Genomic DNA, 44,049 nt, shown 5'->3' on the forward strand with positions numbered 1-44,049 from the left:
GCGCGCGGCCGCAGCGTCGAACAGGTCCGGGTCCACTCCGTCGGGCACCGCCGCGGCGAGCGGCCCGCCGGCGAGGAGCGCCCGGGTGGCGCGGGGGCCTTTGCGGACGGCTCTCAGCGCGCGCAGTTGAGCGGCGAGGTCGGCCGGGCGGCCGGCGTCGAGGGCGCGGGCGCCGTGCAGCCGGTGCAGGCCGAGGAGTTCGTCGGTGAGCTCGCGGCGCAGGTCCGCGGCGGCCGCCGCGTCGGACACGCGCGCGTGGTCCCAGAACGCCGGGTGGGCGAGGAGGAGGGTCCACAGTGCGGTGGCCGCGGTGAGTTCGGGTCCTGGGGCGCTGCCGCGGGCCAGGGCGGCCAGGGCCTCCTCGCGGTGCAGGACGGCAAGGGTGTGCGGCAGGGCGAGGTCGTCGGGGTCGCCGATGTCGAGCAGGGCCGCCAGTTCACGGAGTATGGCGACCGGTTCGTCGCGCTCCAGGGCGCGCCACAGGGCCGGGTAGGGCTCCGCCGCGGCCTCGATGACGCGGTATCGGCCGCGCCGCTCGAAGTCGGGCACGGCGCCGGGGAACAGGGCGGCGAGCAGGGCGTCCATGCGGTCGTCGCGGATCAGGTCCGCCAGGTGGTGGTGGACGGGGTGGTCGGCGGGGAGGTGCCGCGCCGCCCGGTGCAGCAGGGTGACGGCGGTGGCCGTGTCCCCGGCCGTGTGGACGGTGACCGCGCGGTGGCACAGATAGGCGCCGTACTGCTCGCGCTCGGCGGCCCCTGGTGCGGCCGTCGCGAGGATGCGCTGCCAGAGGTCGTCGGCGGTGGCGTGGTCGCCGAGGGCCACGGCGCAGTGGGCGAGGGTACGGAGCGTGGGGGCCGTTCCCTGCGGGGCGGGAGCGGTTTCCCGTGGGCCGGGGACGATTCCCTGCCGGTCGGGGGCGGTGCCCTGCGAGTCGGGGGCGGTGCCCTGCCGGTCGGGGGCGGTGCCCTGTGAGTCGGGGGCTGTTCCCTGTCGGTCAGCGGCGGTTTCCTGCGGGGCGGAAGCGGTTCCCCGTGGGCCGGGGGCGGTTCCCTGTCGGTCGGAGCCGATCCCCTGTGAGTCGAGGGTGGTTTCCCGTCGGTCAGCGACGGTTCCCTGCGGGGCGGAGCCGGATCCTCGACGGTCAGCGGCGGTCCCCTGCTGGTCCGAGCCGGACTCCTGTCGGCCAGCGGCCCTCCCCTGCTGATCCGAGCCAGACCCCCGACGGCCAGCGGCACTCCCCTGCTGATCCGAGCCAGACCCCCGACGGCCAGCGGCCCTCCCCTGCTGATCCGAGCCAGACCCCCGACGGCCAGCGGCAGTCCCCTGCTGATCCGAGCCAGACCCCCGACGGCCAGCGGCAGTCCCCCGTGAATCGGGGGCGGTGCCCTGCCTGTCGGAGCCGGCCCCCTGCCAGTCAGCGGCGGTCCCCCCTGGGCCGGGGGCGCCGTCGGATGTGAGGAGGGCGGTCGCCTGGGCACGGACGATGGCGGCCAGGGCGTCGGCACGGGCGTCGCGGCGCTTGGCGCGGGCGACGCGGGCGCACAGGGCGGGCACCACGGCGCCGAGGTCGAGCAGGCCCGCGAAGTCGAGCGGGTCGAGGTCGGCGAGGCCCTGTGTGAGCACGGTCGCGGCGCCCGCCAGGTCGGCGCCGGCGAGGGCGGCCGCCTGCGCGGTCAGCAACGGCGCCGTGAGGCCGGGCAGCCCGTCCGCCGGAGGCAGCCCGCGACCGGCTCCGCCCTCCAGGACATGCGCCAGGAACTCGGCGGCCTGCCGGGCGGGGTCGTCCTGCGCGGCCCCCGCGGCCCGGGCGTCGGGTCCGTCGGGAACGGCGTCCGGCGCGGCAGTTCCGGCCGGACCGGCGGCACCGCCCTCCGCCCGCAACACCCGTACCGCCGCCTCCCTCCCCTCCGTACCCAGCGCGTCCGCCGCCGCGGTCAGCACCGCCAGCGGGTCGGTGCCGCCCCGAACCGCGGGCAGGGCATGACGGTCGCGGAACTCGGCGAGCAGTTCCACCCCGTCGGGATCCGGATCGGGAGCGAGAGCGCAGGCGCGGGCCAGGGCCGCGGCCAGCCCCGGCGCCTCGTCCCCCGGGGTCCACTCGGCCAGGGCCTCGGCGAGCACCGGCTCGGTACCCTCCGGTTCGGCCAGCAGCTGGGCGAGCCCCAGCACGCGCGCGTACTGCGGCCGATGCCGCACCACCCGCCACGGAGCGCGCCCCCGGCCGGGGTACAGCGCCCGCTCGGCGAGCAGCCGTGCGGCCTGGCCCAGCTCGCGGGCGTGCGGGGGCACGGACGGCACCGCGTCCTGCCCGGTGAGTGCGGCGTCGGTGAGCCGGGCGGCGGCCTGCTCGGCCTCCTGCTGCGCCGCCTCGGCCGCGCCGGTCGCCCAGTGCACGGCCGCCCTGTGCAGCCCGATGAGCCCCAACTCGTAGCGTGCGCGCGGAACATGACATACGGGGTCGCTCAGCAACCGCCGCTCCGCCGCGCGGGTCCTGCCCTGGAGGATCTCGGCGCGGGCCCGCAGCAGTTCGGCGGCGCGCCCGACCGCGCCCTCCAGGAGGGAGTGCACCGCCGCCGGGTTCCCTGCGGCCAGCTCGGCCGCCGCGCGGACCTGTGCGGCCCGGTCGCGGCCGAGGGCGTGCGCCTCGACGAGGAGCCGGACGGCCCGGTGCGGATCGTCCGGCTGGGCCGCGACGCCTTCCCACAGCCGCTGTTCGGCCCGCGGCAGTCGTCGGAAGAGGGGCAGGCCGAGGAGCCGGTCCACCTCGCGCGGGCGCCCGCGCTGCACCTCGGCGGCGAGCATCGTGCGCAGCGCTTCGAGACGGTCCGGCAGGGTGCACCCGGCGAGGTCGAGCCGGTCCCAGCCGGGCAGGTCCCCGGCGGGCCGCCGTCCCCGCGCCATCCGCAGCCGCGCGCGCACGACGGGCGCAAGCCCGCCCGCCCCGGCGGCGAGCCGCTCCTGGGCGTCCGCCGGGACGGCACGGTCGGGATCGGCGTCGAGCAGCAGGCAGAGCAGCGGCCACGAGAGGCCCGCATCGGTGGCGGCGAGGGCGTCGGCGGCCTCCTTGCGGCGGCCGTCCAGGAGCCGGGCCCACCCCGCGTGGTAGGCGAGGTCGGCGCGGTGCGGGTGGGCCGTGGCGACGGCCGTCAGCGTCTGGCCGGCCGCCCGCGCGCGTCCTTCGAGCAACTGGCGGCGGCCCAGCGCGTACCGCACCCAGGGCGCGGTGTCCGGCCCCTCCTCGATCTCGGCGAGCCGGGCCGCGTCGAGCGGCTGCTGCGCCGCGTCGGTCACGAGGGTGTCGTCGTCCAGCCAGGCCAGCGTCCGGCACAGGTCGACGATCTGCCAGACGCGGGCCGTCAGCCCGGCCTCGCGGCCCGCGACCGCCTCCCTCGCCCGGAGGTGCGCACCGGCTTGCAGATGGGCGGCGACGAGGCCGTGCACCGCCACCGGGTCGGCGGGGTTCGCCCGGCAGGCGGACTCGAAGTGCCGGACGGCGTCGGCCGGGCGGCCGTGCAGCAGGAGCGCCGCGAAGCCGAGCGCGCGGTCGGTGACGGGGGCGCCGGGCCGCGCCGTGGACAGACGCGCGGCCAGCGCGGCGGCCCGCTCCACGCGCGCGACGGGGTCGTCGAAGTCGGTGGCGAGCAGTCGCTGTACGTGGTTCAGGACGGCGGCCGGCGGCCGGGCGTGGCGGCCGAGCAGGTCGGCGTAGACGTCGAGCGCCGAGTCGTTGTCCGCGGCCGCCTCGACCAGGGCCTCGGCCGCGCCTCCGCGCGCCTCTTCGTCCACCTGTGGGGCGCGGTACAGACGCGTGAGCAGGACGATGCCCCAGGCCCGGTCGTCGGGGGTGCCGCGGCGCAGGACCGCGCGGGCCAGCGGGATCCACGACCGCTGCAGCGCGACGTGGCCGTCCTGGGCCATCCGCTCACCGAGACCGGCCAGACGCCCCAGGTCGTCGACGGTGAGCAGCGGGCCGAACCGGTCGCCCAGGAACGACTCCTGGAACGGCGGCCACAGCGGGGCCGTCTGCTCCGGCCGCTCCTCGAACCCTTTGAGGACATCCCGCATCCGGGCGAGCGCGTGCCACCGATCGGTCTCCTTCAGTGCGGCGGCCCAGGCGTTCTCCAGGCGTCCGACGAAGGACAGGGACTTGCGGAACGACCGCTCCGGCTCCATCCCTCACCCCCCGTCCCGCGCGAGCCGCGCGAAGTGACCGGCCTGGAACCTGTTTCCCGCCGCGCGGAACGCCTGCTCCGCGTGGCGCGCGAGGCCCTCGCGGCTCAGGCCGTCCGGCGGGCGCGCCCCGCCCCGTACGGACTCGTAGGCCTGTGCCCACTGGGTGGCGGCCGCGGCGTGCTCGCCCAACTCCTCGTGCCCCCGTGCCAGTTCGGCCAGGAGCGCGGGCAGCAACTCGCGCGGGGCGCTGCCCCGACCGAGCACCACCCGCAGCAGGTCGACGGCCTCGGCGGGCCGGCCCTCCCGCAAGGTGCGCCGGGCCTGCGTCAGTTCGGCCAGGCCGCGCGGAGGCGGCGCGGGGGCGCCGCCTGCGCGTCCGCCGTGTCCGGGCCCGGGCAGGGCGTCGAGGGCGGCGATGACCTCGTCGGCACCGCGGAACCGGTCCTCGGGCCGCAGCTCCAGGCAGCGCATGACGATCTCGTCCAGCTCGGAGGCCACCGCCGCCTCCACGGACGACGGGCGCACCGGCGGGGCCTTGCGCTTGGCCTCCACGAGCCACTCCCCCAGCACCCGCTCCGGCAGGTCGAGGGGGACGACGAGGTGCTCGTAAGGCCGGCGTCCGGTCAGCCCCTCGTACATCAGCAGGCCGAGCGAGTACAGGTCGGACGCGGGCAGGCTGGCGCCCGCGGCGGTCTCCGGCGCCATGTACCGGTTTGTGCCGGCGACGCCCGGGGCCTGGCCCGCGGCGCGCATCCGGGCGGCGAGCCCGAAGTCGATGAGGCGGACGGCCCGGTCCTGGCCGAGCAGGACGTTGTCCGGTTTGAGGTCGCGGTGCAGCAGGGGCGGCAGCAGGCAGTGCAGCCCGCGCAGCGCGATGGCGACCTGCCGCGCCCACTTCACCATCAGGCGCGGCGGCACCCGCTCCATGCGGGCGAACTCGGCCGCCAGGGTGCCGCCTTGTACGTACTCCATGACGAGGTAGGCGCGGCCGCCGAGGTCCCGGGCGAGGCCCGCGTCGTAGACATGGACGAGGTGGCGGCGGGCCTCCAGATCGGTCATGGTGCCCATGACGTCGGCGAGGACGAGGACGTCGGCGAAGAGTTCGCCCGCGCTCTGCTCGGTCAGATCGGGCCGCCGGGACACCTTGCAGGCGACCGGGCGCACGGCGCGGCCCAGGACGTACTGCTCGCTGCGGAACACCGCGCCGAATCCGCCGCCGCCGATCCACTCGCGCAGCAGATAGCGTCCGTCGATCACCCGGCCGACGAGCTCCCGCAGGTCGGTGTCAGCCGTCTCCATACGGCGCCTCCCCGCCCTTGGTCCGCGCGGCCCAGCGCGCCGATTCGTGGGACACGTCGGACCCGTCCCGCGGTTCCGGCACGTCCGCGCGAGCGGCCGTGAGATCGTCCGGGGCGGCCGGATCGGTCGAGTCGGCCAGGTCGGGCACGTCCGCCGACGAGGCGTCCCGGTCCGATCCGTCGTCCGGCGGTACGAGTTCGATCTCGGTGCGCCGCACCACGGGGTCCGCGAACGGGTCCTCCCGCGCGGGAGCGGACGCGCAGGTCACCACGATGCGGGCGGCCTCGCGGAACTCCCCGGGACGCTCCTCGCGCAGGGCGAGCACCGGTGTGTCCACCAGGTCGGTCAGCAGGGCGTTCATGATCCTGCCGCCCTCTCTGCCGCGGGCGGCGACGTCCTGCTCGTGCCCGAGCCCGGCCGCGTAGCGCACCAGTTCGTCCGAGACGACGAGGTCCTTCTCCAGCCGCTCGCGCCAGTGCGCGCGCCGCCGCTCGACGATGAGCCGCCCGATGCCGTACATCGCCTCCCGGCCGAGCGGGCGGAAGACGACGACGCGGTCGATCCTGGCCAGGAACTCGGGGGTGAAGACGGCCTCGCCCTGCCGGTGGCGGAGGGCCGCAAGGCGCTCGGCGACGGCCGTGGCGATCTCCCGGTCGCTGCGGAACGGGGCGTCGTGGGAGATCAGTTCGTGTCCCGCGTTCGTCGTCAGGACGAAGATGGCGCGGTCGGCGTGGGCCTTCACACCGCGCTGGTCGGAGATCCACCCCTCGTCGAAGAGATTGAGGAACGGGCGCAGTACTTCAGGGTGGGCCTTTTCGACCTCGTCGAGGAGGAAGACGCAGTACGGGTCCGCGTTCAGCTCGTTGATCAGGCGGCCGCCTCGGTCGTGGCCGTGATAGCCGACCGGGGAGCCGATGAGGCCCGCCACGCTGTGCGGCTCCGTGAAGTTGCCCATCGAGTACGTCTGGAGCCGCTTCGACGCCGAGTACAGGCCCGCGACGGCCTTGGCCAGCTCGGTCTTGCCGACGCCGGTGAGCCCGGCGAACAGCAGCACCGCCGCCGGGCCCGAACCGGCGTCGGCGAGGCCCGCCTTGATGCGGCGCAGCTGGTCGGAGACGACGCGTACGGCCGCCTCCTGGCCGACGACGCGGGCGCCGAGCGCCGTCTCGTAGTCGACCCGGGTGTCGTCGCCGGAGGCGGCTCCGGCGAGCTGGCCGCGCGGGACACCCGACAACTCGGCCACCACGTCGATGACTTCGTCGTACGTCACCGCGGAGCGCGGGTCGTCGAGCCGGTCGCGCGCGTAGTGCAGGTCCTCGCAGGCGCGGCGCAGCACGCGCGCGGCGGACTGGGGCAGCTTTCGGTGGGCGATGAACTCACCGGCCAGGACGACGGCCCGGTCGACGGCGCGGTCCTCGACCTGGACGCCGAACTCCTCGGCGAGCGAGTCCGCCGTCTGCCGCACCATGTCGCGGGCGCTGTCGCGGTCGGGCTCGGTCATGTCGATGCGGCTGGTCAGGTCGCGCAGCTCGTGGTCGGCGGCGAGCAGGTCCTCGTAGTCGGTCGGGGAGAGCACACCGACCAGGTGGAGGCGGCGCTCGGCGAGCGCGCGGCGCAGCTCCAGGACGTGGGTGGTGCCGCGCGGGCCGCGCAGCAGCGGGCCGAGCCCGTCCACGCAGACCACCAGGTCGGTGCGGCCCTCGACATGGCCGATGAGCCCGGCCAGCTGGGCGGCGCTCTCCTCCTCCGCGATGTCCCGGCAGTCGACGCGCAGGAACCTCTTGCGGCGCAGGAAGGGGATCTCGTCCGCCGCCGCGCGCCGCGCCAGCTCCCGCAGCAGGGTGGTGGTGCCCACGCCCGGAAGGCCGGTGATGAGCACGTGGTTGCTCTCCGAGCGGTGCAGGGCCCGGCAGAGCGGGTCGAAGTAGCGGTCGAGGTGGCGGGCCGGCTTCTCGTCGGGCGCCTGCCAGGTGAGGTCCTCGGCGGGCGGCAGGAAGGCGGGCAGTTTGTACGCCGACTCGCGCGGGGCGGCGGTGCGGCGCGCCCGCAGGTTCTCCGCGAGGTGGGCGCGCAGGCGGTCCAGGTCGAGGCGGAGCGGCTCCGCGGAGAGGACGACGGCGAGGCGCTGCGGCGGGTCGTCGAGGAGGGCGGCGAGCAGGTGCGGGGTGTCGACCCGGTCGGCGTCCCAGAGGGCGGCGGTGCGGCGGGCCGCGGCGAGCAGGGCGACCAGTGCCTCCGCGCAGTCGTCGCGGTGCAGCCGGGGTGGCTCGGGGCGGGGCAGCTCGGAGAGGCGGAACGCGGCGGAGATCAGCTCGACGGCCTTCACCAGGCCGATCTGGGGCGGGAGCTGGAGCCGCAGCAGGCGCTCGGCCAGGCCCTCGGTCTCGCCGAGGAGGGCGAGCAGGCAGTGCGGTGGCAGGAGTCGGTCGTAGCCGAGTGCGGCGGCCCGCTCGGCGGCCTGCTCGAGGACGGTCCAGGCGTCGGCGGTGAACCCTTCGGAGCGCAGCCGGCCCGAGCTCTCGTCGAACGCCTCGTGTGGTGCCTCGCCGCGGACCCGCACCCGGCGGCGTAACGCCTCGGCGGCGCGGGGCAGGTCGAGGACGCCGCCGAGGAAGGCGCGGTCCTGCTCGTCGGGGTGGGCGAGGACACAGGCGAGGAGCAGATCGAGGACCGCGGGGCCTTCAGGCTCGACACCGGCCCCGGTCTCGGTGAACTCCTCTAACGCGGAGAGCAGTTCGGGTGCTATCCGGTCGGGCGAGCCGTCGAACTCGTAGGCCGCGCCCGGGGGGTTGTAGACGTCGATGGCCTCCAGCAGGTGGCCCGGTGCCGCCCCGTCGACGAGTGCCACGTCCAGGGCGGACAGCAGCGCGGCGTCGCGGCCGGTCAGCGCCGCGTGCACCACATCGCTGGGGCGTAACCGCCGGCCGGCCCGCTGGGCGGCCGCGGTCAGGACGGCGGCGGTCCGCCGGTCCCCGCACGCCTGTGGATCGAGCACCCCGTCCGTGAAGAACTCCATACGCGTCACGCGGGGCTCCCCTGGCTCGGGCCCCGCGCTTCCACCTCCCCCGTTGCTCCAATGCTTCCACAACGGATGGCCGGAGCCCCACGGTTCCGTGGAGAGACCTCACGAATGCTCAGGAGGGGTTGTGCGAAGGCCCCTTGGCACAACAGAAGTGCGCCCCGGAGCGCGGGGCGCACGACGGGGCGCGGCAGGGTCAGTGACGCTCGCGGGAGTTGCCGAAGAAGATGCGGTAGAGGATCAGCAGCACGAGGGCGCCGCCGATCGCGGAGACCCAGGTCGCGCCGTCGTAGAAGTCCTTGCTGACCGGGCGGTCGAGCCACTGGGCCGATATCCAGCCGCCGATGAAGGCGCCGGCTATGCCGATGAGCGTGGTGCCGACCAGGCCGCCCGGGTCGCGCCCCGGGAGCAGAATCTTGGCGATGGCACCGGCGAGCAGGCCGAGGATGATCCAGCTGAGGATGCCCATGCCGTGACTGCCTTTCTTTCGTGGGGCGTTGATGTGGGTGGGCCCTGCGACGACGTCGCCGTCCCTTGATCCACTACTGCCCTGAAAGACGACAAGTAGGCCGGTTCTGGTTGCGCGGAAACCGCGGTGATCCGGGCGGGGTGCTACCGGGCCGCGAACGGCTGGTCCGTGCGGACGATGTCACGCCCGAGCGGCAGGAGGGAGATCGGGATCATCTTGAAGTTGGCGATGCCGAACGGGATGCCGATGATCGTCACGCACAGGGCGATGCCCGTGAAGATGTGGGCGAGCGCCAGCCACCAGCCCGCCAGGATCAGCCAGAGCACATTGCCGACGCAGGAGGGCGCGCCGGCGTCCCTGCGCTCGACCGTGGTGTACCCGAAGGGCCACAGCGCGTAGACGCCGATCCTGAAGGCGGCGATCCCGAAGGGGATGCCGATGATGGTGATGCAGAGCAGTGCGCCTGCCAGCAGATAACCGAGGAACAGCCAGAAGCCGCTCAGGACGAGCCAGATGACGTTCAGGACGGTCTTCACCGGCGGGGGCCTCCTGCCATTCGCTCCAGCCGCTCGATGCGCTCGGCCATCGGCGGGTGTGTGGAGAACATTTTCGACATTCCCTGGCCCGGGCGAAAGGGGTTGGCGATCATCATGTGGCTCGCCGTCTCGATCCGCGGCTCGGGCGGCAGCGGCAGCTGCTTCGTGCCCGCGTCCAGCTTGCGCAGGGCACTGGCCAGGGCCAGGGGGTCGCCGGTCAGCTGCGCGCCGGAGGCGTCGGCCTCGTACTCGCGCGAGCGGCTGATGGCGAGCTGGATGAGCGATGCGGCGAGCGGTCCCAGAATCATGATCAGGAGCATCCCGAAGATGCCGGGTCCGTCGTCGTCGTTGGAACGGCCGACCGGGATCAGCCAGGCGAAGTTCACCAGGAACATGATCACGGAGGCGAGGGCGCCCGCCACCGACGAGATCAGGATGTCGCGGTTGTAGACATGGCTGAGTTCGTGCCCGATGACGCCGCGCAGCTCGCGCTCGTCCAGGATGCGCAGGATGCCCTCGGTGCAGCACACCGCGGCATTGCGCGGATTGCGGCCCGTCGCGAACGCGTTCGGCGCCTCGGTCGGCGAGATGTACAGCCGGGGCATGGGCTGCCTGGCCTGCGTGGAGAGCTCGCGCACCATCCGGTACAGGGCGGGCGCCTCGAACTCGCTGACCGGACGGGCCCGCATCGCGCGCAGGGCCAGCTTGTCGCTGTTCCAGTACGCGTACGCGTTCGTCCCGATCGCGATGACGAGGCCGATGATCAGCCCCGTACGACCGAAGAAACTCCCGATGACGAGGATGAGGGCGGAGAGCCCTCCGAGGAGTACGGCGGTCTTCAGCCCGTTGTGCCGGCGGTGCACGGTACGCCCTCCTGGTGGTGCGGCAGGGGAACCCACTGCTCTGTCTCTTGCTGGCCACTGGTGCGCGTGTCGCGCCTGTTGCTGTCCAGTGGACCCTCCCGTACTGGTCAACGCCAGACGAGGAGGTCTAGTTCCCTTGTGCGCGGCCGGAGGGCGGGGGCCGTATGTAGGCCGTACGGGTGGGCCGTACGGGTCAGACCTTCTCCTGCACCTGCTGCTCGGGCAGCATCCCCGCGATCTCCAGGGCCTTCTGGTCGGGCTCGATCTCGCTGGTGCACTGGGGGCAGCGGCTGGCGATGCCGGGGATCTGCGCGTAGCAGCGCGGGCAGTCGCGCATGGAGGCCTTGATGTCGACCGGCTTGTTGCGGTCCATGCGGGCCTGGAACTTCATCATCGGCAGGACGATCAGGAAGTAGAGGACGGCCGCGGTGATGAAGAAGGCGATCGTGGCGTCGATGAACTTCCCGTAGAAGAACTTCACCCCGTCGACCTCGAAGACGGCGTCGGAGTAGTCGCCGATGGAGCCGGTGGCCCAGCCCAGGAGCGGGGTGATGAAGGCCGTGGTGAAGGCCGTCACGAGAGCGGTGAACGCCGTTCCGATGGCGAGACCGACGGCCGTGGTGATGATGTTGCCGCGGAGGATGAATGTCTTGAAGCCGCTCAGCACGGTACTGCTCCTGGGTATCGGGGTTGTCGGGGGCATGCCTGAACCAGGCGACCCCAAAACGTACCAAAGAGGCTGGTCGGCTTGTCGGGCTGTCACGAAAACAGCCCACTGTTCACAAAGTGAAGGATGAGTTGTGGAGCTCCCGAGAGGGCCACGCCGATGACGGCCGTCAGGGCGATCGCGGCGGTGAGGGGAGCCGGGAACCGGTGGGCCGCCGGTTCGCCCTCGGGGGCGCGGAAGAGGGTCGCGGTCCACCGGAGGTAGTAATAGAGCGCGATCACGACGTTCACCGCCATCACGACGGCGAGCCAGCCCAGGCCCGCGTCGACGGCCGCCGAGAAGACGGTGACCTTGGCGAAGAGACCGATGATGCCCGGCGGCAGACCGGCGAGGCACAGCAGGAAGAAGCCCAGGACGAGCGCGGCGAGCGGGTGCGCGGCGTACAGGCCCCGGTAGTCGCTGACGCGGTTGAGCGGCTTCGTGCGGGCCACCAGGGCGGCCACGGCGAAGGCGCCGAGGTTCACGGCCGCGTACATGAGGGCGTAGGCGAGCGTGGAGCCGATCGCCTTCTGCGGGTCGTCCGCGTAGGCGGCCGCGGCGATCGGCACCAGGAGGTAGCCGGCCTGGCCGACGGAGGACCAGGCGAGCAGCCGTACGGCGCTGTACGCGCGCGTGGCCTGCTGGCGCAGCGCGGCGACGTTGCCGACGGTCATGGTCAGTGCGGCGAGCGCGGCGAGCGCCGGGCCCCACACGTCCGCGTAGGACGGGAACGCGACGACGGTGACGAGGACGAGGCCGGAGAAGCCGACCGCCTTGCCGATGACCGACAGGTAGGCGGCGACCGGCAGCGGCGCGCCCACGTAGGTGTCGGGCACCCAGAAGTGGAACGGGACGGCGGCCGTCTTGAAGGCGAACCCGACGAGGGTGAGCGCGACGCCCGCCTGGGCGAGGGTCTGGAACTGGCCGTCCACGTGGGTGAGCTGAGAGGCCACGCGGGTCAGGTGCAGGCTGCCGGTGGTCGCGTACACGAAGCTCACGCCGAGCAGGGTGACGGCGGTCGCGGTGACGGACGACAGGAAGAACTTCAGGGCGGCGTCCGAGGAGCGCCGGTCGCCCTGCTTGAGGCCGACCAGGGCGAAGGCGGGCAGCGAGGCCACCTCCAGGGCGACGACGAGCGTGGCCAGGTCCCGGGAGGCGGGCAGGAGGGCGGCGCCCGCGGCGGAGGACAGCAGCAGGAACCAGTACTCCCCCTCGGGGAGCGGCTTGTTCGCGTTCTTCGCGTCCTTGAGCGCGCTGATCGACAGGAGCGCGGTGAGCAGGGCGCCCGCGAGGACCAGGAACTGCACGACGAGCGTGAAGCGGTCCGCCGTGTAGCTGCACGCTTCGTACGGGGCGTTCTTGAGGCAGAAGGTGGAGCGTTCGTCGCCGATCAGCGGGATCAGCGCGAGCGCGGCGACGGCGAGGCCCGCGACGGAGATCCAGCCGAGGACCGCCTTGCGCGCGTCCGCCACGAACAGGTCGGCGACCAGGACCACGAGGGCGGCGATCGCGGCGATGGTGGGCGGCGCGATCGCGACCCAGTCGACGGACTGGACGAGGGACGCCACGGAGGGCGCGGCGACGGCGATCACTTGAGGCCTCCTGCGAGGAGCTTCTGCACGGCCGGGTTCGTGAGGCCGAGCAGGGCGGCGGGCCACAGGCCCGCGAGGACGGTGAGGGCGACGAGCGGGGTCCAGGCGGCGAACTCGTACCCCCGCACGTCGGGCACGGTGACGGTCTCCTGCGGGCGCGGGCCCATGCAGACCCGGCGGACCAGGATGAGCATGTACGCGGCCGTGAGCAGGGTGCCGAACGCGGCGATCGCCATGAAGACGAGGAACGCCGGGCGGCTGAGCCCGTCGGCGGGCTCGAACGCGCCGAACAGGGCGAGCATCTCGCCCCAGAATCCGGCGAGTCCGGGCAGGCCGAGCGAGGCGACGGCGGCGAAGGCGAGCAGGCCGCCCAGGCGCGGGGCCCTGCCGTACAGGGCCATGCCGCCCTGCTCGGCGAGGGTGTCGAGGTCGCTGGTGCCGGTCCGGTCCTTGAGGGCGCCGACGAGGAAGAAGAGCAGGCCGGTGATGAGGCCGTGGGCGATGTTGGCGAACAGGGCGCCGTTCACGCCGGTGGGGCTCATCGTGGCGATGCCCAGGAGCACGAAGCCCATGTGGCCGACGGAGGAGTAGGCGATGAGGCGCTTGAGGTCGCCCTTCGCGCCCTGCTTGGCGAGGTTCAGGCAGGCCAGCGATCCGTAGATGATCCCGATGACGGCGAAGGCGGCGAGGTAGGGCGCGAAGGTGCGGAAGCCGTCGGGCGCGACCGGGAGCAGGATCCGGACGAATCCGTACGTGCCCATCTTCAGCAGCACACCGGCGAGCAGGACCGAGCCGACGGTCGGGGCGGCGGTGTGGGCGTCCGGCAGCCAGCTGTGCAGCGGCCACATCGGGGTCTTCACCGCGAGCCCGATCCCGATCGCCAGAGCGGCGATGACCTGCACGGACGAGGTCAGGCCCCGGCCGTTGTCAGTGGCGAGTGCCACCATGTCGAAGGTGCCCGACTTAACACCGATAAGGAGAATGCCGAGCAGCATCACGACCGAGCCGAGCAGGGTGAAGAGGATGAACTTCCAGGCCGCCGCGGCCCGTTCGGCACCGCCCCAGCGGGCGATGAGGAAGTACATCGGGATGAGGACCATCTCGAACGCGAGGAAGAAGAGCAGGAGGTCGAGCACGGCGAAGGTCGCCAGCGTGCCCGATTCGAGCAGCAGGATCAGGGCGACGAACGCCTTGGGGGAAGGGCCCGTAGGCATCTTGAAGTAGGAGTACAGCGCGCACAGGAACGTGAGCAGCGCCGTGAGCACCAGGAGGGGGAGAGAGATGCCGTCGATGCCGAGGTGGATCCGGACGTGCAGTGCCGGGATCCAGCTGATGTCCGTCGTGGCCTGCATCTTTGACGGGTGGTCGTGGTCGAAGCCCAGCGCGAGGACGATCGCGGCGAGAAGGATCGCGCCGGTCACGGTCACGCCGTGGCGGAGCACGGCCTGGTCCGGGGATTTCCCCTTCAGTCCGGGCGGCGCCGGCAGTAGGGCGAGGACGGCGCCGATGAGCGGGCCGACGACGATCAGTGCGAGAAGGAACTGCATCACGGATTCGCTGATATCGATCACGGCTGCTCACGCTCCGGCGGTGGCGACGAGGACGACGGCGACCACCAGGACGACGGTGCCTGCGAGCAGTGCGCTGAGGTAGGTCTGCACGTTTCCGGTCTGGGCGCGGCGCACGGCCCGGCCCAGCCACTGGGGCGCCTCGGCCGCTCCGCGGACATAGGTGTCGACGACCGCGCGGTCCAGGAAGCCGACCAGTGCGGCGGCGGCCCGGACGGGACGGACGAAGAGCGCCGCGTAGAGCGCGTCCAGGTGGAAGCCGACGGCGGCGTGCCGGTGCAGCGGGCCCAGCACGAGCCGGCCCGGGTCGGCCGGGTCGGGGGCGCTCGCGACATCGCCGTTGGCCGGGGCGTGGGTCGCGATGGCCTCGGCCTCGACGAGCCCGCCGTCGCCCTGCTCGGTGTCGACCGCGACGGCGCCGATCGGGACCGCGCGGGCCGCCATCGCGGTGGTGTGCCGCCAGGCCGCGTAGGTGACCAGGCCGCCGACGAGGGCGAAGCCCGTGCCGAGGACCGAGGTGGTGAGCGTCGGGGCGAGCGAGTGGCCGTCGAACCAGTCGGGCAGCCGCAGGAAGGCCAGGCCGAGGGCGAAGGAGGGGATCGCCAGGATCCACAGCACGGCGTTCATCACGGCGGGCTGTTTGCCGTGGTCGGGGGCTTCGGGCCCGCGGCCGTTGAAGGCCAGCAGCCACAGCCGGGTCGCGTACGCGGCGGTGAGCAGGGCCGTGAACAGGCCGGCGACGAGGACGATCCAGCCGGACGCGGCGGGGATCGCCTGGCCGCCGAGGGCGTGACCGGTGGCGGTGTGCTCGGCGGCGCCGAGGACCGCCTCCTTGGAGAAGAAGCCGCTGAAGGGCGGGATCGCGGCGAGCGCGAGCAGCGCCACGGTCATCGTCCAGAAGGCGTCGGGGACGCGGGCCCGCAGGTTGCCCATGCGGGACATCGCGGCCAGTGAGTTGGTGCCGGCGGCGTGGATGATCACGCCCGCCGCGAGGAACAGCAGCGCCTTGAAGGCGCCGTGGGTGAGGAGGTGGAAGACGGCGGCACCGCGGTCGCCGACGGCCAGGGCGCCGGTCATGTAGCCGAGCTGGCCGATCGTCGAGTACGCGAGGACGCGCTTGATGTCGTCCTGGGCGAGCGCGGCGAGCGCCGAGCCGAGCATGGTGACGCCGGCCATCACCGCGAGCACGATCATGGCCACCCGGGAGGCGGCGAAGACCGGGAGGAGGCGGGCGACGAAGTAGACACCGGCGGCGACCATCGTCGCGGCGTGGATCAGCGCGGAGACGGGCGTGGGGCCCGCCATCGCGTCGGGCAGCCAGGTGTGCAGCGGGAACTGCGCGGACTTGCCCGCCACTCCGGCGAGCAGCAGCAGCGCGATGAGCGTCGGGTGGTCGAGGCCGCCCTGCCCGGTGACCTTGCCCAGGATCGTCGTGATGCGGAAGGAGCCCGCGTCCGTGGCGAGCGCGAACAGGCCGATCAGGAAGGGGACGTCACCGAGTTTCGTGACGAGGAAGGCCTTGAGGGAGGCGGCGCGCGCCTCGGGGGTCTCCCAGTAGTGGCCGACGAGGAAGTACGAGCAGATGCCCATGACTTCCCAGCCGACCAGCAGCACCATCAGGTCGCCCGTGTAGACGACGAGCAGCATCGCGGAGGTGAACAGGGAGACGATCGCGGCGTAGCTGGGGTAGCGCGGGTCGTCGCGCAAGTAGCCCGTCGAGTACAGCTGGACGCAGGTCGCGACCAGCCCGACCAGGACGGCGACGAGGGCGGCGAAGCCGTCGACGTGCAGGGCGAGTTCGATCGGCACGGAGCCGGTCGGGGTGAGTTCGGTGTGCGCGTCGAGGGCCGTGGTGCCGTTGCCCGAGCCGCCGCCCTGCTGGACGGCGACCGCCGCGGCCAGGATCAGCGCGGCGAGCGTCGGCAGGATGGCCAGCGGGCGGACGAACCCCGGTGCGGTGCGGCCGAGCAGCAGTCCGGCGACGGCTCCGAGGAAGGGCAGGAGGGGGACGAGGACGGCGAGGGTCGTGGTGGTCACGCGGTGGCCTCTGCCTTCTCCTCCGCCGGACCGGCCGGGGCCTGCGCGGCCGTGGCGGTGCCGGACGGGTCGTGCGGGTCGTCGTCCGGGTCGCGCGGCTCGGCGGCGTCGCGGAGCTTGTCGATGTCCGAGGTGCCGCGGGCCCGGTACACGGCCAGGACGATCGCCAGGCCGATGCCGATCTCGGCGGCGGCGATCGCGATGGTGAACAGGGTCAGTGCCTGGCCGGCGTGCAGGGTGTCGCGGAGCCAGACGTCGAAGGCGACGAGGTTCAGGTTGACGGCGTTGAGCATCAGCTCGACCGACATCAGGACCAGGATCGCGTTGCGCCGGGCCAGTACGCCGTACAGGCCCGTGCAGAAGAGGAGGGAGGCGAGGACGGCGGGATAGGCGAGGTGCATCAGCGGTTGCCTTCCTTCGCTCCGGCGTTCTTCTTGCGGGACAGGACGATCGCGCCGACCAGTGCCGCGAGCAGCAGGACGGACAGGGCCTCGAAGGGCAGCACCCAGTGCCGGAAGAGGACCGAGCCGGTGACCGCCGTGTTGCCGGGGCCGCCGGCGCCGTGGTCGAGGTCGATCCAGGTCGTGCGGAAGGCGTCGACGACGACCCAGACCAGCGCGGCGGCGGAGGCCGCGGCGACGGTCAGGGCCGCCCAGCGGTTGGGGCTGTCGGCGTCCGGTGAGCGGCCGATGGGCGCCCGGGTCAGCATCAGTCCGAAGAGGAGGAGGACCACGACGGAACCGACGTAGATGAGGACCTGCACCCACGCGATGAACTCCGCGGTGAGCAGGAGGTACTCGACGGCGAGGCCGCCGAGGGCGACGACCAGCCACAGGGCGGCGTGCACCAGCTGCTTGGTGGTGACGGTGACGAGGGCGGCGCCGAAGGTGACCAGGCCGACGAGGAGGAAGGCGATCTCGACGCCGGTCGGGGACAGGAAGCCGTGGCTCTCGGCGGCCGTTGCCGTCAGTGCGGCGGCGGTCATCCGCTGCTCTCCTCTCCGGGCGCGGCGGGGGCCGCCTCGGCGGCCTGCGCCGCCGCGAGCTTCTCCGCGGCCTTGCGGGCCGCGGCGAGTTCCTTGGGTTCCTCGGCCGCCGGGTCGAGGGCGGGCGGGGCCGGCACCGTCCACATCCACTCGCGGAGCTTGTCGCGCTCGTGGGTGAGTTCGTGGATGTCGGTCTCGGCGTACTCGAACTCCGGTGACCAGAACAGCGCGTCGAAGGGGCACACCTCGATGCAGATGCCGCAGTACATGCAGAGGGAGAAGTCGATGGCGAAGCGGTCGAGGACGTTGCGGGAGCGCTCGCGGCCGCCCTCCACGGCGGGCGGCACCGTCTCCTTGTGGGAGTCGATGTAGATGCACCAGTCGGGGCACTCGCGGGCGCACAGCATGCAGACCGTGCAGTTCTCCTCGAACAGGCCGATCACGCCGCGGGTGCGGGGCGGGAGTTCGGGCTGGGTGTCCGGGTACTGCGCGGTGACGGTCTTCTTCGTCATCGTGCGCAGGGTGACGGCGAGGCCCTTGGCGAGGCCGGACCCAGGAATCGGGGGCATTACGAAATCGCCACCTTCACGATGCCGGTGAGCGCGATCTGCGCCAGGGCGAGCGGGACGAGGAGGGTCCAGGAGAGTTTCTGGAGCTGGTCCTCGCGGAGCCGGGGGTACGTCACGCGCAGCCAGATCACGACGAAGGCCAGGACCGCCGTCTTGAGCAGGGTCCAGACCCAGCCGAGGCCGTCGGCGCCCCACGGGCCGTGCCAGCCGCCCAGGAAGAGGACGGTGGTCAGGCCGCACAGGACGACGATGCCCGCGTACTCGGCGAGCAGGAACAGGGCGAAGCGCAGGCCCGTGTACTCGGTGTACGCGCCGAAGATGATCTCGGAGTCGGCGACGGGCATGTCGAAGGGGGGCCGCTGGAGTTCGGCGAGGCCCGCCACGAAGAAGACGAGCGCGCCGACGATCTGCCAGGGCAGCCACCACCACTCGAAGGCGTCGAGGATGCCGGGCAGCGAGACCGTGCCGGCGGCCATGGCGACCGAGGCCGCCGCGAGCAGCATCGGCAGTTCGTACGCCAGCAGCTGCGCGGCCGTGCGCAGGCCGCCGAGCAGGGAGAACTTGTTGGCGCTCGCCCAGCCCGCCATCAGCGAGCCGAGCACGCCGACGCCCATCACCGCGAGCACGAAGAAGATGCCCGCGTCGATGACCTGGCCGACCGCGCCGTCGCCCGGGCCGACCGGGATCGCGAGCAGCACGAGGAGGTACGGGAGCAGGGCGACGGCGGGGGCGAGCTGGAAGACGCGGCGGTCGGCGTCGGCCGGGACCACGTCCTCCTTCTGCGCGAACTTGACTCCGTCGGCGACGAGTTGGGCCCAGCCGTGGAAGCCGCCCGCGTACATCGGGCCGAGCCGGCCCTGCATGTGGGCCATGACCTTGTGCTCGGTCTGGCCGACGACCAGGGGCAGCACCAGGAAGGCGACGAAGACGACGACGAGGCGCAGGGCGACGTCGAGAACGTCGTTCACTGCGTGCCTCCTTCAGTGGTGCCGGGTCGTTCGGCGGTGCCGGAACCTCCGGTGGTGCCGGAACCCTCGGTGGTGCCGGACTCTTCGGCGGTGCCGGGTCCCTCGGTGGTGCCGGGTCCCTCGGTGGTACCGGATCCCTCGGTGGTGCCGGACTTTTCCGTGGCGGACGACTCGCCCGTGGCAGACGACTCGCCCGTGGCGGACGAACGGCCCGCGGTGCCCGACCCGTCATTGGTGCCCGACCGGCCCGCGGTGCCCGGCTCCCCGGGTGCGGGGTCGCCGGATGCCGGTTCCGGCGAGGCGGTCGGTTCCGGCGAGGCGGTCGGTTCCGGCGAGGCGGTCGGTTCCGGCGAGGCGGTCGGTTCCGGCTTCTCGTCGAACGCGGGCTTGGCGTGGTGCCACGGGGCGTCGCTCGCCCGGGGCTTCGCCGCCGGTTCGGGCCCCGCTTCGGGCCCCGGCTCGGGTGTCGCCTCGGGCCGCTGGCTCGCCGAGCCCTCCGACACGCTGCGCGCGCGCCGGGCGGGCCGTGCGGGCCGCTCCCCCTCGGGCGCCCCCGGAGTCACCGGAGCCCCCGTCTCGGCCGCCCCGGGAGCCGCCTGACTCGCCGACCCCTGACTCGCCGACCGGGTGCGCCGCGCCGGACGCTCCCCCGCGGCAGCCCGCCCGGCGGCACCGGCACCCGCAGCGCGCCCGGCCCCCCGTGCCGGCCGCGCCGGAGCGGGCGGCAACTGCCCCTTCAGCGGGCCCCATTCGTTCGGATCTGGCACACCGGGCGGCAGCATCTGACGGCGCTTGGGCCCGCCGTGCTCGGATTCCCCCGGCTCCTTGGCCCCCGGCCACGCCTTGGCGACCCGCGCCGCGAGCACGAAGTCCTTGCGCAGCGGGTGCCCCTCGAACCCCTCCGGCAGCAGCAGCGGGTCGAGCCCCGGGTGGTCGGTGAAGCCGACGCCGAACATCTCGTGGGTCTCGCGCTCGTGCCACGCGGCGCCCGCGTACACGCCGACCGCCGACGCGAGCACCGGCGCCTCGTGGGAGACGGTCGTGCGCAGCAGCAGACGGCGTACGGATCCGGGCGCGACGGCCGCGACGTGCGCGCAGACGCGGAACCCCGCGCCGGGTTCGTCGACCGCGCTCAGCCAGTCGAAGTAGGTGCACCCCAGGCGCGTACGGGCCGTCTCCAGAGCCGCGATCCACTCCTCGGCCGGGACGTCGACGGTCAGCAGGTCGTACGCCTCCTCGGCCGTGGCGCCGGTGCCGAACAGCTCCTCGACGCCTTCCGGCAGCCAGCTCATCGCGCACCCCCGGAAGGCGTGGGCGGCTGGACGAGACCGCTGCTCAGGGCGGCGGCGGACGGACGCCCGGCCGCCTCGTCGGCGGACGCGTACCGCTCGCCGAGCGACTCGCGCGCGATCTTCTCCTGGAGCTTGAGGATGCCCTGGAGCAGCGCCTCGGGGCGGGGCGGGCACCCGGGCACGTACACGTCGACGGGGATGATCTGGTCGACGCCCTTGGTCACCGAGTACGAGTCCCAGTACGGGCCGCCGCAGTTGGAGCAGGCGCCGAAGGAGATGACGTACTTCGGCTCGGGCATCTGCTCGTACAGGCGCTTCACGGCCGGGGCCATCTTGTCCGTGACCGTGCCGGAGACGACCATCAGGTCGGCCTGGCGCGGGCCCGGCGCGAACGGGATGACACCGAGACGGATGAAGTCGTGGCGCGCCATGGACGCGGCGATGAACTCGATGGCGCAGCAGGCGAGTCCGAAGTTGAAGACCCACAGGCTGTAGCGGCGGCCCCAGTTGAGGACCACCTTCATCGGCTCGGGCGCAAGGCGCGAGAGCACGCCCAGCTTCTTCGGGCCCAGAGGATCGGGCAGCGCCACCGGCTCGGAGGAAGTCACATCGCTCACGTCCACGTCACTCACGCCCACGTAAGGACGCCCTTCTTGTATGCGTACAGCAGGCCCACGGCGAGGAAGCCCAGGAAGACGAACATCTCGACCAGGGTCGTCGCGCCGTATCCCGGCGCGGCGAAGACCGTGGCCCAGGGGAAGAGGAAGATCGAGTCGACCGCGAAGATCACGTAGAGGAACGCGTACACGTAGTAGCGGACCTGCGTGTGCGCCCAGCCCTCGCCGACGGGGTCGACACCGCACTCGTACGTGAGGAGTTTCTCCGGGGTGGGCACCACCGGGCGCAGCAGCCGTCCGGCGCCGAAGGCCACGGCGACGAAGAGCACGCCGACGACGGCGAGCAGCCCGACCACCGAGTACGAGCGGAAGTAGTCCGCCGCGATGACGGTCACGTCTCAGCGCCCCTCGCGTGTTCGTTGTTGGTTCGTGTTCGACGATCTGTACGGACACGGAGTCTAGGGCCTGTTAAAGGAACGGTAAGCAGCCCGGTGCCGGGCGTGTGGTCGGCGAGGTGGGGTTATCCCCCGTTCCTCCCGGGCGGTCCGCCTCATGGCGCGGCCCGTCGGGCACAGGGCACTCTTTCGGTTATGACCGACCCCCTCCTCGCTCCCGACGCCACGGACGGCATCCCCGACGGCACGGGCGACGACCGTCCCGTGCTGCCGCCGGCGCGTCTCGCCCTCGACCGGCACACCTGGAAGGAGATCGCGTATCTCCTGAGCAGCTTCCCGCTGGCGATCCTCGGCTTCGTGTACGCCGTGACGATGCTGGCGCTCGGCGCCGGGCTGACGGTGACCGTGATCGGGCTGCCGCTGATCGCCGGCGGGCTGCGCGGCGCGCGGCTGCTGGCGCGGGCGGAGCGGGCCAGGGCCCGGGCGCTGCTCGGCGTGCGGATCGACGAGCCGAGCCCGCTGCCGGTGCGGAACGCGGGCGGGTTCTTCTCCTGGCTGTGGAACGGCCTGAAGGACCCGGTGGGCTGGCGGGCGGTGCTGTACGAGGTGATCCGGCTGCCGTGGAGCGTGCTGACGTTCGCGCTGATGCTGCCGTCGCTGCTGGTGCTGTGGCCGGTGCTGCCGTTCATCGCGCGGGGTCTGGCCAACGCGGACCGGGCGATGATCCGCGCGCTGCTCTCGCCGTCGGACGAGCTGGAGGCGCGGATCGCCGAACTGGAGTCCGACCGGGGCGTCGTGGTCGACACGGCCGCCGCCGACCTGCGCCGCATCGAGCGCGACCTGCACGACGGCGCGCAGGCCCGCCTGGTGAACCTGGCGATGGGCCTGGGCCTCGCGAAGGAGAAGCTCCTGGAGGACCCGGATGCGGCGGCCGCGATGGTCGACGAGGCGCACGGCGAGGTGAAGCTCGCCCTCCAGGAGCTGCGCGACCTGGCCCGCGGCATCCACCCGGCGGTCCTCACCGACCGCGGCCTGGACGCGGCCCTGTCCTCCGTCGCCGCCCGCTGCACGGTCCCGGTGAAGGTGACGGCCGAGCTGCCCGCCCGGCCCGCCGAGGCGATCGAGGGCATCGCCTACTTCACCGTCTCCGAGCTGCTGCAGAACATCAGCAAGCACAGCCGGGCCACGGAGGCGAGCGTCGACGTGTGGCGCAGCGGCGACCGGCTGATGCTCCAGGTCCAGGACGACGGGGTGGGCGGGGCGAGCCTCGACAAGGGCACCGGCATGTCGGGGCTCGCGGAGCGGCTGGGCGCGGTGGACGGCCTGTTCGTCGTGGACTCGCCGCAGGGCGCCGGCACCACGGTGACGGCCGAGCTGCCCTGGCGCGACCGGGGGTAGGGAAAACCCCCGGTCCAAGACGCCGACCCACCGCATGGCCCGGTCCCCCGTCGCCGAGGACCCTGGAATCAGAACGGCTCACCAGCCCTCTCAGCAGAAACGGACGGCACTCCGATGGCCTCGCAGCAGTACGGATACGGCGACGAGTACGCGTACTCGTACGACGACCATGGCCCGCAGTACGGCGACCGCGCCCCGCGCCGCGGTCCGAACCGGCTCCCGGCCTGGCTGCGCGCGCCCGTCGAGGGCCGGGCCTGGCGGGAGTTCTGCTACCAGCTGCTGTCCCTGCCGATCAGCATCGTCTTCTTCGTGTGGACGGTGACGATGGTGTCGCTCGGCGCGGGCCTGCTGATCACCTTCATCGGGGTGCCGGTGCTCGCGGCCGCTCTCGCCGGGGCGCGCGGTCTCGGCGCCCTGGAGCGGACCCGGGCGCGCGGCCTGCTCGGCCTGGACGTCGGCACGCCGGAGCCGGTGCGCCCGCGCAAGGGCGGCGGCCCGCTGGCGTGGATGGGCGCGACGCTCAAGAGCGGCGTCTCGTGGCGGCACCTGCTGTACGGGGTGCTGCACTTCCCGTGGGCGGTCTTCGCGTTCTCGGTGTCGCTGACGTTCTGGGCGACGGGCTGGTCGCTGCTCACGTACCCGCTGTGGCGCTGGGTCTTCCCGATGTACGCGGGTCAGGGCGGTCTGCAGCTCTACGGCGACGCCCACCACTCCGTGTATCTGGACAACCCCTTCGAGATCACGGTCACCGCGCTGGCCGGTCTGCTCGTCGTGCTGGCGACGCCGTGGATCGTCCGGGGCCTGACGACGGTGGACCGGCTGATGGTCGGCGGTCTGCTCGGCCCGTCGCGGCTCGCCTCGCGCGTGGTGCAGCTGGAGTCGGACCGGGGCGTCGTGGTCGACACGGCCGCCGCCGACCTGCGCCGCATCGAGCGCGACCTGCACGACGGCGCGCAGGCCCGCCTGGTCAGCCTCGCCATGGAGCTGGGGCTGGCGAAGGAGAAGCTCACCGAGGACCCCGAGGCCGCCGCGCGCATGGTCGACGAGGCGCACGGCGAGGTGAAGACCGCGCTCCAGGAGCTGCGCGACCTGGCCCGCGGCATCCACCCGGCGGTCCTCACCGACCGCGGCCTGGACGCGGCCCTGTCCTCCGTCGCCTCGCGCTGCACCGTGCCGGTGACGGTGGAGGTGGACCTCGACGAGCGCCCGGCGCCCGCCATCGAGGGCATCGCCTACTTCACCGTCTCCGAGCTGCTGCAGAACGTCAGCAAGCACAGCCGGGCGACCCGGGCCACGGTCGACGTGTGGCGCAGCGGCGACCGGCTGATGCTCCAGGTCCAGGACAACGGGGTGGGCGGCGCGGCGGCCGACGCCGGTTCGGGTCTCGCGGGCCTGACCGGGCGGCTCGACGCGGTCGACGGGATCCTCCTGGTCGACTCGCCCTCCGCCGGGCCGACCCGGGTGACCGCCGAGCTGCCGTGGCGGCGGGCGTAGCTCCCGCCCACGGCCCGGGGCAATCGCGCCGCTCACCCCCGCCCACCCGCGGTTCCTGCGATGCTGGTCCTGTTCATGACTGCCCCGGTGCCAGGTGTGCCGGGGCGCTGGGGGGCCGAAAATCGTGGAGGACAGGGTGCGGGTGGTCATCGCCGAGGATTCAGTGCTGCTCAGGGAGGGGCTGACCCGGCTGCTGACCGACCGCGGACTCGAGGTCGTCGCCGGGGTCGGCGACGGCGAGGCGCTGGTCAAGACCATCACCGAGCTGGGCGAGCAGGCACAGCTCCCGGACGTGGTCGTGGCGGACGTCCGGATGCCGCCCACGCACACGGACGAGGGCGTGCGCGCGGCGGTGCAGCTGCGCGCCAGGTTCCCCGACCTCGGGGTCCTGGTCCTGTCGCAGTACGTGGAGGAGCAGTACGCCACCGAACTGCTGGCCGGATCGAGCCGCGGCGTGGGCTATCTGCTCAAGGACCGGGTCGCCGAGGTCCGGGAGTTCGTGGACGCGGTCGTGCGGGTCGCCGAGGGCGGCACCGCGCTCGACCCGGAGGTCGTCGCCCAGCTGCTCGGCCGCAGCCGCAAGCAGGACGTCCTCGCGAACCTCACCCCGCGCGAGCGCGAGGTCCTCGGCCTGATGGCGGAGGGCCGGACGAACTCGGCGATCGCCCGGCAGCTCGTGGTGAGCGACGGCGCGGTCGAGAAGCACGTGAGCAACATCTTCCTGAAGCTGGGCCTGTCGCAGAGTGACGGGGATCACCGCCGGGTTCTGGCCGTCCTGACCTACCTGAACTCCTGATCACCTGACACCCTGTCAGATACGGGCGGCGCCGACCATCACTCATTTCTCGATCCAGGATGCGATTGCTCAGAGGAAGGTGACCCTTACAGACGTAGGGTGGGCCTGGGGAAGGCCGGTGGGACGGCCTTGCCCGCACAGCCGCCTCGAGGGAGGTCCAGTTCAGTGACGAGCCAGGTCAGTAGCGCAGCCGAGCAGGCCGACAGTGCTGTGGTCGGGGAACAGCGCACACCTGAGAGTGAATCCAGCAAGGACGTACGGCGTCTGGACCGGGTGATCATCCGGTTCGCGGGCGACTCCGGTGACGGTATGCAGCTCACGGGCGACCGGTTCACCTCGGAGACCGCCTCGTTCGGCAACGACCTCTCCACCCTGCCGAACTTCCCGGCCGAGATCCGGGCCCCCGCCGGCACCCTGCCGGGCGTCTCCTCCTTCCAGCTGCACTTCGCCGACCACGACATCCTGACGCCGGGCGACGCGCCCAACGTCCTGGTGGCGATGAATCCGGCGGCCCTGAAGGCGAACATCGGGGATGTGCCGCGCGGCGCCGAAGTCATCGTCAACACGGACGAGTTCACCAAACGGGCGATGGCGAAGGTCGGTTACGCGGCCAGCCCGCTGGAGGACGGCTCGCTCGACGGCTTCCACGTCCACCCGGTCCCGCTGACCACGCTCACCGTGGAGGCGCTCAAGGAGTTCGACCTCTCCCGCAAGGAGGCCGAGCGCTCCAAGAACATGTTCGCGCTGGGCCTGCTGTCGTGGATGTACCACCGGCCGACCGAGGGCACGGAGAAGTTCCTCAAGGCGAAGTTCGCCAAGAAGCCCGAGATCATGAAGGCCAACCTCACGGCGTTCCACGCGGGTTGGAACTTCGGCGAGACGACCGAGGACTTCGCGGTCTCCTACGAGATCGCCCCGGCCACCACGGCCTTCCCGGTCGGCACCTACCGCAACATCTCGGGGAACCTGGCGCTGTCCTACGGCCTGATCGCGGCCTCGCGCCAGGCGGATCTGCCGCTGTACCTGGGCTCGTACCCGATCACCCCGGCCTCGGACATCCTGCACGAGCTGTCGAAGCACAAGAACTTCGGCGTGCGCACCTTCCAGGCGGAGGACGAGATCGCCGGGATCGGCGCCGCGCTGGGCGCGGCCTTCGGCGGCAGCCTCGCGGTGACGACGACGTCCGGGCCGGGGGTGGCGCTGAAGTCGGAGACGATCGGCCTCGCGGTCTCCCTCGAACTCCCGCTGCTGGTGGTGGACATCCAGCGCGGCGGCCCGTCCACCGGCCTGCCCACCAAGACCGAGCAGGCGGACCTGCTCCAGGCGATGTACGGGCGCAACGGCGAGGCACCGGTCCCGGTCGTCGCCCCCTGCACCCCGGCCGACTGCTTCGACGCGGCCGTGGAGGCCGCCCGGATCGCGGTCACCTACCGCACCCCGGTCCTGCTCCTCTCCGACGGCTACCTGGCCAACGGCTCGGAGCCGTGGCGGATCCCCGAGGTCGACGAACTCCCGGACCTGCGCGTGCAGTTCGCGACCGGCCCGAACCACACGCTGGACGACGGCACCGAGGTCTTCTGGCCGTACAAGCGCGATCCGCAGACGCTGGCCCGCCCGTGGGCGATCCCCGGCACGCCGGGCCTGGAGCACCGGATCGGCGGCATCGAGAAGCAGGACGGCACGGGCAACATCTCGTACGACCCGGCCAACCACGACTTCATGGTCCGCACCCGGCAGGCCAAGATCGACGGCATCGAGGTGCCGGACCTCGAGGTCGACGACCCGGCCGGCGAGGCCCGCACCCTGGTGCTCGGCTGGGGCTCGACGTACGGCCCGATCACCGCGGCGGTCCGCCGGCTGCGCACCGCCGGGGAACACATCGCGCAGGCCCATCTGCGCCATCTCAACCCGTTCCCGCGGAATCTGGGCGAGGTCCTGAAGCGTTACGACAAGGTGGTGATTCCCGAGATGAACCTCGGCCAGCTCGCCACCCTCGTCCGGGCGAAATACCTGGTGGACGCGGACTCGTACAACCAGGTCAACGGTATGCCGTTCAAGGCTGAGCAGCTCGCCACGGCTCTCAAGGAGGCCATCGATGGCTGACACGCAGACCACGGAGGGAACCGGGGGTGGCGCGGAGACGCTTCTGTCGCTCGTCCCCAAGGCCGAGGCCAAGCAGTCCATGAAGGACTTCAAGTCCGATCAGGAAGTGCGCTGGTGCCCCGGCTGCGGTGACTACGCGATCCTCGCCGCCGTCCAGGGCTTCATGCCCGAACTCGGCCTGGCGAAGGAGAACATCGTCTTCGTCTCCGGCATCGGCTGCTCCTCCCGCTTCCCGTACTACATGAACACGTACGGGATGCACTCCATCCACGGCCGCGCCCCGGCCATCGCGACGGGCCTGGCCTCCTCCCGCCGCGACCTGTCGGTCTGGGTGGTCACCGGCGACGGCGACGCCCTCTCCATCGGCGGCAACCACCTGATCCACGCGCTGCGCCGCAACGTGAACCTGAAGATCCTGCTCTTCAACAACCGGATCTACGGCCTCACCAAGGGCCAGTACTCCCCCACCTCCGAGGTCGGCAAGATCACCAAGTCGACCCCGATGGGTTCGCTGGACGCGCCCTTCAACCCGGTCTCGCTGGCGATCGGCGCGGAGGCGAGCTTCGTGGCCCGCACCGTCGACTCCGACCGCAAGCACCTGACCTCGGTGCTGCGCGCGGCCGCCGACCACCAGGGCACGGCCCTCGTCGAGATCTACCAGAACTGCAACATCTTCAACGACGGCGCCTTCGAGGTGCTGAAGGACAAGCAGCAGGCCGAGGAGGCGGTGATCCGCCTGGAGCACGGGCAGCCGATCACCTTCGGCGCGGACGCGTCCAAGGGGGTCGTGCGCGATCCCGCCACCGGCGACCTAAAAGTCGTCCCGGTCACGGACGACAACCGCTCCGACATCCTGGTCCACGACGCCCACGCCGCGTCCCCGACGACGGCCTTCGCGCTCTCCAGGCTCGCCGACCCGGACACCCTGCACCACACGCCCATCGGCGTCCTGCGCAGCGTCGAACGGCCGGTCTACGACACGCAGATGGCCGACCAGCTGGACGCCGCCATCGAGCGGGACGGCAAGGGCGACCTCGCCGCGCTGCTCGCGGGCGGCGACACCTGGACCGTCGTCGGCTGACCGCGCGCCGTACGCAAGGGGCCGGCCCACCTTTGTGGTGGGCCGGCCCTTTATGTGCACCCAGCCGCCCTCAGGAGTCCGGTATGTCGCGCTTGGCGCGGACCAGAGTGTCCCGGGAGACGACGACTATGCGCTCGTGGTCGGCCGGGGCTGTGCCCATCGGCAGCCACCTGCGCAGGGTCTCGGTCGCCTCGGTGCCGATCACGGCGAAGTTCCCGTCGGACAGCTCGAAGATGTCCGGGCAGGTCTCGCCGGTTCGGCTGCCCCGCAAGCGTGGCGGGTCTCCTATGCGACGCACAACTTGCATGGTGCTGCTCCTTTCGTTCCGGGTGCACCAACAGCCCCGGCGGCACTCAGTTACGCCGTTCCCCGGAACGCACCCCGAACGCACGCACCTAGTCAGCGCCTACCCCACGACCCACCACTCCTCCAGATCGTCCAGCCGCTCGTCCACGATCGCGTCGAGGGCCCGTCCGATCCGCGCCTCCAGCGAGTGCTCCGGGAGGTCGCCGCGCTGATCGGCGGTGGCCTGCCAGTAGTGGCGGAAGATCCGGTTCCGGCTGAGGATCTTGAGGCTGCCGAGCAGCTCGCCCCGGTCGATCGCGCCGATCTGATAGGTCAGCAGCAGGAGGCCGTAGTGCCGGTTGATGAAGAGCAGTTGGCGGCGCCGCTCCTCGTCGAGGCCGTCCAGGGTGCTGAGCGCCGCCGCGAGCACCGGGTCGTCGATGGCCCGGTCGAGCTGCTCCATGAACAGGCTCTGCGTACGGATCAGATTGGCCCTGCGCAGCTCCGTCGCCGCGTCGGCGAGGCCCAGCGCGATGGCGCCGAGCGCACCGGCGAGCGACCCGATCCAGTCCTCCTGCCGCGGTACGTCCATCGCGCGACCACCCCCGTCACCCAGTGTGCCGAGCGGCGCACGGCACCGCCGGACCACAGCAGGGGGCGCACGGAGGGACGCCCCGCCCCTGCGGTGCGCCCCTCCACGGTTCAGGCGTCGGGGATGTCGCGGCGGGCCCGGACCAGGGTGTCCCGGTCCACCACGACGAGCCGCTGTCCCGGGCCGAGGGCCACGCCCGGTGGCAGTTCGGCGTCGAAGGCCGCGCCGATCACCGCGAAGTCCCCGTCGGTCAGCTGGAACACGTCGGGGCACCCTTCACCCGTCACACAGCCCCGCACCCGGGGGGCGTCTCCCAGACGGTGGTGAATCTTCAACTTTTTCCTCTCCACAGGGGCGGGGAGGAAAGGACACCGGCGGAGGAGCCCCCGCCTGCCGCCCCCTCAGCGGAAGGCGGCCGCAGCGTACCGCCATCGCGACACGAGGGCAGGAAGAAGCCGCCCCCGACAGGTAACGCTCCCACCCGGCAATTGGTCACTGAACGTGACACGCGCGGGTCCCGAATCAGCACTTCGGCGTATTCAGGGATTCGGCGTGTCCTGGGAGCCCACGACCCACCACTCCTCGGGCTCTTCGGCCAGTTCCTCCAGCATCGCGTCGACCATCTGCCCCGCGCGCCCCTCCAGTGACGACTCGGGATAGCTGCGGCGATGGTCCACCGTGCGTCCCCAGTACTCGCGGAAGAGATCGTTGCGGCACAACACCCTGAGCTGGCCCAGCGTCTCGTTCCACGTCAGCATGCCGACCCGGTGGGCCAGCAGCACCACGGCGTACTCCCGGTTCACGAAGAGCATCTGCCGTCGCTTCTGGACCGTCAGGCTGGGCAGCGTGCTCAGCGCCGCGGCCAGCGTCGGGTCGTCGATCGCGCGGTCCATCTGATCCAGTGCCACACGCTGGGCCTGGACGACGTTCGCGCGATGCATCTCCTCTGCCACCCTGGCGAGCTGGCCGATCAGCTGGAGCAGCAGCTCCTCTCTGCGCCGGCCGCGGTCGAGCCCCGACCGCAGCCGGCCGCCGATCTTCCTCAGCGGCGATACCCGTGTCCCCATGTCAAAGATGAACCCCCGAATTCGGAACGGCGACGAGCGTCCCACCTTCAGAATGCCGGGCGGCATACCACAGCGCGGGAGGCGGACGGGGGGCGCACGGAAGGATGGCGGGTTCGGTGTGGACCGACGCCCCGTCCAGGCGTCTGCCCGGCATCGGGCACGGCCATTCCGGCCGAACGGCCCTCGATGACCAAGCCGCCCTCCGCGCGGGTAAGTTACGTCACCCGGCCGACCCGGAGAGCCGGGTCTCGTCGTACCTCGCCCGCGCCTCGCCCACCGCGTCCATGCGCCGCTCGGTCCACTCCGCGAGCGCCCGCACCTGCTCGGCCGCCTCCCGGCCCAGCGCGGTGAGCGAATAGTCGACGCGCGGCGGGATCACGGGCTTGGCGTCGCGGTGGACGATGCCGTCGCGCTCCAGGGTCTGAAGGGTCTGGGTGAGCATCTTCTCGCTGACCCCGCCGATCTCCCGGCGCAGCTCACTGAAGCGGAACGAACGCTCGGAGAGCGCGAGCAGCACCAGGACGCCCCAGCGGCTCGTGACGTGCTCCAGGACGAGGCGCTGGGGGCAGAGCCCTTCACCGGGCGTCATCGTCCACTCCCGGACCTTGCTCACCTTGCTTACTCCCATGCCAGTACCTTACTTCAAAGTGGGTACTTACGAATCCACAGTGCAGGCTTTACGGTGAGGGAGAACGCGCAACAAGCCGCATCAAGGAGTTTTCGGACATGGGTCTCGTCGTCACCGGTGCCACCGGCCACCTCGGCCGTCTCGTCGTCGAAGGGCTGCTCGCCGCGGGGGTGCCCGCCGGGGACATCGCCGCGGTCGTCCGCAGCCAGGAGAAGGGGGCCGCTCTCGCCGCCCGCGGCGTCGAGCTGCGGATCGCCGACTACAGCGCGCCCGACACGCTGAAGAACGCCTTCCGGGCGGGCGACCGCGTGCTGTTCGTCTCCGGCAGCGAGGTCGGGCAGCGGGCGGCCCAGCACCAGGCCGTGATCGACGCCGCGAAGGGGGCCGGGGTCGCGCTGCTCGCGTACACCGGTGTCCTGGGCGGCCCCGACGCCGACTTCGCCCTGGCCGACGAGCACAAGGTCACCGAGCAGGCGATCCTCGACTCGGGGCTGCCGTACACGTTCCTGCGCAACGGCTGGTACCACGAGAACTACACGGAGAACCTGGCCCCGGTCCTGGAGCACGGCGCCGTCCTGGCGAGCGCCGGCGAGGGCCGCGTCGCCTCGGCCTCGCGCGCCGACTACGCCGCGGCCGCCGTCGCCGTGCTGACCGGCGAGGGCCACGAGAACCGGGCCTACGAGCTCAGCGGCGACACCGCCTGGTCGCTCGCCGAGTACGCGGCCGAGGTGGCCCGGCAGTCCGGCAAGGACGTCGCCTACCGGAACGTGACGCCGGAGCAGAACCGCGAGGTGCTGGTCGGCGCGGGCCTCCCGGCCCCCTTCGCCGACATCCTCGTGGACGTCGACGCCGCCATCGCCAAGGGCCTGCTCGCGCGCGGCGACGGCGACCTCTCGCGACTCATCGGCCGCCCGACCACGCCGCTCGCCGACGCCGTCGCGCAGGCCCTGAAGTAACCCCTTCCGGAGCCTCCGGAACCGTCAGGACCGTATCGCGATACGGGAATGACAGGCCTCGCCCCGCGGCGCTACCTTCGAGGTGGCCGCCGCGGGGCTGCCGTGCGTCTGGAGGAGGGGCTGCGTTGGCCGAGGGCGAGAACGAGAAGCAGAGCCGGTCCGGGCTCGTCAACGGCGCGTCGGCCTATGTGATGTGGGGGCTGGTCCCCCTCTTCTGGCCGCTGCTCGAACCGGCGGGCGCCGGGGAGATCCTGGCCCACCGGATGGTGTGGTCGCTGGTCGTGGTGGGCGTCGCGCTGCTCTTCGTCCGCAAGTGGGCCTGGCTGCGCGAGCTGCTGCGCCAGCCCCGGCGGCTCGCCCTGGTGACCGTCGCCGCGGCCGTCATCACCGTGAACTGGGGCCTGTACATCTGGTCGGTGAACGCCGGGCACGTGGTCGAGGCGTCCCTGGGCTACTTCATCAATCCGCTCGTCTCCATCGGGCTCGGCGTGCTGCTGCTCGGGGAGCGGCTGCGGCCCGCGCAGTGGGCGGCCGTGGGGACCGGGCTGCTCGCGGTGCTGGTGCTCGCGATCGGGTACGGGCAGCCGCCGTGGATCTCGCTGGCGCTGGCCTTCTCGTTCGGCACGTACGGCCTGGTGAAGAAGAAGGTCAATCTGAGCGGGGTGGAGTCGCTGGCCGCCGAGACCGCCGTGCAGTTCCTGCCCGCGCTCGCGTATTTGGTGTGGCTCGGCACCCAGGGGCGGCTGACGTTCGCCCAGGAGGGCCCCGGGCACGCGGCGCTGCTGGCCGCGACCGGCATCGTCACGGCGATCCCCCTGGTCTGCTTCGGCGCCGCCGCGATCCGGGTGCCGCTCACCACGCTCGGGCTGCTGCAGTATCTGGCGCCGGTGTTCCAGTTCGCCCTCGGCATCCTGTACTTCCACGAGGCCATGCCGGCCGAGCGGTGGGCCGGATTCGGGCTCGTATGGGCCGCGCTGGCGGTGCTGACCTGGGACGCGCTGCGCACCGCGCGGGCCGGCCGGGTGCGCCTGGCGCGGGCGGCGGCGGCCGCCGCCGCCGTCCCCGACCCGGCCGGGACCGGCGTGCAGCGGGAGTCCGCGCGCTGAGCGGTCTTTGTCAGTGCCCGGCCCTATAACTGACGCATGACCCTGCACTGGAAACTCGTCGTGGACGCCGCCGACCCGCACGCCCAGGCCGTCTTCTGGGCCGCCGCGCTCGGCTATGAGGTGGAGGACAACGCCGCACTGATCGAGCAGCTGCTCGGCCTCGGCGCGCTGCCCGAGGAGGAGACCGTCGAGTTCCAGGGGCGGCGCGCCTTCCGCGACCTGATCGCCGTGCGCCACCCGGACGACCCGGTCGACGAGCGGACCGGGTCCGGGCTCGGCCGGCGGGTGCTGTTCCAGAAAGTGCCCGAGGCCAAGACCGTCAAGAACCGGCTGCACCTGGACGTCCACGCGGAGCAGGGGCGGCGCGACGCCGAGGCCGAGCGGATCGCCGGCCTCGGCGCGCGCGTCCTGGAGCGGGTGAAGGCCCAGGGCGGCGAGTGGATCGTGATGGCGGACCCGGAGGGGAACGAGTTCTGCGTGTGCTGACCCCACGCCCCGGGCCCGGGCGGCGTCAGCTGTCGAAGTCCGTGCCCCGGGACGTCTTCTCCCACGTGGCGAGGTCGGCCCGCTGGGCGTCCAGGTGGGCGAGGACGGCGTCCACCGCGTCCCCGCCGAGCGGCAGGCGCAGCGGTGTCGTCTCCGCGTCGAGGGCGAGCCGGATCGCGGCGGCGGCCTTGGCGGGGTCGCCGGGCTGGAGACCGTCGGAGCTCTCCACCATCCGCCGGGTGGCCCCGGCCGTCTCGGTGTACTCGGGCATCGACTCGGAGAAGTAGGCGGCGCCCTTGCCGAAGAGGTTGGTGCGGAAGGCGCCGGGCTCCACGACGAGGACCTTGATCCCGTACGGCGCGACCTCGGCGACCAGCCCCTCGGAGAGCTGCTCCAGGGCGGCCTTCGTCGCGCTGTACGCGGAGAATCCGGCGAAGGAGAGCTGGCCGCCGACGCTGCTCATGTTGACGATGGCGCCGCTGCCCCGCTCCCGCATCTGCGGCAGCAGCGCCCGGGTCAGCCGGGCCGGGCCGAAGACGTGCAGGTCGAACAGGTCCCGCAGTTCGGCGTCGGTGGTCTCCTCGAAGGCGCCGACCTGGGTGCGGCCCGCGTTGTTGACGAGGACGTCGACGCGGCCGTAGCGGGCCAGGACCTCGGCGGCCACGGCGTCGACCCGCTCGCCGTCGGTGATGTCGAGGGAGATCGCCTCGACCTGGTCGGGGTGGGCGGCGACCAGGCTGTCCAGGGCCTCGGCGCGGCGCGCGGTGCCGATCACCGTGTCGCCCGCGGCGACGGCCGCCTCGGCGATCGCCCGGCCGAAGCCACTGGTCGCGCCGGTCACGAGCCACACCTTGGTGCTGTTGTCGCTGGTCATTCCGGTTCCCCTCCGCATGATCCGTCACTTCTTCTCAACTGCCGTCCGGGGCTTGCCCCTTGGCATGTCTTCATCCTGCTTCCGCGGACCGGCCCGCGTCCAAGACCTCCCGTGATAGCCATGGGTTATGGACGTCCATGGGCGCGATCTGCGCTACTTCACCGCGGTCGCCGACGAGTTGAACTTCACCCGGGCCGCCGAGCGGCTGTACGTCTCCCAGCCCGCCCTGAGCAAGCAGATACGGGCCCTCGAGCGGCAGCTCGGTGCCGAGCTGTTCGTGCGCGACCGGCGCACCGTGCGGCTGACGGGGGTGGGCGCGGCGCTGCTCCCGCACGCTCGCGCGCTGCTCGCGGCCTGGGAGAGCGCCGAGGAGGACGTCCGCCGGGCCCGCACCGCCGAGCGGAACGCGCTGGTCGTCGGCATGTCGACCAGCCCCGGGCGCGGTCTGCTGCCGGCCCTGCGCTCGCGCCTGCTGGCCGGTCATCCCGACGCGCGGCCCACGCTCCACCAGGTCGGCTGGGCCGATGCGAGCGCAGGGCTCGCGGACGGTTCGAGCGACGTCGCCTTCGTCTGGCTGCCGCTGCCCGACGGGGAGCTGTACCGGTCGGTGGTGGTCGCGGAGGAGCCCCGGCTCGTGGCGCTGCCGCCGGGCCACCGGCTGGCGGGGCGGGACGCGGTGGACTTCGCGGAGCTGCTCGACGAGCCGTTCCTCGCACTGCCCGCGGAGGCGGGGGCGCTGCGGGACTACTGGCTGGCCCTGGACGCGCGCGCCGGGCGGGCGCCCCGGATCGGCGGGGTGGTGGGCAGCGCCGAGGAGACCCACGAGGCGGTGGCCAACGGGCAGGGGGTGGTGCTGCTCGCCGTCGGCAACGCCCCGCTGATCGTCCGCGACGAGGTGAGCGCCGTGCCGGTGCGCGGGGTCTCCCCCTCCCGGCTCGCGGTGGCCGCCCGGCGCGACGACACCCGCCCCCTGGTGCGCGCGTACCTGGCCGCCGCCTCGGCGGTCGCCGGGCCGGAGAAGACCCCTACCGCCGATTAAATGCATCTGCATATACTGCATGCGCACCTATCCGGCGTACGCGCAGCACTGGGGGAACCATGACCTCGACCGGCACGACCATCGCCACGACCACGGAGACCGGCGCCGCCCGCAGCTTCCTCTTCGTCCTCGGCAGCAGCCGTCCCGGCGGCAACACCGAGGCGCTGGCCCGCAAGGCCGCCGAGCAGCTGCCGCCGGACGTCACGCAGCGCTGGATCGACCTCGCCGAGCATCCGCTCCCCGACTTCGAGGACCTGCGCCACGACAGCGACCACGTCCGGCCGACGGAGGGCCCCACGGCCGTGCTCCTGGACGCGACGCTGGCGGCCACCGACCTCGTGATCGCCTCGCCGCTGTACTGGTACGCGGTCTCCGCCTCCACCAAGCGCTACCTGGACCACTGGTCGGGCTGGCTGCGCACCCCGGGCGTCGACTTCAAGAAGACCCTCGCCGGGCGCACCCTGTGGGGCGTCACCGCGCTCGCGCACGAGGAGCCCGAGGTCGCCGACCCGCTGGTGGGAACCCTCAACAACTCGGCCGCGTACCTGGGCATGCGGTTCGGCGGCGTCCTGCTCGGCAACGGCAGCAAGCCCGGTGACGTGCTCAACGACGAGGCGGCGCTGCGCGAGGCCAAGACGTTCTTCGCCCGGGAGGCCCCGCTCGCCGCGTTCCCCTACGAGCGGTAGCGGTCAGGCGGTGACGTCCTTCGCCGTGAAGCGGGCCCAGGCCGCCGAGCCGAACACGGCCGCGTACAGCGCCTGGATCTCCAGGTTCTTGACCAGGTCGGTCCAGTAGACCGGTTCGCGCATCAGGTCGGCGAAGGACAGCCACTGGTGGGAGAAGAAGTACGGCTGGATCGCGTGCAGCTGCGGGATCTGGTCGAGGATCTGGACGGTGATCAGCAGCCCCACCGTGGTCGCCATCGCCGCGATACCGCTGCCGGTGAGCGTCGAGACGAACAGGCCGAGCGCGGCGATCCCGAGCAGCGAGGCCGCCACCACCAGGGCGATGAGGAAGGCCCGCCACAGGCCGTCCCCGAAGCCGATCCGCGTACCGGAGATGGTGACCAGGTCGCCGAGCGGGAAGAGGATCGCTCCGGTGATCAGCGCCGAGACCGCCACGGCCAGGGTCGCCACGAGGCAGAACGCCATGGTCGTGGCGTACTTGGTGAGCAGCAGGCGGGTGCGGCCCGCGGGGGCGACGAGCAGATAGCGGAGCGTTCCGGCGTTGGCCTCGCCCGCGATCGCGTCGCCCGCGACCACCCCGACCGACATCGGCAGGAAGAACGGCAGGGTCGCCGCCAGCGAGGTGAAGACCAGGAACAGGCCGTTGTTCGTGATCTGCGCGATGAAGGCCGGGCCGCCCGCGCCCTCGCCGCCGCCCCCGCCCATCCCCCCGCCGTCGCTCGTCTCGATCTTGACGGCGATGCCGATGAGGACCGGCACCCCGGTCAGGACCGCCAGCAGGGCGAGCGTGCGCCAGCGGCGGAAGGTGATCGCCAGCTCGGAGCGCAGCAGCCCGAGGGTCCACAGCGCCCGGACCGGCGCCGGCGGCGCCGCCGCCTCAGCCCGCGACATCGAAGCCCTCCCCGGTCAGCGCGACGAACGCGTCCTCCAGGGACGCCCGCTCGACGCCGAACCCGCGCACCCGCACCCCGGCCTCCACGAGGGCCGTGTTCAGATCCGCCAGGTCCGTCTCCGGGGGCGGCGGCTCGGCCGTCACCTGATCACCCGCCGCCGCCAGAACCGTGATGCCGTGCTCCTTCAGTACGCGGCGGGCGTCCGCCGGGTCCGGGGTGGTGACGGTGAGCCTGCCGCGGGCGCCGGCGGCCAGGTCGGCGACCGGGCCCTGGGTGAGGAGCCGGCCCTGCGCCATCACGGCCGCGTGGGTGCAGACCTGCTCGATCTCGTCGAGGAGGTGCGAGGAGAGGAAGACGGTCGTGCCGTCGGAGGCCAGCTCCCGCACCAGGGTTCTGATCTCGCGCATGCCCTGCGGGTCCAGACCGTTCGTCGGTTCGTCCAGGACGAGCAGTCTGCGCGGCTGGAGCAGGGCGGCGGCCAGGCCCAGGCGCTGCTTCATGCCCAGCGAGTACGCCTTCGCCTTCTTGGCCGCGGCGGACGTCAGGCCCACCCGGTCCAGGGCCCGCCCGACCCGGGCGCGACGGGTGCGCGGATCGGCGGTGGGGTCCGCCGCGTCGAAGCGCAGCAGATTGTCCCGGCCGGACAGGAACCCGTACAGGGCGGGCCCCTCGATCAGCGCGCCCACCTGCGGCAGCACGCTGCGCACCGCGCGCGGCATGGGGCTGCCGAGCACCCGGGCGGTGCCGCCGGTCGGCTCGATCAGTCCCATGAGCATGCGGATGGTGGTGGTCTTGCCCGAGCCGTTCGGCCCGAGGAAGCCGAAGACGGCGCCCTCCGGGACGGTCAGGCTGAGCCGGTCCACGGCCAGCTGGCCCCCGCGGTACCGCTTGGTGAGCTCCCGGGTCTCGATCACCGAGACGGCCGGGCCGGCCGACGCCGCCATACCCCTCCTCGCATGCCGGACGGTGAGGAGGCGGTGCGCACCGCCTCCTCACCGTCACCGTCCGCCGCCGGTCCGGGCTCAGCCCGCGTCGGCCGCCTTGACCAGCGCGTCCTTGGTGACCGCGCCCGCGTAAACCGTGCCGTCCTGGGTGACCAGCACGTTGACCAGGCGCGTCGAGTAGACCGTGCCCGAGCCGAAGTCGCCCTTCACCCGGTCCCCGAGCGAGCTCAGGAACTTCTGGGCGTCGCCGGGCATGTCGGCGGTGCCCGCCCCCGAGGCCAGCCCCGCCGCCTCCTTCGGCAGCTTCAGCTCGGCGATCGACGTCCAGCCCTCGCCGATCACCTTCAGCCCGTCGAGGCCCTCGGCGCCCTTGAACTCCTCGGGCACCTTGCCCTGCCGGTCCTGGGCCGGCAGGTCGTCGGCCTCGGTGACCTTGGTGCCCTTCGCCGGCTTGTAGTCGAAGGTGGACGCGGCGGGCTTGCCGAAGTCGACGCTGGTGAAGCCCGCGTCGACGACGGCCGCGCCGCCGCTCGCCGGGGTCAGCGTGAACTTCAGCGGCGTACCGGTCTTCGCGTCCACGGCGACCGTGACCGCGCCGACCGTCGAGCCGGACTGCTTCGGCTTGATCTGCAGCCGGTAGGCGTCCCGGCCCGCGACCTGCGCCGTGCCGTCGACGGTGATCGAGGTGGTGTCGCCGGACGCCTTGAGGATCTCGTCGGTCAGCTCCTTGGGCGTCGCGGGCGCCTCGGAACCGCGCGGTTTGTGCTGGTCCTTGCCCGCGGCACGGTCGGTGGTGGCGTGGTACGCCTCGTCCGACGCGCTGTCGTAGGCCCACAGGTCGTCGCCGTTGTGGATCACGCTGTACTCGGACGCGTCGTCGAGCACCGACAGCTTCTGCCGGTCCTGGCCGTCCGCGGCGACCCGCAGCGTGTGGGTGCCGCTCGCCAGCTCGGTCAGCTTCTCCTTCGGGTCGGCCGACGAGGAGTCCTTGCCGCCGCCCCCGCCGCCCCCGCCGAACGAGGACGCGGCGCCGCCCAGCGAGGGCAGCCCCAGATCCGTGTGGATCTTGACGGTGCCGGAGAGCTGCTCGGTGTCCGACGCGGCGATCTTCTCGATGAGCTCCTGGGCGGTGACCTTCGGCAGGTCCGGGTCGCCGGAGTCGGCGAGCGCCGGGACGAGCCCGATCGCCGCCGCGGCGACTCCCACCACGGCCACCGGGACCGCGTACCGGACGGCTTTGCGGCGCAGCGCGCTCTGGCCGGCGCCCTGGCTGTCTTCGGTTTCGTACGGTGCCATGTCTGTTGCCCTACCTCCGTGATCGGCGGCGGCGTCCACCCCAAGCCGCCATTCTCACCCGAATTGGTCGGGAGTGGTGTACTCAATCTGACCAAACCGGCCACGGAGAGGCGTCAGCCCGCGGGATCAACTCCGCGTACACCTACGGGATGACACGGAGGGACCGACCCTTGGGTGTGACCTGAGTCACACCCGGCTCGGTCCCCCGACAGCGCCGCCCTAACCGGCGCGGTGCACCACCGCGTCGCACAGCTCCACCAGCGTCACCTTCGCCTCGCACTCGGGGAGCGGGGCGAGGGCCGCGCGGGCGTCCTCCGCGTAGCGCACCGTGTCCTTGCGGGCCTGCTCCAGGGCCGGGTGGGCCCGCAGCCGCGCGACGGCCTCGGCGAGCCGGGCGTCGTCGGTCAGGTCCGCGTCGAGCAGCTCGACGAGCTCCCGGTCCTCCGCGAGCCCCAGGCGCTCCGCGCGCTCGCGCAGCCGCAGCACCGGCAGCGTGGGGATGCCCTCGCGCAGGTCGGTGCCCGGGGTCTTGCCGGACTCGTGCGCGTCGGAGGCGATGTCGAGCACGTCGTCGGCGAGCTGGAAGGCGACGCCGAGCCGCTCCCCGTACTGCGTCAGGACGTCCACGACCGTCTCGTCGGCGCCGGACATCATGGCGCCGAAGCGGCAGGCCACGGCGACCAGCGAGCCGGTCTTGCCGCCGAGCACGTCCAGGTAGTGGTCGACCGGGTCGCGGCCGTCGGCCGGGCCCGCGGTCTCCAGGATCTGGCCGGTGACCAGACGCTCGAACGCCTCCGCCTGGATGCGGACGGCGTCCGGGCCGAGGTCGGCGAGGATGTGCGAGGCGCGGGCGAAGAGGAAGTCGCCGGTGAGCACGGCCACCGAGTTGCCCCAGCGGGCGTTGGCGCTGGGCACCCCGCGGCGCACGTCCGCCTCGTCCATCACGTCGTCGTGGTAGAGCGTGGCCAGGTGGGTCAGCTCGACGACGACGGCGGAGGGCACGACACCCGGCGCGTACGGGTCGCCGAACTGGGCGGCGAGCGCCACGAGCAGCGGGCGGAACCGCTTGCCCCCGGCTCGCACGAGGTGCTGGGCGGCCTCCGTGATGAAGGGAACCTCGCTCTTGGTGGCCTCGAGCAGTCCCTCCTCGACAGCCGCCAATCCGGCCTGGACATCGGCTTCGAGAGCCTGGTCCCTCACGCTGAGACCGAAAGTCCCGACGACGGTCACGAGTGGGTCTCCTGTCTGCTGACGATCACGACGATCACATGGCGAAACGCGGTCGATCTCGGCCGGTCCCTCGGCCGGTCCCGACGGTGCTTCGGACCTCGCTCGCAACGTCGCTCCCGGCTTCGATCTCGATCGATCATTCGGTCGATGACACGGATTGTCGATGTGTCGCTGTCATCACCCAAGTCAGCGTATCCGGTCGCGTTTCGATCACAGGGGGCACCTGCCCGTGCAACCCAGATCGAGCGGGTCCCAGACACCCCCGGTATGTTCTTGATCAGCCGATACGACCGGGAGTATGCCTCTTGTCCCGCACCGCCACCGACCCCGACAGCGCGGCCGACCAGCCGCCGCCGGGCGACGACACCGCCTTCTTCGGGCAGCCGCGCGGGCTGCTCACGCTGTCGGGCCTGGAGGTCTGGGAACGCTTCTCGTTCCTGGGCATGCAGGCCATTCTCGTCCTGTTCTTCGCCGACACCGTCGCACACGGCGGCATGGGCATGGACCCCGGCACGGCCGCGTCGGTCTCGGCCGCGTACGGCACGCTGGTCTATCTGGTCTCCGTCGCGGGCGGCTGGCTCGCCGACCGGATCCTCGGCTCCTACCGCGCGGTGCTGTGGGGCGGCGTCCTCATCGCCTGCGGCCACTACTCCATGGCGGTGCCGACCGCCACGATGACCTGGGTGGGCCTCGGTCTGATCAGCGCCGGCACCGGCCTGCTCAAGCCGAACGTCGCCACCATGGTCGGCAAGCTCTACCGCACCGACGACGAGCGCCGCGACGCCGGCTTCGCCCTGTACTACATGGGCATCAACATCGGCGCCTTCGCCGGACCGCTGATCACCGGCTGGCTCGGCGACCACAAGGGCTGGCACTGGGGCTTCTCCGCGGCCGCGGTCGGCATGACCTTCGGCCTGATCCAGTACGTGGCCGGGCGCCGCCACCTGGCCGGGCGCAAGGCCACCGCCGAGTTCCGGCTGCCCGACGACGCGCTGCGCCGGGCGGTCCGCACGATCGTGATCGGCGCCGTCGTGGTGGCCGCGCTCGCCGGGATCCTGGCGGCCGCGGGCTGGCTGACCATGGACCGCTTCGTCGACCTGCTGACGATCATCTCGGTGATCGCGCCGGTCGTGTACTTCGTGGTGATGTTCAGGAGCCCCCGGGTCACGACGGAGGAGCGCGGCCGGCTCAAGCCCTACGTGGTGCTCTTCCTGGCCTCGGTCGCCTTCAACTTCATCCTGTTCCAGGCCTACTCCACGATGATGCTGCTGGCCTCGACGAACGCGCGGACCGAGATCTTCGGCTTCCACTTCCCGGCCAGCTGGTACGCGTCCGCCCTCGGCGCCTTCGAGGTGGCGCTCGCGCCCGTCGTGGCCACCGTGTGGGCGCGGATGGGCCCGCGCCAGCCGCACGCCTCCAACAAGATCGCCATCGGCGTGATCCTCGGCGGTCTGTCCTTCGTCCTCATGGTGCTGCCCACGTCGGGCCACAGCGGCGACACCTACCTGATGTCCGCCTGGTGGATCGTCGGCTCGTACCTGCTGCTCGGCCTCGGCGACATCCTGCTGGAGACGTCGGGCATGTCGGCGACCACGAAGCTGGCCCCGAAGGCCTTCGCCAACCAGACGATGTCGCTCTGGTTCCTCTCCCTCGCCCTCGCCAACGGCATCCAGGCGCAGACCGTGAAGCTCTACGGCGAGGTCTCCAACCCCGCGTACTTCGGCGTCAACGGCGCCATCGCCATCGCGGTCGGCGTCGCCGTCATCGCCCTGGCGCCGTGGCTGCGCCGCACCATGCACCCCGTTCACTGAGGTATCCCCATGAGCCCTGCATCTCCCCGCATCCAGACCGAGTTCCCCTACGGCACGACCCGCGAGGACATTCGCGTACCCCTCTCGGACGGGACGACGCTCTTCGCCCGTGTCTGGCGGCCGGTCACCGACGAACCGGTTCCGGTGCTCCTCGAATACCTCCCGTACCGGCTCTCCGACTGGACCGCGCCCCGCGACTGGCAGCGCCACCCCTGGTACGCGGGCCACGGCTACGCCTCCGTCCGCGTCGACGTGCGCGGCCACGGCAACTCCGAGGGCCTGCCGGGCGACGAGTACGACGCGCAGGAGCTCAGCGACGGCGTCGAGGTCGTCGAGTGGCTGGCCGAGCAGCCCTGGTCGTCCGGCAAGGTCGGCATGTTCGGCATCTCCTGGGGCGGCTTCAACTCCCTCCAGATCGCGGCCCTCGCCCCGGAACCCCTGAAGGCGATCGTCACGGTCTGCTCCGCGGACGACCGCTACGACAACGACGTGCACTACACGGGCGGTTCGGTCCTCGCCGTCGACATGCACGCCTGGGCGGCCACGATGCTGGCGTTCGTGTCGCGCCCGCCGGACCCGCAGTTCGTCGGCGACGGCTGGCGGCAGATGTGGACCGAGCGCCTGGAGGCCGTCGACCCGTTCATCCACACCTGGCTGAAGCACCAGACCCGCGACGACTACTGGCGGCACGGCAGCGTCTGCGAGGACTACTCGGCGATCAAGGCCGGTGTCCTGGCGGTCGGCGGCTGGCACGACCCGTACCGCGACACGGTCCTGCGGCTGGTCGAGCACCTCCCGGACGAGCAGGTGCGCGGTCTCATCGGGCCGTGGTCGCACCAGTACCCGGACCGCGGCCTGCCGCCCGGCCCGGCGATCGGCTTCCTCCAGGAGACGCTGCGCTGGTGGGACCACTGGCTGAAGGGCGAGGACACCGGGGTGCTGGCCGAGCCGAAGCTCCGCTCGTACATCAGCGACTCGCACCCGCCCGCGACCGTCTACGACGAACTGCCCGGCCACTGGGTCGGCGACCCGTCCTGGCCGTCCCCGAACGTCACGACGGTGAGTTACGCGCTCCAGGGCTCCCCCGTCGTCGTCCGCTCCCCGCAGCACACGGGCCTGGACGCGGGCCGCTTCTTCCCGTTCGGCAACGACGCGGACCTGCCGCCCGACCAGCGGGACGAGGACGCCAAGAGCGCCTGCTTCGAGTTCGAGGTGCCGCAGGACGTCCAGGTCCTCGGCCGCCCGCGGGTCAGCCTGCGGGTGTCGTCGGAGGCGTCGCGCGGGCAGATCGTGGCCCGGCTCTGCGACATCGCGCCGGACGGCTCGTCGACGCTGGTGACCCGTGGGGTCCTCAACCTCTCCTCCCGGCACGGCCGGGCGGCGAACGTGCCCTGGCTGCCCGGGTCGACCGAGGACGTCACCTTCGAGCTGAACGGCATCGGCCACTCCTTCCCGGCGGGCCACCGGATCCGGCTCGCGGTCTCCTCGGCGTACTGGCCGTGGGTGTGGCCGCAGGCCGGTTCGCAGGCCGGGTTCACGCTGAACCCGGTGGGCAGCGCGCTGGAACTCCCGGTCAGGTCGGCCGAGCCGGGCGGCACCATCGACTTCGAGGCCCCCGTGCAGTCCCCGCCGCTCGGCGTCGTCTACCCCGCCTCCCTGGAGGAGCAGCGCCCCGAACGCCTCGTCGTCCGGGACGTCGCCAAGGGCGAGTGGAAGCTGGAGGTCGACCCGCGCTACGGCGGCACCCGGATCTACCCGGACGGCCTGGAGTTCACCGAGGACGCGCTGGAGACCTACGTCATCCAGGAGGACGACCCGCTGTCGGCCCGCACCCGCTCCGACTGGTCGATCCGGCTGCACCGGCCCGACATGGCCTGGGACGCGACGGTGCAGACCCGCTCCGAGATCTCCTGCACGGCGACCGAGTTCGTGACGTCGAACGAGGTGGTGTGCCGGGACGGCGGCGAGGTCGTCTTCCACCGGACGTGGGAGGAGCGCATTCCGCGCACTGCGGGGTGACGTTCGTCGGGTGCGGGCCGGTGGGGGCTGGTCGCGCAGTTCCCCGCGCCCCTGAGATGCCTTCGGCATCCAGGGGAGGCTGCGAAGCAACGAGGTCATTCCCCTGTAGCTCAATTGGCAGAGCAGCCGGCTGTTAACCGGCAGGTTACTGGTTCGAGTCCAGTCGGGGGAGCTCGA

At 72.4% G+C, this 44,049-nt stretch carries 39 protein-coding genes and 1 tRNA gene (1 of these 40 running past the window's edge); 13 read left to right on the forward strand and 27 right to left on the reverse strand.

All coding sequences use genetic code 11. The features are described 5' to 3' along the window. The 17 genes from ABZ930_RS12315 to ABZ930_RS12395 all read right to left on the reverse strand — a co-directional run. Positions 1–4,173, reverse strand: the 5' portion of a protein-coding gene (locus ABZ930_RS12315; protein ID WP_361545601.1) for a hypothetical protein. Its footprint begins 927 nt before the window's first position; 4,173 of the gene's 5,100 nt are visible here — the first part of the coding sequence; its start codon is at positions 4,171–4,173; its stop codon lies off the left edge, out of view. A gap of 3 nt (positions 4,174–4,176) precedes the next feature. Then, positions 4,177–5,472, reverse strand: coding sequence for a serine/threonine-protein kinase (locus tag ABZ930_RS12320; protein WP_361545604.1), 1,296 nt, complete (start codon positions 5,470–5,472; stop codon positions 4,177–4,179). Then, positions 5,459–8,488: an AAA family ATPase gene (locus ABZ930_RS12325; protein ID WP_361545719.1), complete on the reverse strand. Its 3,030-nt coding sequence runs from the start codon at positions 8,486–8,488 to the stop codon at positions 5,459–5,461. The genes ABZ930_RS12320 and ABZ930_RS12325 overlap by 14 nt, the downstream gene beginning before the upstream one ends. 199 nt (positions 8,489–8,687) lie before the next feature. Continuing rightward, positions 8,688–8,960, reverse strand: coding sequence for a GlsB/YeaQ/YmgE family stress response membrane protein (locus ABZ930_RS12330; RefSeq protein ID WP_361545607.1), 273 nt, complete (start codon positions 8,958–8,960; stop codon positions 8,688–8,690). 143 nt (positions 8,961–9,103) lie between these two features. Next, positions 9,104–9,496: a YccF domain-containing protein gene (locus tag ABZ930_RS12335; protein WP_353944145.1), complete on the reverse strand. Its 393-nt coding sequence runs from the start codon at positions 9,494–9,496 to the stop codon at positions 9,104–9,106. Continuing rightward, on the reverse strand, positions 9,493–10,359 hold the full coding sequence (gene htpX / locus ABZ930_RS12340; protein ID WP_361545610.1) for a zinc metalloprotease HtpX: 867 nt from the start codon (positions 10,357–10,359) through the stop codon (positions 9,493–9,495). The genes ABZ930_RS12335 and htpX overlap by 4 nt, the downstream gene beginning before the upstream one ends. A 193-nt stretch (positions 10,360–10,552) precedes the next feature. Beyond that, positions 10,553–11,026 (reverse strand): MscL family protein, encoded by a 474-nt coding sequence (locus tag ABZ930_RS12345; protein WP_361545613.1) that lies wholly within the window; start codon positions 11,024–11,026, stop codon positions 10,553–10,555. Positions 11,027–11,118: 92 nt separating this feature from the next. Beyond that, complete coding sequence (locus ABZ930_RS12350) at positions 11,119–12,657, reverse strand: NADH-quinone oxidoreductase subunit N (RefSeq protein WP_361545616.1); 1,539 nt, start codon at positions 12,655–12,657, stop codon at positions 11,119–11,121. Further along, complete coding sequence (locus ABZ930_RS12355; RefSeq protein WP_361545619.1) at positions 12,654–14,228, reverse strand: NADH-quinone oxidoreductase subunit M; 1,575 nt, start codon at positions 14,226–14,228, stop codon at positions 12,654–12,656. Before ABZ930_RS12355 ends, ABZ930_RS12350 begins: the two co-directional genes overlap by 4 nt. A gap of 6 nt (positions 14,229–14,234) precedes the next feature. Beyond that, positions 14,235–16,262: an NADH-quinone oxidoreductase subunit L gene (locus ABZ930_RS12360; protein ID WP_361545622.1), complete on the reverse strand. Its 2,028-nt coding sequence runs from the start codon at positions 16,260–16,262 to the stop codon at positions 14,235–14,237. Next, complete coding sequence (gene nuoK, locus ABZ930_RS12365; RefSeq protein ID WP_361545625.1) at positions 16,259–16,663, reverse strand: NADH-quinone oxidoreductase subunit NuoK; 405 nt, start codon at positions 16,661–16,663, stop codon at positions 16,259–16,261. Before nuoK ends, ABZ930_RS12360 begins: the two co-directional genes overlap by 4 nt. Beyond that, positions 16,663–17,247 carry an NADH-quinone oxidoreductase subunit J gene (locus tag ABZ930_RS12370; RefSeq protein WP_361545627.1) on the reverse strand — a complete coding sequence of 195 codons (585 nt, stop codon included), beginning with the start codon at positions 17,245–17,247 and terminating at the stop codon, positions 16,663–16,665. Before ABZ930_RS12370 ends, nuoK begins: the two co-directional genes overlap by 1 nt. After that, positions 17,244–17,816 (reverse strand): NADH-quinone oxidoreductase subunit I, encoded by a 573-nt coding sequence (locus ABZ930_RS12375; RefSeq protein WP_361545630.1) that lies wholly within the window; start codon positions 17,814–17,816, stop codon positions 17,244–17,246. Before ABZ930_RS12375 ends, ABZ930_RS12370 begins: the two co-directional genes overlap by 4 nt. Continuing rightward, the gene (locus ABZ930_RS12380) at positions 17,816–18,784 is read right to left on the reverse strand and encodes a complex I subunit 1 family protein (RefSeq protein ID WP_361545633.1); all 969 of its coding nucleotides are present in this window, start codon (positions 18,782–18,784) and stop codon (positions 17,816–17,818) included. Before ABZ930_RS12380 ends, ABZ930_RS12375 begins: the two co-directional genes overlap by 1 nt. After that, positions 18,781–20,076, reverse strand: coding sequence for an NADH-quinone oxidoreductase subunit C (locus ABZ930_RS12385; protein ID WP_361545636.1), 1,296 nt, complete (start codon positions 20,074–20,076; stop codon positions 18,781–18,783). The genes ABZ930_RS12380 and ABZ930_RS12385 overlap by 4 nt, the downstream gene beginning before the upstream one ends. Next, positions 20,073–20,699 (reverse strand): NADH-quinone oxidoreductase subunit B family protein, encoded by a 627-nt coding sequence (locus tag ABZ930_RS12390; RefSeq protein WP_361545722.1) that lies wholly within the window; start codon positions 20,697–20,699, stop codon positions 20,073–20,075. Before ABZ930_RS12390 ends, ABZ930_RS12385 begins: the two co-directional genes overlap by 4 nt. A gap of 5 nt (positions 20,700–20,704) precedes the next feature. Next, positions 20,705–21,088: an NADH-quinone oxidoreductase subunit A gene (locus tag ABZ930_RS12395; protein WP_361545639.1), complete on the reverse strand. Its 384-nt coding sequence runs from the start codon at positions 21,086–21,088 to the stop codon at positions 20,705–20,707. 195 nt (positions 21,089–21,283) lie between these two features. On the opposite strand from ABZ930_RS12395, the gene ABZ930_RS12400 reads away from it, so the two are divergent. From ABZ930_RS12400 to ABZ930_RS12420, 5 genes are all read left to right on the forward strand, one after another. Then, positions 21,284–22,486: a sensor domain-containing protein gene (locus ABZ930_RS12400; RefSeq protein WP_361545641.1), complete on the forward strand. Its 1,203-nt coding sequence runs from the start codon at positions 21,284–21,286 to the stop codon at positions 22,484–22,486. A gap of 114 nt (positions 22,487–22,600) precedes the next feature. Beyond that, on the forward strand, positions 22,601–23,980 hold the full coding sequence (locus ABZ930_RS12405; protein ID WP_361545643.1) for a sensor domain-containing protein: 1,380 nt from the start codon (positions 22,601–22,603) through the stop codon (positions 23,978–23,980). A 136-nt stretch (positions 23,981–24,116) separates the two neighbouring features. After that, on the forward strand, positions 24,117–24,776 hold the full coding sequence (locus ABZ930_RS12410) for a response regulator transcription factor (protein WP_361545725.1): 660 nt from the start codon (positions 24,117–24,119) through the stop codon (positions 24,774–24,776). A gap of 165 nt (positions 24,777–24,941) precedes the next feature. Beyond that, positions 24,942–26,879: a 2-oxoacid:acceptor oxidoreductase subunit alpha gene (locus tag ABZ930_RS12415; protein WP_361545645.1), complete on the forward strand. Its 1,938-nt coding sequence runs from the start codon at positions 24,942–24,944 to the stop codon at positions 26,877–26,879. Further along, complete coding sequence (locus tag ABZ930_RS12420; RefSeq protein ID WP_361545648.1) at positions 26,872–27,960, forward strand: 2-oxoacid:ferredoxin oxidoreductase subunit beta; 1,089 nt, start codon at positions 26,872–26,874, stop codon at positions 27,958–27,960. Before ABZ930_RS12415 ends, ABZ930_RS12420 begins: the two co-directional genes overlap by 8 nt. 70 nt (positions 27,961–28,030) lie before the next feature. On the opposite strand, the gene ABZ930_RS12425 is transcribed toward ABZ930_RS12420, so the two are convergent. The 5 genes from ABZ930_RS12425 to ABZ930_RS12445 form a co-directional block, all read right to left on the reverse strand. After that, positions 28,031–28,267, reverse strand: coding sequence for a hypothetical protein (locus ABZ930_RS12425; RefSeq protein ID WP_361545651.1), 237 nt, complete (start codon positions 28,265–28,267; stop codon positions 28,031–28,033). Positions 28,268–28,366: 99 nt separating this feature from the next. Beyond that, complete coding sequence (locus tag ABZ930_RS12430; RefSeq protein ID WP_361545653.1) at positions 28,367–28,837, reverse strand: DUF6082 family protein; 471 nt, start codon at positions 28,835–28,837, stop codon at positions 28,367–28,369. Positions 28,838–28,947: 110 nt separating this feature from the next. Continuing rightward, complete coding sequence (locus ABZ930_RS12435; RefSeq protein ID WP_361545656.1) at positions 28,948–29,100, reverse strand: hypothetical protein; 153 nt, start codon at positions 29,098–29,100, stop codon at positions 28,948–28,950. 276 nt (positions 29,101–29,376) lie between these two features. Continuing rightward, positions 29,377–29,904: a DUF6082 family protein gene (locus ABZ930_RS12440; RefSeq protein ID WP_361545659.1), complete on the reverse strand. Its 528-nt coding sequence runs from the start codon at positions 29,902–29,904 to the stop codon at positions 29,377–29,379. Positions 29,905–30,124: 220 nt separating this feature from the next. Continuing rightward, on the reverse strand, positions 30,125–30,532 hold the full coding sequence (locus ABZ930_RS12445) for a helix-turn-helix domain-containing protein (RefSeq protein WP_361545662.1): 408 nt from the start codon (positions 30,530–30,532) through the stop codon (positions 30,125–30,127). 98 nt (positions 30,533–30,630) lie between these two features. Between ABZ930_RS12445 and ABZ930_RS12450 the strand changes: the two genes are divergently transcribed. The 3 genes from ABZ930_RS12450 to ABZ930_RS12460 all read left to right on the forward strand — a co-directional run bounded on the left by ABZ930_RS12450 (position 30,631) and on the right by ABZ930_RS12460 (position 33,080). Further along, complete coding sequence (locus tag ABZ930_RS12450; RefSeq protein WP_361545664.1) at positions 30,631–31,488, forward strand: SDR family oxidoreductase; 858 nt, start codon at positions 30,631–30,633, stop codon at positions 31,486–31,488. Between the two features lie 125 nt (positions 31,489–31,613). Continuing rightward, positions 31,614–32,594: an EamA family transporter RarD gene (rarD, locus tag ABZ930_RS12455; protein WP_361545666.1), complete on the forward strand. Its 981-nt coding sequence runs from the start codon at positions 31,614–31,616 to the stop codon at positions 32,592–32,594. Between the two features lie 36 nt (positions 32,595–32,630). After that, positions 32,631–33,080, forward strand: a complete 450-nt coding sequence (locus ABZ930_RS12460) for a VOC family protein (protein WP_361545669.1) — start codon at positions 32,631–32,633, stop codon at positions 33,078–33,080. A gap of 25 nt (positions 33,081–33,105) precedes the next feature. On the opposite strand, the gene ABZ930_RS12465 is transcribed toward ABZ930_RS12460, so the two are convergent. Further along, positions 33,106–33,954 carry an oxidoreductase gene (locus ABZ930_RS12465; protein ID WP_361545672.1) on the reverse strand — a complete coding sequence of 283 codons (849 nt, stop codon included), beginning with the start codon at positions 33,952–33,954 and terminating at the stop codon, positions 33,106–33,108. A 127-nt stretch (positions 33,955–34,081) separates the two neighbouring features. Between ABZ930_RS12465 and ABZ930_RS12470 the strand changes: the two genes are divergently transcribed. Next, positions 34,082–34,993: a LysR substrate-binding domain-containing protein gene (locus ABZ930_RS12470; RefSeq protein ID WP_361545675.1), complete on the forward strand. Its 912-nt coding sequence runs from the start codon at positions 34,082–34,084 to the stop codon at positions 34,991–34,993. Positions 34,994–35,052: 59 nt separating this feature from the next. Continuing rightward, positions 35,053–35,679, forward strand: coding sequence for an NAD(P)H-dependent oxidoreductase (locus tag ABZ930_RS12475; RefSeq protein WP_361545678.1), 627 nt, complete (start codon positions 35,053–35,055; stop codon positions 35,677–35,679). Positions 35,680–35,682: 3 nt separating this feature from the next. Here the strand turns inward: ABZ930_RS12475 and ABZ930_RS12480 are convergent, their stop codons facing one another. The 4 genes from ABZ930_RS12480 to ABZ930_RS12495 form a co-directional block, all read right to left on the reverse strand. Next, positions 35,683–36,570 carry an ABC transporter permease gene (locus ABZ930_RS12480; protein ID WP_361545681.1) on the reverse strand — a complete coding sequence of 296 codons (888 nt, stop codon included), beginning with the start codon at positions 36,568–36,570 and terminating at the stop codon, positions 35,683–35,685. After that, positions 36,557–37,516 (reverse strand): ABC transporter ATP-binding protein, encoded by a 960-nt coding sequence (locus tag ABZ930_RS12485; RefSeq protein ID WP_361545684.1) that lies wholly within the window; start codon positions 37,514–37,516, stop codon positions 36,557–36,559. Before ABZ930_RS12485 ends, ABZ930_RS12480 begins: the two co-directional genes overlap by 14 nt. Positions 37,517–37,594: 78 nt before the next feature. Beyond that, on the reverse strand, positions 37,595–38,812 hold the full coding sequence (locus tag ABZ930_RS12490; protein WP_361545687.1) for a DUF2092 domain-containing protein: 1,218 nt from the start codon (positions 38,810–38,812) through the stop codon (positions 37,595–37,597). Between the two features lie 219 nt (positions 38,813–39,031). Next, positions 39,032–40,042 carry a polyprenyl synthetase family protein gene (locus ABZ930_RS12495; protein ID WP_361545690.1) on the reverse strand — a complete coding sequence of 337 codons (1,011 nt, stop codon included), beginning with the start codon at positions 40,040–40,042 and terminating at the stop codon, positions 39,032–39,034. 305 nt (positions 40,043–40,347) lie between these two features. On the opposite strand from ABZ930_RS12495, the gene ABZ930_RS12500 reads away from it, so the two are divergent. The 3 genes from ABZ930_RS12500 to ABZ930_RS12510 all read left to right on the forward strand — a co-directional run bounded on the left by ABZ930_RS12500 (position 40,348) and on the right by ABZ930_RS12510 (position 44,044). Continuing rightward, positions 40,348–41,853: a peptide MFS transporter gene (locus ABZ930_RS12500; protein ID WP_361545693.1), complete on the forward strand. Its 1,506-nt coding sequence runs from the start codon at positions 40,348–40,350 to the stop codon at positions 41,851–41,853. A gap of 9 nt (positions 41,854–41,862) precedes the next feature. Beyond that, on the forward strand, positions 41,863–43,872 hold the full coding sequence (locus tag ABZ930_RS12505) for a CocE/NonD family hydrolase (RefSeq protein WP_361545696.1): 2,010 nt from the start codon (positions 41,863–41,865) through the stop codon (positions 43,870–43,872). Positions 43,873–43,971: 99 nt separating this feature from the next. Continuing rightward, a tRNA-Asn gene (locus ABZ930_RS12510) sits at positions 43,972–44,044 on the forward strand. Positions 44,045–44,049: the final 5 nt, after the last annotated feature.

It is taken from the genome of Streptomyces sp. NPDC046716 (genome assembly GCF_040645755.1).
In the GTDB taxonomy this organism is placed as follows: domain Bacteria; phylum Actinomycetota; class Actinomycetes; order Streptomycetales; family Streptomycetaceae; genus Streptomyces.

Coding starts and splice junctions, on each gene's coding strand:
- ABZ930_RS12320 (WP_361545604.1), bottom strand. CDS start 5,472: ATGGAGACGGCTGACACCGACCTGCGGGAGCTCGTCGGCCGGGTGATC.
- ABZ930_RS12325 (WP_361545719.1), bottom strand. CDS start 8,488: ATGGAGTTCTTCACGGACGGGGTGCTCGATCCACAGGCGTGCGGGGAC.
- ABZ930_RS12330 (WP_361545607.1), bottom strand. CDS start 8,960: ATGGGCATCCTCAGCTGGATCATCCTCGGCCTGCTCGCCGGTGCCATC.
- nuoK (WP_361545625.1), bottom strand. CDS start 16,663: ATGCACCTCGCCTATCCCGCCGTCCTCGCCTCCCTCCTCTTCTGCACG.
- ABZ930_RS12370 (WP_361545627.1), bottom strand. CDS start 17,247: ATGACCGCCGCCGCACTGACGGCAACGGCCGCCGAGAGCCACGGCTTC.
- ABZ930_RS12375 (WP_361545630.1), bottom strand. CDS start 17,816: ATGCCCCCGATTCCTGGGTCCGGCCTCGCCAAGGGCCTCGCCGTCACC.
- ABZ930_RS12385 (WP_361545636.1), bottom strand. CDS start 20,076: ATGAGCTGGCTGCCGGAAGGCGTCGAGGAGCTGTTCGGCACCGGCGCC.
- ABZ930_RS12400 (WP_361545641.1), top strand. CDS start 21,284: ATGACCGACCCCCTCCTCGCTCCCGACGCCACGGACGGCATCCCCGAC.
- ABZ930_RS12405 (WP_361545643.1), top strand. CDS start 22,601: ATGGCCTCGCAGCAGTACGGATACGGCGACGAGTACGCGTACTCGTAC.
- ABZ930_RS12420 (WP_361545648.1), top strand. CDS start 26,872: ATGGCTGACACGCAGACCACGGAGGGAACCGGGGGTGGCGCGGAGACG.
- ABZ930_RS12425 (WP_361545651.1), bottom strand. CDS start 28,267: ATGCAAGTTGTGCGTCGCATAGGAGACCCGCCACGCTTGCGGGGCAGC.
- ABZ930_RS12430 (WP_361545653.1), bottom strand. CDS start 28,837: ATGGACGTACCGCGGCAGGAGGACTGGATCGGGTCGCTCGCCGGTGCG.
- ABZ930_RS12440 (WP_361545659.1), bottom strand. CDS start 29,904: ATGGGGACACGGGTATCGCCGCTGAGGAAGATCGGCGGCCGGCTGCGG.
- ABZ930_RS12445 (WP_361545662.1), bottom strand. CDS start 30,532: ATGGGAGTAAGCAAGGTGAGCAAGGTCCGGGAGTGGACGATGACGCCC.
- ABZ930_RS12450 (WP_361545664.1), top strand. CDS start 30,631: ATGGGTCTCGTCGTCACCGGTGCCACCGGCCACCTCGGCCGTCTCGTC.
- ABZ930_RS12460 (WP_361545669.1), top strand. CDS start 32,631: ATGACCCTGCACTGGAAACTCGTCGTGGACGCCGCCGACCCGCACGCC.
- ABZ930_RS12465 (WP_361545672.1), bottom strand. CDS start 33,954: ATGACCAGCGACAACAGCACCAAGGTGTGGCTCGTGACCGGCGCGACC.
- ABZ930_RS12470 (WP_361545675.1), top strand. CDS start 34,082: ATGGACGTCCATGGGCGCGATCTGCGCTACTTCACCGCGGTCGCCGAC.
- ABZ930_RS12475 (WP_361545678.1), top strand. CDS start 35,053: ATGACCTCGACCGGCACGACCATCGCCACGACCACGGAGACCGGCGCC.
- ABZ930_RS12480 (WP_361545681.1), bottom strand. CDS start 36,570: ATGTCGCGGGCTGAGGCGGCGGCGCCGCCGGCGCCGGTCCGGGCGCTG.
- ABZ930_RS12485 (WP_361545684.1), bottom strand. CDS start 37,516: ATGGCGGCGTCGGCCGGCCCGGCCGTCTCGGTGATCGAGACCCGGGAG.
- ABZ930_RS12490 (WP_361545687.1), bottom strand. CDS start 38,812: ATGGCACCGTACGAAACCGAAGACAGCCAGGGCGCCGGCCAGAGCGCG.
- ABZ930_RS12505 (WP_361545696.1), top strand. CDS start 41,863: ATGAGCCCTGCATCTCCCCGCATCCAGACCGAGTTCCCCTACGGCACG.